This is a genomic window from Variovorax sp. GW821-FHT09A10, assembly GCF_059418385.1.
The window spans coordinates 719,465-773,847 of the sequence record NZ_JBWKPT010000001.1 but is presented as its reverse complement, the minus strand read 5'-3'; the positions used below and the strand labels follow the sequence as shown (position 1 = coordinate 773,847).

Sequence of the window (54,383 nt, the reverse complement as noted above, 5' to 3'; positions counted from 1 at the left end):
GCCCATGGTGATGGACGTTTTCGCGCTGGACGTGATGACGGAGATGCTGCAGTCGCCGCTTCAATTCTTGAGCTACCTCAATCGACGTGTTGTCTACGGCGACAAATTGTTGGCATCGCAGGAACTGACCATCTTGGGCTACCACCTTCACAAAAACCTATGGATTGAGCCTGAGATAGGGATGATGCAACTGGCCGATGACTTCACTGCCGGATTGGACATCGCGATGCAAGTGCGTCGTATGGGCATCGAAGGGGCTGCGATCCCTCCGGGCATTCTCACTCGCCATCACGAAGCCACCACTTTGGGAAATGTGATTTCGCAGATTGAAGATCGCCCGGACCCGGCGACCATTGATCTGGGCTTCCTGTTGTTGGCAGTCAGCGGAGACACAATAAAGCAAGTGAGCCGCGGCATCGACAAACTGGCTGCAGCGGCGCGCGCCGACGGCCGGCATCACGACCTGACGGTCGCGTTCGGCGAGGGTGAGGCCGGTTTGACGATTCACATCAACACCGATCCCCGTGTCGACGCCATGGCCACTCTGCAAACGTACTGCGGCCTGCGCAAGTATAAGGAGCGCGCGGCGAAATGGTTTGGGCTGTGTCTGCGGCCTCAGGATTGCGGCATCCGCTTCGGCGTTACGCTCGTCGCGCCTTGGGAGCCGGACGATGCGATGGAAAGGGAGACGCAAGGCATGCAGGATGCCCGCGCGGGTACGCAGGCCTTGGCCCAATTGATCGACGCGAAAAGGGCCCGTCGGATCAAGATCGGGCGCAACGACCCCTGTCCCTGTGGAAGCGGCCTGAAGTACAAGCGGTGCCATCTCCGCTGAGCGAGAGTCGCCGATCCCGCGTTCTATGCGCGCGGCGCGTGGGCATCGCCGCCGCCCCGCCGAGAGCGCCGAGGACACAAAGTAGCAAGGTGGTGGTGGCGAAGAAGGCCGCGGCTCCATCGAACGAATTGCTAGATGAGCCGCAGTTGTTCTATATAGATCATCCGCAGTTGCCCGGGCTAAGACAAATCTTGGCGGGACAACGGACTGCTCCTGCAGGTCCGCTGATGAATTTCGCCCGAAGACCTCGCGACAGCGACCAAAAGGTATGACGGCTGTACAGTGGCTCGAAGATGCCAGCGGACAAACGGGAGATCGAATGCTTCAGATCGCAACTGGAAAGCTATTTGCCGAAGCAGCGGGCAGAGAGAACCTCCTTCGAGGAATGCTCTACACAAATTCCATCTTTGCCAGGGAAGAGGTAATCGAGACCGCCGCCGGTAGACTGCTGCCATCGTCAAGCTACGCGATACGGCCCAATGTGCTGGTCTATGAGTTGACGGAACGCATGGAGGGCGAAGCGCGCAAGCCGGGAGTGCTTGTCTCATCCGGCGTCGAGCCGTATCTGCAGGACTATTCAGTAGTTGCCTCCTTTGCGTTGAACTGCGTTTGCACGCCGGACGTTGACTTAGCCCGCAGGTTGACCAGCGGTCAGCGCGGTTTGGCGACGAGGATCGCTCCGCAAGCGCTCGTGATGCGATTCTTCGATGCGGAGATTTGGTGCAAGCCAGAGGAGCGGGAGTTCTTGGGAATATTTGTTGGCAAACTCATTGACTTACCGCGTCGTACTTTTCTGGGCGTCATGCGTGCGCTTCGGACCTACGTCAACGCAATGCACCGCATTGCCGACGATCTGGAGCTGGCCTACACGTTGCTCGTGGCCTCTGTCGAATCGCTGGCTCAGGACTTTGACGGGCATAAGGGTGACTGGGATTCGTTTGATCCGCGCAAGCGCAAGGCGATCGATGAGGCGCTCTCAGAGGCGGACGACCAGGTAGCAACGCGCGTCAGAGCGGCGCTTCTGAGCGTTGAGCACGTTGCACTAGGTCGCCGCTTTCGGGAGTTCGTGGTTTCTCATGTCTCCCCCACGTATTTTCGACAAGCGCCACCTGGCGCGCATGTGGGCCTGCTCCTTGGGAAATCTGATTTGGTCGAGGCACTTGGGGCGGCCTATCAATCTCGATCCAAATACGTTCATCAACTGCGCCGCTTGCCCGACCTGTTGACGATGGGCCACTGCCATGGCGAGACGGCGATCGAAGGTCGCACCACCCATCTGACTCTTGAAGGCCTCTCACGTTTGATGCGCAATGCCATTATTGAGTTCGTCATGCGTCAACCCGCCATAAAGCAGGAGCCCTATAACTACCACGGCGAGCGAAGCGGCGTTGTTCAACTCCGTCTAGCAGCTCAATATTGGGTTGGCCGCGCTGACGGAGACCTTCAGATGGCTGGCCGCAACAAGCTCGAGGGTTTCCTGGATCAGCTTTCATCCTGCCTGTTGCTGGAGCCCAATGCGGCATTGACTGATCTGAAATCAGTGCTGCTGGCTGCAAACGCGTTCGTACCCCGCATCGAGAGACGTCTGCGGTTGCCTTATTTGGCGCTGCACTTTCTTTTCAACCTGCATGCCTCCAAGCAAGATGCAGTCGAAACGCCGCTAGAGATAGATACCTTGATCGAGCAAGAACTCGATGAGCCATCGTCCGAAGCTTTGATCGCTCATGCGGTGGCCGGAGTGACCGTCCCCTGGTCGCTTGAGATCCATCGAGCGACTCTGCACTCATATCTTCGTCGGCGCGCGGCGGAAAACGGATTGAGATTTCCTCGACTGTTCGAGGCCGCACTTTCCTTAGAGCTGGCTGAGCGACTTCGACTCAGCGGCGATATGGAAGGATGCCGCGAAGTCGTGGCTTCCGCCGTCGAAAGCCATCCCGGAAACTCGAAGTTGTCGGAGTTTGAGCAGAATCTGCAGGCCACCACTCAGATAGTTTGGCGCGATATTCTGTTGCCGCAGCCACCGGCAAAACAAGACGCCTAGCGTTTGCCCAGACAACATTGACTCAAAAAAATCCTAAGAGCCGGGGACACGCGCAACATCGTCGTTTGACCCTCAGTTCTATCTCCCAAGTTCCAGAAAGCCAAAGCTTCTGACTTACGCGTTTTTTCCGCAGAGCGTTGACGGCGGATTTCAGACATCTACCTTCGAGGCGCAGGCGCTTGCTGTGGCTCAAGCGTGTGTCGAGTTTCAGATCAAGCTTGGCTTCCGCAAAGTAGTCGTACCGACGCGTTTCATCGATCAGATGCTCACTGACTACGCTGACCGTCAACTGCAGTTCACCGTTGAAGCATTCATGGAAGCAGCAAGTGGGGAGGCATTGCTCAATCCACATGGGGGGCGACGCGAACGTCGGTATTGGGTCGAAAGCTGCCCTCGATCCAGAGTTGCTGATCGACCGCAACCGCTGCATTGCCGACATTGCGGAACTACGAAACGGATCTGAGCGATCTTGCTTTGATACCCTGTAAGTTGTACCTGCCCGAAGCTTCTCGTGATGCCCGACCTCCCTTTCAGCCCCGCCGCCGACCGCAACAAACAACCCATCCTCGATGCCCTGACCCGCATCCTTGGTGAGCGCGGCACCGCACTGGAAATCGCCTCCGGCACAGGCCAGCACGCCGCCTGGTTCGCCGCCGCCATGCCTTCATGGACCTGGCAGCCCACCGACGCAGACGCCCGTTCGCTCCCCGCGATCGCCAGTCGCGTCGAGCACGCCGCGCTGCCCAATCTGCGTCCGCCGCTGCTGCTCGACGTGATGGCGCCGCAGTGGCCCTCGCAAGGCCCCGCGTTCGCTCAAGAAGGCAAAGAAGAGGAAGAAGAGTTCGACGCCATCTACTGCGCCAACATGCTGCACATCGCACCTTGGCCCACCTGCGCCGCGCTGATGGCCGGTGCCGCGCGGCATCTGCGTGCCGGCACCGGCGTGCTGATCACCTACGGGCCTTACTTCGAAGACGAAGCACAGCACGGCCCCACGGCGCCGAGCAATCTGGCGTTCGACGAAGACCTGCGCGCGCGCAATCCCGCGTGGGGCATTCGTCGTCTCGACGACGTGGTGGCAGAGGCGCACCGCGTCGGCCTCGCATTGCGCGAGCGGCACGCGATGCCTGCGAACAACCTGCTGCTGGTCTTCGGCTTCAGCTGATGGCGATGAAGGGCGAGGGCGTTGTCGCCCGCCAAGGGGCTCTGCATTGCGATCCGGCCCACTCGCGCTAGAGTCGGGCCACGTCCACAAGACCGGCCTGCGCCCATGCTCGACACACCATTGCCGACGCCTCCTCATTCCCCCGCATCGCTGTCGCTGCTGCAGCAGCGGCTCCTGTTCCGACTGATTCCCGCCGTCACCGCCTGCCTCCTGGCCATCGGCTGCGCGAGCCCGCCGCCCGCGCGCGCGCCCGGTGGTTCGGTGCCCAGCAGCAACATCCCGCCGCTGACGTCGGAGCAGTCGAACAGCATCACGATCCATGCGCTGGGGCTGGTCGGCACGCCGTACCGCTACGGCGGCAATTCGCCCGAGGGCGGGTTCGATTGCAGCGGGCTCATCGGCTACGTGTACCGCCACAGCGTGGGGCAGGTGCCGCCGCGCACGGTGTCGCGCATGGCGGGCTTCGGCCGGCCGGTGCCGATGTCGGAGCTTCGCTCGGGTGACCTGGTGCTGTTCGGCTCGGCGTCGCCCACGCATGCGGGCATCTATGTGGGCGACGGGCGCTTCGTGCATGCGCCGTCTACGGGCGGCGAGGTGCGGCTCGACCGGCTCGACGGCGTGTACTGGTCGCGCCAGCCGACGCAGGCGCGCCGGCCCGGCTGATCCGACGAACCTGGCTCGCGCGTTAGGCGCGCGGCGACCGCACGTGTTCCGGCCGCACGCCGATGCCCACGGCGCGCGCGGGCAGGGTGCGCAGCCACGGCCAGCGCCCCAGCAGGCGCAGGGGCCAGGGCATGGGGCGGGGCGCGGTCGATGCAGCCGCCTTGCGGCTGAGCACGGGCATCAGCACGCGGTCTTGCACGAGGCGCTGCGCGGCCTGGGTGACGCGCACGGGCCATTCGCGGCGGCGCTGCAGCTGGGGCAGCAGGTTGTCGATCTCCTTGTCGGTGGCGCTGCCGGCCAGCGACGCGGCCAGCAGGTTGGCGGCGGCCACGGCGTCCTGCACGGCGAGGTTGATGCCGACGCCACCCACGGGCGACATGGCGTGCGCGGCGTCGCCGATGCACAGCAGGCCGGGGCACGACCACGATTCGAGCCGGTCGACGCTCACTTCGAGCAGCTTCACGGCCTCCCAGTCGGGCAGGGCCTCGGGCAGGCGGGTGGCAAAGAAGGGCGCGATGCGCGCGATCTCGGCATGGAAGGCGGCAATGCCGCGCGACTGCAGTTCGGCGCTGCCGCCCTTGCGGATGACGAAGGCGCATTGCCAGTAGTCGCCCCGGTTGAGCGTCACCAGGAGGTGGCCCGCGGCGATGTGGCCGCCGGTGGCTTCGGGGTCACCGGGGCGCTTGGGAAGGCGCATCCACAGCACGTCGATGGGCGCGCCGTAGCTGATGTGCGGCAGCGCCGCCGCGTCGCGCAAGGTGGAGTGGCGGCCGTCGGCGGCCACGATGAGGGAGGCGTGCAGCTCGATGTCCTTCGGGCCGCCGCTGTCGGGGCTGCGGGCGCCGACGCGCACTTTCACGCCGTTGACGCGGCCCTTGTCCTGCAGCAGGCCGATGGCCTCGGCGTCGGTCCACAGCTCGAAGCCGGGGTAGCGCCGCGCCTCGTCGCACATGAAGTCCAGGAACTCCCACTGCGGCATGAGCACGAGGAAGCGGGCGTGCGTGGGCAGCCGCCTGAAGTCGGCAATGGTCACGCCGCGGCCTTCGTAGGTGCCGCGCAGCTCTTCGATGCGGTTGTGCGGGCGCTGCAGGAAGGCGTCGAGCAGGCCGAGCTCGTGCAGCACTTCGAGGGTGGAAGGGTGCACGGTGTCGCCGCGGAAGTCGCGCAGGAAGTCGAGGTGTTTCTCGAGCACGACGACGGGCACGCCCGCGCGCGCAAGCAGCAGGCCCAGCACCATGCCGGCCGGGCCGCCGCCGGCGATGCAGCAGCGGGGCGACGTGGTGGGCGCGGGCGCAGAGGTGGTGTGGGTGTCCATGGCTCCGATCGATCCGGTCGCGCCGTGGGTGGCGTGGCCTGTGGGGTGCGCGGTGCGTGCACCCTGGGTGCATGCACTGCGCGGCCGGACCGCCGGGGCCCGGACCTCAGGGCAGCGTGAAGCTCACGCGCTGGGCGATGAGCACGCCGTCGACCACATGGTCGCCGACAACGGTCACGCGCTTGCCGTTGCCCAGGTCTGCGGCGGTGCCGTTTTCGAAGATGGTACCGGAGCCGCTGGCATCCACGCGCTGGCCGCGCACGGTGAAGTCGGCGGCCGACCGGTAGCCGCCGATGGCGCCGATCACGGTGAACGACACCGGCCCGCCGGTGCCGGGCACGTGGCGGATGCGCAGTTTCTTGACCACGAGCACCTGGCTCGAGAGGAAACCGTCGACCTCCACCTTCACGCCGTTGCCGATGGAGCCGCTGGGCCCGCCGGTGATCTGGGCGTTGCGCGCGTCGATCTTGTTGCCGAGCACGCGGAAGTCGCCCAGCGCGGCGAAGTCGGTGACCACGCCGGCCAGCTGCAGCGCGATGCCGTCGGCCGAGGGAATGGCGTACCAGCCCTGCACCTGGGTGGCGGTGAAGCGGCCGGCGGCCGGTGCCGCCGTGCCGCGCACGCGGACGAGGGCGCCGTTGGCCAGGCTCGCGGCATCGATGCCGGGGCCGAAGGCCGCGCCGCCGAAGTCGACGGTCAGCAGGCCGAGCGTGAACTGCTGGGTGCCGCGGTCGAGGTTCTGCACGGTGCCGGTCGCCAGCGGGGCGGTGGTGGCGGGCGCCACCAGCACGCGCGTGGCGCGCAGGATGCCCGGCGCGGCGGGCAGGCCCCACACCTGCACCACGGCGCCGTCGACGAGGTCGCCGGTGCCCTTGGCGTCGCCCCAGACGGTGGCGTTGTCGGTGGTCACGCGGGCGCCCATGACGGTGAAGCTGCCGTCCTTCAGGTCGATGGCCGACACGGCGCCGCGCAGCTCGGCGGCCGAGACGACGGTGGCGGCGATGCCGCTGGTGAAGTTGGCGTCGACCTTGCCGGCGATGCGCGCGCTCATGCCGATCTGCAGCTCGGTGGTGTCCTCGAGGCTGAAGGTGGCGCTGTCGGTGTTGTAGCGCAGGCCGTTGAGGATCACGCTGCCCAGGCCGTCGGCCGCGCCGATGCCGGCGGCGTCGGCGGTCACGCCGGTGCCGCCGGAGCCCACGCCCGAGCCGTCGCCGTTGGTGTTGCTGGCGGTGCTGTCGCCGCCGCCGCCGGTGCCCGTGCCGGTCCCCGTGCCGTTGCTGCCGCTGGAGCCTGCGGCGTCACCCGAACCGGCGCTGCCGTCGCCGCCACCACCATTGCTGCCGGTGCCGTTACCGGTGGCCGTCGTGCCGGGCACGCCGAAGCCGGTCGTGCCACCGCCGCCACCGCCGCCACCGCCACCGCCGCCTCCGCAGGAGAGAAGCAGGGCCATGGCGCCGGCAATCAGCAGGCCGCGCGCCAGTCGCAAGGAGGGGGAGATCGTGGTCATCGGGCAGGCTCGTTGTTCTTTGGCGCGCGAGGGGCGGGCGCGCCTTCTTCGTCTTCGTAGTACGTGTAGATGCCGACGCGGATGCGCGCCTTCGTGGTGGCCTTGGCCTCGGGAGGCACGCGGTCGACGGCCTCGGTCATCTCGCGGGCCAGCTCGTGGTGCAGGCCGGCCCAGCGCTCGCGCACGAGGCGCTCGATGGCCGTGCAGTCGGCCAGGGAGAGCCCGCGCGCGTACACGGCGCGCTCGAGCATGCGGGGCTTGTCGCCCAGGGTGTTGGAGACGGCGGCCAGCAGGTGGTCGCGGCCGTTGTCGCCCAGGAAGGCGAGCATCGACTGCAGGTCTTCCACCGGCACGAAGCCGTCGGCCGTGAGTTCGGCGCTGCCGTCGCTCTCGGCCACCATCTGCAGGCGCACCAGTTCGTCCAGGATGGTGCGGTGGTGCACGTTGCCCCGACTGGCCAGTCGGGCCACGCGCTCGAACGAGGGCCCGTCACCCTCGGTGACGACGGGCAGGCGGCGCAGGGTGTCGTCGTCGGTGGTCATCTGTAACCACAACGTAAAAGTCTTGGCAGCCGCTGACAGCTCGGTGTGGGGCAGCGGATCGACGGTGGCGCGGACCTTGGCGGTGACGACCTTGCGGTTCAGCCCGGTGGTGACCGAAATCTGGCTGAGGTTGGGTTTGGTCACGCCCTGGCCGCGCCAGGTGCGCTGGGCTTCCTCGATGAGCAGGTCGCGCAGCAGGGCTTCGAGGTGCGGGTGCTTGACGCCCATGGCCAGCGCCAGCCGGACCACGGGCCTGAGGATGCGAGCGCAGGCGGCAAGGGCCCAGTCCAGCCGGTGTTCCATGAATGCGGGAGCGTTGTTCCTGGTGAAGGTCGTCAAGGCAAGAAAGGCGGGACCGGCGCCCGGGCTTGCCACAGGGCCTTATTGTCGTTCGTCCGGTGGACCCCCTCGGCTGGCCGGGGTCAGGTCGCGGCACAGGTGCCGCCGCTCGACCGGGTGACGGTGGTGCGCCCCGTGGCGCTGATGCTCACGGCGCGCGACGGGTCGGCGCTCGGGGTGGCTCGGCAGATGGTGATGCGGCTCTGGCCCGCGCCCAGGCCGGTGGCCTGGAACACGACGGCGCTGGCGCCGCCGGCCTCGCGCAGCCGGTAGCCGCTGGCGGCCGCGGGCTCGACGCGCAGCACCTGCGTGTCGCTGCGCACGATCCAGCCGGCTTCCCACTGCCCGTTGGTGCTGCAGCTGGTGCCGTCGGCCGAGGCGCACAGGGTGATGGGGGCGTTGCGCTTGATGGCCTCGCTGCGCGCCAGCTGGGTGCCCGCGACCAGCGCGGTGGCGTAGCTGCTCAGCCGCGTGGACAGCCGGATGCTGTCGAACGAGGGCACGGCGATGGCGATCAGCACCACCAGCACGGCCAGCGTGACCATCAGCTCGATGAGCGTGAAGCCGCGCGCATGGGCGCGTGCCGGGGCAGGACGAACGTTGCGCATGCGGAAGGGCTCGGCGTTTACTTCTGGATGAACCAGTAGACCCGGCCCTTGGGCTGCTTGAACGCGGCCTTGGGCGCGGTGCCCTTGGGGCTGAGGAAGGAGTCGGGGTTGGCGCCGATCACCACGTCGCGCATGCCGCCATCGCCGTCCAGCTGCACGCGGCCCACGACCGGCGTGGGCGCCAGGCCACCGCCCACCACGTTCTGGAAGCGTCCGTTGGTGCCCTGGGCGGCCGCGTTGACGTACGACACGTTGTAGACCCGCGCGGTGCCCAGGTCGGCGCGGCACGACTGCGTGTTGGGGTTGGTGGGCGTGTGGGTGTTGAAGGTGGTGGTGCCGTAGGCGGTCACCGAACCGGTCACGACCTGTTCGCCGGCGGCGAGCCCGAGGTACCAGCCCTTCCTGGTGGCGAGGTCGGAGGAGGTCGGCGTGCTGGCGTCGGTGATGGCCTGCAGCGAGGCGTGGCACAGCAGCCCGTTGCCGGTGCCGCAGCGGTCGACCTCGCTGGTCAGCCAGGTGGCGTCGGTGGGCTTGTCGACCAGCATGTAGAAGCGGTTGGCCACGCCGAGCGCGGCGCTGTAGTAGCGCAGCGGCTTCTCGCGGTCGCCCGAGCCCAGCAGCACGACGTAGGCGCCGTTGTCGGTCACCACGTCGGGGCCGAACATGAACTTGCGGTTGGGCGTGCAGGTGGTCACGGTGTCGCAGCCGAGCGAGGCGATCTGGGTCAGGGTCCAGGCAGAAGGCGCCGCGCTGCCGATGGCGATGCGGTACACGTTGCCGCCCAGGTCGGCGGCATAGGCGATCTTGGCGACGCCGAGGGTGTCGGTGACCACGGTGACTTCGCCGGCCACGGGCCGCGCGGTGGTGAACACCTGGAGCTGCGCGCCGGTGTCGGCGTCGAGCACGTAGATCCGGTTGCCCTTCACGCCGGTGCCGCAGGCCTGGGCGGCGGTGCTGGCGTCGACGTCTTCGCACTTGTCGTAGCCGCCACCGAAGACCAGCAGCGGGCTGTTGCCGCTGCCGTAGCCGGCGGCGCGCAGCACCTTCGGCGCCGACCAGGTCTGGCCGATGCCATCGAAGCCGGTGTCGCAGCCGGTGTCGTCGTTCTGGTTGGGGCAGCCCTTGCGCCACTTCAGCGTGGGGGCGGCGGGCGACGAGACATCGAAGGCGTACACCAGCCGGCCGCCGCGGCGCATGCTGGCGTAGAGCCAGGCGGTGCTGCCCTGGCGGTAGGCCGCGACCGCGCCGTCCATGCCGTAGGGCTTGGGCGCCACCGCGCCCGCGCTGACGGGCAGGCCGGGGAAGTTGATGCGCGTGGTGTTGTCGTACAGCCGCTTGAGGCTGCCGTAGAACTCGGGCGGCATGAACGACCACAGCTCGGAGCCGGCCGCGGCCCCGCCGATGGCCGTGTTGCGGTTGCCGTTGATGGCGCGCAGCACGCCGTCGTTGCCGCCGTAGAACACCACCACCTGGGGCGCGGCGTCGGTGCCGTAGTTGATGGCCACCGGGCGCGAGTGCACCACGTCGCCGTGCACCGAAGGCCGCATGGCGCTCGAAGGCACGGGGTTGCCCTGGGCGTCGGGCTTCTCGTCGCCCTTGTTGTCCAGGCCGCGCGCCCAGTTGATGAGCTTGGTGCGGTCGGCGGTTGCGGCGACACCGAGTGCGGCCATGGTGATGGCCGTGTTGCCGTCGTCGAAGGTGGTGAGCGCGGTGCAGCTGCCCGCCGCGCAGGTCTTCATGTTGCGCACGGCCGGCACGATGCCGCGCAGCATGTGGCCCTGCGCGCCTTTCTCGACCACGTTGCCGTCGGGGCTGTCCGCCGCGCGTTTGTTGATGCAGTCGCCGGCCGGCCGGAAGCTCCAGTAGGCGTCGCTGTCGCTGGCGGCGGGCGTCCAGAAGCTGCGCGCGCAGGGCGCGATGAAGCCGGTCTGGTTGTTTACGGCGTTCTTGTCGTCGGCGTCCTGCAGGATCAGCTGGCTGCTGCCGTCCAGCCCGAGCTTGTATTGCTTGAGGTTGCCGTTCCAGCGCGGAAAGGCGTTCTCGTCGGGGCGGAACATGCCGACGAACACCTGGTTCAGGTAGGTGCCCTGGGTGTTCACGCTCACGGGCAGGCTCACCGAGGAGAACACGCTGTTGACCGACTGGATCTTGCTGAAGATGTCGTTCAGCGCCTCGCCGAGCGCGGCGCCGAGCTGGGGCTTGTCCGAGATGTCGTAGTACTCGCCGTTGCTTTGCTTGGCCATGCTCTGCAGCAGCGCGCTCCAGCCCGGGCCCTGGCCCTGCGTGGCCTTGGCGGCCTCGATGGTGTAGACCTTGACGCCCATGCTGGTCTGCAGGAAGCGCGCCCATTCGTCGGCCGTGCTCTCCTGCGAGCCGCTGGTGGTGAGCGTGATCTGCGTCGGGTCGCCGCCGGCGGCGCGCAAGGCGTCGCTGGAGAGCTTGCTGTCGTTGTTGTTGTCCTGCGCCGCGCCGTTGCTGATGTAGATGACGAAGGTGCCGATGCAGTTCTCGGTGCTCGGGCCGACGTAGGTGCCGGCGTTGACGCTGGCCAGGGCGTTGCGCGTGAGCGCGTAGATGGCCTTGGATGCCGTGGTGCCGCTCACGTTGCCGGTGTAGTCGGCCTTGACCTTGCCGTTGCCGGCGATGGGCGCGGCGCTGGCCAGGTAGCGGTAGACCTCGGCCATGGTCTTGCCGGCCTTGCCGCCGTTGGACTTGTCGGCGATCTTGTCCAGGCTGCGGATCAGGGCGCCGTATTTCGACTTGGTGTCGCCGTCGAGCGTGCGCACCGCAGCGCGCACGTAGCCGCCGTCGCTGTTCGAGTTGCCCTGGCCGGTCTCGGTGAACATCATCAGGCCGACCTTGAACTTGTTGGCCTCCAGGCTTTCGAAAGCGCTGGCGAGCGCGGTCATCTCGGCGGAGAAGGGCTGGTTCCAGTTGGCCGTGTTGTCCAGCACGAACAGCACGTTCGGGGCCTGCGTGGCGCTGGGGTTGTAGCCCACGAAGAGGTCGATGTCCTCCGCCTGCGCGGCCTGCAGCGGCAACGCGAGCAGCACGGCGGCCCACAGCGTGGTGAGTAGTTTCCTTGTCATGGCGGGGACCCGTTCATCGTCGTGGTTCAAGAGGGGGCCGCCGCGGGCGCGGCCGGCGTGGCGGGCGCCGGCGGCGCGCACAGCGCATCGAACTGCGCCTTGTTGAGCAGTGCCCGCACGCCCTGGCGCACGGAGGTCGAGATGCCGGTGGCGCCAGAGGTGACGTCGGTCACGGTGGTGCTGATGTCCCACACGGCGTTGTATTGGTCGGGCAGGGCGCCCAGGCCCGAGCCGCTGCTGGACGCGCCGCCGGTGATGCCGCCCGGGCCCGTGCTGCCGCCGCCGCCGCTGTCGACCGCCTTGGTGGCGCGCACGCACACAGGCGGGGCGACGACGACCTTGTAGTCGTCCACGCCGTCGTTGTTGATGTCGACCATGCTCACGGTGCCTTGTGGTGGCGCGAGCGACGGGGTGCCGTCGCTGCCGGGCACCAGCAGGCTGGCCGCGACTTCCTCGATCGCGCGGTTGGCGGCGGCCACGGCTTCGTTGCGGGTCTGCAGGTTGCCCACGGCCTTGAGGTTGGCGCCGCTGAGGTTGAAGGCGGCGGTGACCACGAGCGTGATCAGCAGCAGCATGATCATCCCGATGATCAGCGCGGCGCCGCGCTGGGTTGGGGCGGGGCGGCCGGCGTGCGCGCGTGGCTTCATGGCGTTTCCCTGCGGCCGGTGACGTTGGTCAGGCGCACGGTGGTCGCGAACGCGTGCCGCTTGTAGTGGTCGTTGAACGGCCCCAGCGTCGCGGCGCCCATCTGGTAGGTGCGCGTGTCGGTGTGGCCCGGCGAGATGGCGGCGGCGCGCGCCAGCACGTGCAGCTTCACGGCCACCACGTTGACCAGCTGGTCGGCGGTGCAGGCCGAGGCGGTGCTGCAGTGCACGAAGGCACCGTCGGGGCTGCCGTCGCCGCGGTTGGACGGCGTCGACTTGTTCGCCGGGTCGGCCCACGCGATGGCCTGGGCGTAGTTGACGGCGGCGCCGGTCTTGCTCAGCGTGTCCAGGCCGAGCTCGACGCGAAAGCCTTCGACGCCTTCGATCAGCGGCGTGGGCGGTTGCTGCGCGAGCGTGCCGCCCACCAGGTCGAAGCGCGAGCGCGACAGCGTGGGCACGCCGTCGCCCACGGCCTCGGCATAGTCGCGCACGTAGTAGATGTCGGTCACCAGCTTGCGTTTGGGCGAAGGGGTGGTGCAGTCCTTGAGGAACATCTGGTCGAAGGCGCCGGTCGAGAGGTCGAACGACGAGGGCTTTTGCGTGCCGCACAGCGACGACTGGAAGTACATCGCGCCGGCCACGTCGGCGTCGCAGTGGGGCGTGCCGGGCAGGCAGGTGTCGGCGTGGCGCACCACGAGGACGTCGGTGTTGGCCTTCTTGTGCGTGAGCAGGTCGGTGCAGGTGGCGGGCACGCTGTCGTAGACCTGCACGGGCAGGTCGAGCAGCTGGCGCTTGTAGTCCTCGGTCCAGTTCGCGGCCGAGTAGGCCAGGCACGGGTCGGGCACGGCGCCGGTGGGCACGTGCGTGGGCGCGGCGCTGACCGTGAGGTCGTCGAACTCGGGCATGTAGTTTTCCCAGAAGCCCGCGTGGGAGATCTCGTTCTCGAGCACGAAGATGCTCAGGCGCCCGGTTTCGATCTGGCGGTTGACGCGTTCCATCTCGCGCTGGGAGCCGCTCACGTTGAGGAACAGCGTGAGCAGCGCGGCCATCACGATGAGCATGATGGTGATGGCCACCATCAGCTCGATCAGCGTCAGCCCGCGCTGGGCGCGGCGTGCGGCGGGGTGCGGGCGCCTCGGGTTCATGAGAGCGAGCCGATGCGCACCAGCGTGGTCACGGTGCGGCGGCACAGGTCGTTGATGCACTTGGAGCCGGTGCCCCCGTCGTAGAGGTCCTTGCCGCAGGCCACGCCGGCCGGCGGCGCCGAGATCGGTCCGAGGCCTTGCCAGGCGACCGTCACGAGGTACTCGTTGTTGCCCATGTCTTCCACGCAGCCGCGCCCGCCGATCACGGTGCCCAGCTTGTCGTTGCCCGAGAACTCGGCGGCGCCCTGCAGCGCGTTGCACCATTCCCTGGCGTCGATCTGTTGGCGCGTGCCGGTGCCGGTGGGGCAGGCATCGGTTCCGCCCAGCGGTGCGCTGGTGGCGTAGCTGGCCGCCACGCGGCGGTTGATGGCGATGCGGCTGGCCATGTCGTTGAGCAGGATCAGCGCCTGCGAGCGCTGGTACGACTCCATCTCGGAGGCCTGCAGCCGGGCCTGCAGCCCCACGAGGCCGAACAGGCCGAAGGCCAGGACGAGCAGGGTGACCAGCACCTCGATCAGCGTGGTGCCGCGCTGGCGCTGCAAGGACACGTTCACCATTTGTTGGCCGGCGTCTTCACGCCTTCGCTGGTGAGTCCGAGGTCGCCGTCGCCCACCTGGCTGCCGATCGGCGTGAAGGTGATCGTGAAGGCGGGTGGGGTAGAGGTCGGGACCGTGACCGTGTAGCTGTAGTTGCTGGCGACCTCCGCGGGCAGGCTGTAGCCGCTGGCGGTCAGCGTCGTCGTGTTGGCGTAGCTGCGGTTGGCAATGAGGAACTGCTGCTGCCGGTTGGCGATGTCCATCATCTGCGCCTGGGCCGCCGAGCGCTTCGAACGGATGACGTACTGCCGGTAGTTGGGCAGGGCGATCGACGCCAGGATGGCCACGATGGCCACCGTGATCATGACCTCGATCAATGTGAAGCCGCGGCTTGTGCGCGCCTGCGAATGCTGGGTCATCGTGGACTCGTCAGAGTTGTTTCATATTGTTAGTGAATGTGAATTTATCACATTTAACGTAAACGCAAACGCTTCATGGCACTGACGATGCCGGCCCTGCAAGAGGTGCTTAGGGGTTATCCATTAGGCAATTCCACCCGCCCGGCCCACGCAGTGCGACGGATGCGGCCCGGCGGCGGGCGGGGAACACTCGCCCGGTTCATATCGAGGAGACATCCGCATGCCCAACATTCGCCGCCATCTGGTGTGGCTGGCCGTGGCCGTGCTCGGCGCTTTTGCGCTGGGCACCGTCGCCCTGAGCCGGGGGGAAAGCATCAACGCCCTCTGGGTCGTGACCGCCGCGCTCTGCACCTACCTGATCGCCTACCGCTACTACAGCCTGTTCATCGCCGACAAGGTGCTGGGGCTGGACGCCAACCGCAAGACGCCCGCGCACCGCCACAACGACGGCCTGGACTACGTGCCGACCGACAAGAACGTGCTGTTCGGCCACCACTTCGCGGCCATCGCGGGCGCCGGCCCGCTGGTGGGCCCGGTGCTCGCCGCGCAGATGGGCTACCTGCCCGGTTTGCTGTGGGTGCTGGCGGGCGTGGTGTTCGCGGGGGCGGTGCAGGACTTCATCATCCTGTTCATCTCCACGCGCCGCGACGGCCGTTCGCTGGGCGACCTGGTCAAGCAGGAGATGGGCGTGGTGCCCGGCATGATCGCGCTGTTCGGCACCTTCATGATCATGATCATCATCCTGGCGGTGCTGGCCCTGATCGTGGTGAAGGCGCTGGCCGAATCGCCGTGGGGCAGCTTCACGGTGGCCGCGACGATTCCGGTGGCGCTGTTCATGGGCGTGTACCTGCGCTACATCCGCCCGGGCCGCATCGGCGAGGTGTCGGTGATCGGCTTCGTGCTGCTCATGGCGGCCATCTTCGGCGGCCAGTGGGTCAGCCAGCATCCGGTGTGGGGCCCGGCCTTCACCTTCGACGGCAAGGCGCTCACCTGGATGCTCGTGGGCTACGGCTTCGTGGCCGCCAGCCTGCCGGTGTGGCTGCTGCTGGCGCCGCGCGATTACCTGTCGACCTTCCTGAAGATCGGCACCATCATCGCGCTGGCCATCGGCATCGTGGTCGTGATGCCCACGCTGCAGATGCCCGCCATCACGCAGTTCGCGCAAGGCAACGGCCCGGTGTGGTCGGGCAGCCTGTTCCCGTTCCTGTTCATCACTATCGCCTGCGGCGCCGTCTCGGGCTTCCACGCACTCATTTCTTCGGGCACCACGCCCAAGATGCTCGACAACGAACGCCACGCGCGCTTCATCGGCTACGGCGGCATGCTGGCCGAGTCGTTCGTCGCCGTGATGGCGCTGGTGGCGGCCTCGTGCATCGAGCCGGGCATTTACTTCGCGATGAACAGCCCGGGCGCGCTGGTCGGCACCACGGTGCAACAGGCCGCGGCAACGATCTCCGGCTGGGGCTTTGTGGTCACGCCCGAGATGCTGCTCCAGACGGCCAAGGACGTGGGCGAAACCACCATCCTCGGGCGCACCGGCGGCGCGCCGACGCTGGCCGTGGGCATGGCCCACATCCTTCACCAGGTGATCGGTGGGCAGGCCATGATGGCCTTCTGGTACCACTTCGCGATCCTGTTCGAGGCGCTCTTCATCCTCACGGCAGTGGACGCCGGCACGCGCGCCGGCCGCTTCATGCTGCAGGACCTGCTGGGCAGCTTCGTGCCTGCGCTCAAGCGCACCGACTCGCTGCCGGCCAACCTGATCGCCACCGCGCTGTGCGTGGCGGCCTGGGGCTACTTCCTGTACCAGGGCGTGGTCGATCCGCTGGGCGGCATCAACACGCTGTGGCCGCTGTTCGGCATCTCCAACCAGATGCTGGCCGCGGTGGCGCTGATGCTGGGCGTGGTCGTGCTGTTCCGCATGAAGCGCGAGCGCTACGCCTGGGTGGCGGCAGCGCCGGCCGTGTGGCTGCTGGCCTGCACGCTGACGGCGGGCTGGCAGAAGATCTTCTCGAGCGATCCGAAGATCGGCTTCCTGTCGCACGCGGCCAAGTACGCCGACGGCCTGGCCAACGGCGTGCTGATTGCGCCGGCCAAGACGCCCGAAGCCATGTCGCGCATCGTCTTCAACGACCGGCTCGACGCGGCGCTGTGCGCGCTGTTCATCTTCGTGGTGCTGAGCGTGCTGGTCTACAGCATCAAGGCCTGCCTCGCAGCCCGCGCCGCCAACCGGCCGACCACGCAGGAGACGCCGTTCGAGGCGATGGGCGCGGCTTCGTCCGCTGCCCACTGACCGAACGGAAGAACGCCATGGCCCTCGCCATGCCCGAAGCCGGGCGCTACATCGCCCGCTCGATCAAGCAGTCGTTGCGGCTCATGGTCGGGCTGCCCGACTACGACGTCTACCTGACGCACATGGCGGCCACCCACCCGGACCGGGCGCCGATGAGCTACGAGGAATTCTTCCGCGAACGGCTCGAGGCGCGCTACGGCGCGGGCAAGGGGCGCTGCTGCTAGCGGCAGTTGGCCGACAACAACGACAAAGGGCGCACGCGGTGCGCCCTTTTTTCATGTCACGAGGCGTCGAGGATCTGCGCCATCCGCAGCGCCGCCGGCGAGAGCGGCCGGTTCTTCAAGGCCAGCCGGTACAGCGGCCGCGACAGCACCGCGCCCGGCAGCTTCAGCTCGCGCAGCGTGCCCAGCGCGAGCATGTCGGCCACCACCACGCGCGGCAGCATCGAGATGCCGACCCCGCTGGCCACGGTGCGCGCAATGGCTTCGTTGCTCGCCATTTCCATCCACGGCGGCGCGTCGATGCCGTGCGCCGCGCACAGCGCCTCGGTGGCCTGGCGCGTGCCCGAGCCCGGCTCGCGCAGGATCCAGTTCTGGCGGCCCAGCAGCGCGGCCGTCACGCCGCGCCGGGGCAGGGCGGCATCGGGCGGCGCGACGATGGCGAGCGGGTCGGTGGTCCATTCGCGCACGTCCACGCGCTCTTCGTCCACGCGGCCCTCGACCAGCGCGAGGTCGATGCGGCATTCGAGCAGCTGCTCGCACACCCACTGCGTGTTGCCGACCGTGACGCGCGGCACCACCGCCGGGTAGGCGGCGCAGAAGGCCGCGATCTGCGGCGGCAGCCAGTAGCTCGCCACCGTGGTGCTGGCGCCCAGCGTGAGGCTGCCGCGCTGTACGCCGACGCGCGCACGCACGTCGTCCAGCGCCGCGCGCTCCATCGCGAAGATGCCGCGCGCATGCGTGAGCAGCGACGCGCCGGCCTCGGTGAGCCGAAAGCCCTTGCCCGCGCCGCGCTCGATGAGCGTCAGGTCGAGCTGGTGCTCCAGCTCGCGGATGCCCTTGGACACCGCCGGCTGGCTGATCCACAGGCCCTCGGCCGCGCGCGAGAAGCTGCCCGCCTCGGCCACGGCGACGAACAGGCGCACCAGGTGCAGGTTCAGGGTCATAACTTAACTTCATGCATCGGTGAAGTTTATGTCTTTGACTCATGGGGTGTCGATTCCTAAAGTCGGGTCCATGTCCTCCCTTGCCGCCTCCTTGCCCGGTTTCTCCTTTGTTCGCCGCTGCGGCCCCGGCGTGTTGCTGTCTGCACTGCTGGCGGCCGCCGCCGCGCTGCTGGCCGAATGGCCGCCGATGGTGCACCTGGGCCTGAGCGCGCTCACGCTGGCCATCGCGCTGGGCATGGTGGCGGGCAACACGGTGTTCCCCGCGGTGTCGGCGCGCACCGGCGCCGGCGTGGACTTCGCGCGCAGCGCGTTGCTGCGCGCGGGCATCGTGCTCTACGGCTTTCGCATCTCGCTGAGCGACATCGGCGCCGTCGGCTGGCCCGGCGTGCTGATCGCGATGGCGATGGTGGCGCTGACCTTCGGCCTCGCCGTGCGCATCGGCACGCGCTGGCTGGGGCTCGACCGCGAGACGGCCGCGCTCATCGGCGCGGGCAGCGCCATCTGCGGTGCCGCCGCCGTGATGGCGACCCAGCCCGTGGTGCGCGGCGAGGAGCACAAGGTGTCGATCGCCGTCGCCACGGTGGTGGTGTTCGGCACGCTGTCGATGGTGGCGTACCCGCTGGTCTATCCGTACCTCGGGCTCACGGAACATGCCTTCGGCCTCTTCGCGGGCTCCACCATCCACGAGGTGGCGCAGGTGGTCGCGGTGGGCGAGGCCGTGAGCCCCGGTGCGGCCAACGCGGCGGTGGTCGAGAAGATGCTGCGCGTGATGATGCTGGCGCCGTTCCTCATGGGCCTGTCGTTCCGCGTGGCGGCCTCGACGCCGGGCGCGGCGAGCCTGCGCTCGTGCTGGCGCCAGGTGCGCGTGCCATGGTTCGCCGTGCTGTTCATCGCCGTGAGCGCGGTGCATTCGCTCGACGTGCTGCCGCACGCACTCGTCGCCGCGCTGGTGCAGCTCGACACGCTGCTGCTCGCCACCGCCATGGCCGCGATGGGCCTGCGCACCAGCGCCGCGAGCCTGCGCAAGGCGGGGGCGCAGCCGCTCAAGCTGGGGGCGCTGCTGTTCGTGTTCCTGACGGCCGGCGGCTATGCGGTGAATGCGGCCGTGCTGGCGATGTTTTGAGCGGGGGCTCAGGCGGCGCCTGAGGCGTCCTGCGTGAATTCCAGTTTCTCCTGCGCGCGCCTTCGCGGGACCATCGGTGCCACGCAACCCGTGGAGAAAAAACCGATGTCATCCGAACTCAACCAGATCGCCAGTTGGTCGCTGCGCTGGCGCATCTTTCTGTCAGGCGCGCTGTGCCTCGTCGCCGCCATCGCCGCGGCGAAGCCCTTCGACGCGAACGTCGACCTGCAGACCGAGCAGCGCTACCAGCTCGCGCTCGAAGCGCAGGCCGCACGCGACTACCGCACGATGCTCGAGCACCTGCGCCAGGCCGCCACCGAAGGCCATCCCGAGGCGCAGGAGATGCTGGGCATGGTGCTGCTGACGGGGCCCACGCTGTACGGATCGGCCGTGAAGGCCGACCGCTGCGAGGCGCGCACGTGGATGCTGCGCGCCGCCGGGCAGGGCAGCGAAACGGCCAGGGTGCAATTGGCGTTTCTCAACAGGCTGCGCAGCGCGCCGTCCGGAAAGATCGCCTGCGGTTGATGGCGGGCGCGGTGCGGCCATACTCGGCGCTCCTTCACGAGCGCGCCGTTGCATGCCCACTCCCTCTTCTGCGAACCGACGCATGCGCACCGTGTCCTGGCTGCTGTCCGCGCTCGCGCTTGCCGGGTGCACGGCAACAGGCAACAAGCCCGATGCGACCGTCACTCGGACCGCCGACGGCTACGAGGTCACGCTCTACGCGACCCGGGGCCTGATGGTGCATGACCCTGTGTCGCTGATCTTCCACCGCAGCTACGAACTCGAATCCCGCATCCGGGTGCCGTCGATCGAGGGGCGCGTCGACGCAGCCGACGCCTCGGTGTACGAGGTGAGCGAATTCGACAAGGCGGCCGAGAAGAAGGCGCCTTCCACGCACCCTGTCGACCTCCGACTGCGGGAGCACTACGAGAAGGAGCGCAGGCCGCGCCTCACGGGCGCGCTCGTTTTCTCGGGCCACACGCTGACGGTCGACGTGCAGGCGGTGGGGCAGAACGGTTCGTCCCCGTATCCGTTCAACGGCACCTACCACCTGAAGACACGACAGTAGCGGCGACGGCCGTCCGCGTCTCAGGTCGCCCAGATGCGCGGCGTGGCCGCCGTCAGTTGCCACAGCTCGCTGCGCCACGCCTGCCAGACCTGCCGCAGCAGCTGCATCGCGGGCTCGACCACCGGCGCGAGCACGCGCAGCACCACCACTTCCGCATGCGGGCTGGTCGCGCCCGCGCTCTCGTGCAGTTCGTGCGCTTCGAGCAGCCCGCGCGCCTGCGCCAGCAGGGCCTCGCGCCGTGCCTTGGCCATCGGCGAACCCGCCACGACGAACAGCGAGGCGAGACAGCGGTGGCCGCCCAGCCCCAGCGGGCTTTGCAGCAGGCGGTGGTCGCTCGCGTCGATGCGCCCGCGCTCCAGCCACACGCCGGGCGCCTCGATGTGCTGCAGGTAGGTGCCGCGTTCGAAAGGCTGGTGGGCGTTGGGCAGGCCGAGTGCGCACACGTCCCAGCCGATCATCTCGGCGCCCGGTGCGACCTCGAGCGTGAGCCGGTTCTCGGCCTCGCAGCCGCTGTAGCAGATGGCCTCGAGCGGCAGCCATTCGAGCCGCGCGCCCGGTGCGAGCCGGATGCGCGTGCGCTGCAGCGCGGTCTCGCCTTCGGAGCGGTAGAAGCGCGAGGCGCCGGGTGTGGTGATCAGGCCGTGGCTGCCGTCGGCGGCCTCGATGTCGATGTCGAGCGTGTCGCCGCCCACGAGACCGCCCGGCGGGTGCACCAGCACGTTGTGGCACACCGCATCGCCCTCGGGGTAGAGGCTCTGCAGGATGCGCAGCGGGCCGTCGTGGCGGAAACGGGCGACGCTGCGGTCGGCTTCTTTTTGGTAGGCGAGGTGGAGACGGGCGTGCCAGGGCATGCGGGGAGTCTAGGTCTTCCAGGCGCCGTCATGCGCGGCGGCAGCTTCGTCGATCAATGCCGGCCCGATGCATTCGATGGCATGCGGCGAGGCGCGGAACACGTCGCGGCACGACAGCTCCGCATCGCGCTGGTCCTGCCGCTCGCCACGGAACACGCGCAGCCGCTGCGCGTCGATGCCGAACACCACGCGGCCGATGTTCGACCAGAAGATCGCGCCCGCGCACATCACGCACGGTTCGCCCGAGGCATAGAGCGTGGCGCCGGCCAGCTCCTCGCGCGTGAGGCCGCGGCCGGCCAGTGCGCGCAGCGCGTTCACCTCGGCGTGCGCGGTGCAGTCGCCGGTTTCGGCGTTGCTGTTCGCAGCCTCGGCCAGCACTTCGCCGGCGGCCGAGACGATGACCGAGCCGAAGGGCCGGTTGCCGCGTCGGCGCGCGGCATGCGACCACACGATGGCCTTGCGCAGGTAGCGGCCGTCGCGCTCGTCGAGCGTGGTTTCTTCGGGGAGCGCGGGCGTGGAGTTTTCAGGAAGGTTCATGCCTTGGGTGCGGGAAGAAGGCGCTCGCTGCGCGCCGGCAGCATCGCGCCGTTGAAGAGGGCATCGGCCGAAGGCCGCATCTTGAGGCCGAAAGTGTCGGCCACCTCGTCGACCTGCTGTTCGAGCGTGAGCTTGCGGATGTCGCCCAGCCCGTGGCCGCGCGTGTCCGCCGCGCCCACGTACTGCGCCGTGAGGCCCCAGCGTTCGAGTTCGACCTTCTCGTCCAGGATCGGTTCGCGCTGGCGCATGGCCGCGATGCTGGGCACCGGGTTGGCGAAGGTCTCGACGATGGCGCGGTTGGTGGCGCGCAAGAAAGCCGCCACGACCTTCGGGTTCTGCGCGATGAGGTTGCTGCTCGCCAGGATCGCGTTGCCGTACAGGTTGACGCCCGCGTCCGCGTACTTGAGCACCGAGAGTTCGTCGGCCTTCATGCGCGCGAAGAGCGAGACGGCCGAGTCGTGGAAGTAGGTGGCGGCATCGACGTCGCCGCGCACCATCACGTTGTCGCGCGCGCTGAAATCGGTGGTCTGCCACTGGAAGGCATCGCCGCGCATGCCCTGCCGGCGCGCCACCATCGGCCAGGCGCGGCGCGTGGACTCGACGGCGGCGGCCGCCACCTTCTTGCCCGTGAGGCTCTTGAAGTCGGTCGTCACGCCGCGGTCCTTGCGCCCGATGATCACGAACGGTGCACGGTTGTAGTACTGGTACACGGCCTGCACCACCGGCGTGCCCGGGTTCTGTGCGTTGAACTCGACCAGCGAGCTGATGTCGCCCAGGCCCAATTGGTACACGCCGCTGGCGATGCGCGTGATCGACGCGACCGAGCCGGCGCCGGTGTCGATCGTCACGTCCAGCCCCTCGTCGCGGTAGTAGCCCTTGGCCTGCGCCAGGAAGAAGGGCGCGGTCTGGCCGTTGATGCGGAAGTCGAGCGTGAACTTCAGCGGTGTGAGCTTGCCGCCCTGCGCGAACACGGCAGGGGCGGCGAGGGTGGCGGCAGCGGCGGCAAGAAAGGATCGGCGTTGCATGGTGGGGCCTCGGAGTCGGTGGTCTTGACGGATGCCTCCCACCGCGGGCGGGAGGCGCCTCAAGAGCAATTTCCGGGCGGGCGCACGGGGTTGGTGCGTGCGCTGCTGAACGCTTCTACTCTTGCCCGCTGTCTTGCATGAGGCATGCCAGGGTGCGGCGCTCGGGCATCGCGGCGCGGGGCTTGGACGCGCGACAAGGGCGCGCCACAATCCGGGCGCGCTAATTGCAAGTCGATCGGCGCAGAGTAGAAGCGTTCAGCCTCGCGCATGCCCTTTCAACCGGCATGCCGACGAAGCAGGAAATTGCTCTTTCACGTTCGTTCCCCCACGCAACAACGAAGGAGTTCGCCCATGCTCGTCACCCGACAACCCGTCTTCCGCAAGTTCTGGCATGCCGTCATGCCGCTCACCGAACTGGCCCATGGCCCCAAGCCCTTCCGGCTGCTGGGCGAAGACATCGTTCTGTTCCTCGACGCCGACGGCCAGCCGGCCGCCCTGCGCGACCGCTGCTGCCACCGCACCGCCAAACTCTCGAAGGGCTGGTGCGTGGACGGCGAAGGCAAGGCCTGCGGGCAGGGCGCGATCCAGTGCGGCTACCACGGCTGGACCTACGACCGCAGCGGCCAGGTGGTGCGCATTCCTCAGTACGAGCCCGAGCGCACGATCTCGCCCGAGTACAAGACCACGGCCTACCCCTGCACCGCACGCTACGGCTACGCCTGGGTGGCGCTGGAGGAGCCCATTGCCGACATCCCGGCCATTCCCGAGTTCGACGACCCGGGCTACCGCACGATCTTCCAGTTCTACGAAGAGTGGCAGACCAGCCCGATGCGCGCGCTCGAAAACTCCTTCGACAACTCGCACTTCAGCTTCGTGCACCGCGCCACCTTCGGCGTGGCCGCGAGCCCGAAGCCGAGCAAGTACGAGCTGGTGGAGAACGAGTCGGGCTTCTACGCCGAGACGGTGATCGAAGCGACCAACCCGGTGAAGTTCCACGCGATCAGCGGCGTGACCGATGCGATCACCACGCGCCACATGCGCAACGCCTACTTCCTGCCGTTCGCGCGCCGCCTCGACATCGAGTACCCGAGCGGCATCCGCCACATCATCATCAACTGCTTCACGCCCATCGACGACGGGCGCATGCAGCTGTGCCAGTGGCTGTTCCGCAACGACACCGAGGCCGACTGCGCGGCGCAGATGCTGATCGACTTCGACGAGGAGATCACGCGCGAGGACAAGGACATCCTCGAATCGACCGACCCCGACGCGCTGGTCGACACGCGCCGGCGCGGCGTGGAGTATTCGATGGAGTCCGACCGGCCAGGCATGCTGATCCGCAAGCACCTGATGCAGCTGCTGGCCAGGCACGGCGAGGCGGAGGTGCACCGGGGCATGACGATCCCGATCGCGAAGGCCGCCTGAAAGTGATGCCGCTGCAGGCCCCGCGTGCGCGTGGCCGCAGCGGTCAGTCGTTCAGGCTTTCACGAAGGCGCCGTGCAACCCCAGCGGCAGCGCGTAAGGCAGCGTGGCCTGCGCCACCGGCCCGGCGGCCAGGTGGTCGGCGGCGAAGCACGACAGCACCGTGCGCTGCCGGCCGAAGTCCAGCGCGGTGCCCAGCACCCAGCCCGGCTTGGCACCGTCGGGCACGAAGACGTGCTCTTCCACGATGGCCTGCGCGCCGTAGCTGAAGCGCTGGCTGCGTCCGCTCTCGATGTCGGTGCGCGCGACGGCGCCGAAGCCGGGCACGTCGGCGCGCGTCTGCGTGGCGTGCACCACCTGGCGATGGCGCAGGCCGACGCGGCGCGGATCGATGCGTGGGAACTCGGCCTCCAGCGGCAGTTCGCGCTGCGTGGCCTTGCCCGTTCCCAGGTCGAGCGTGGCGACGGTCAGGCGCGGCTCGTTGCGGCGCACACGGCGCGCGCGCATCACCTCGCGGTTGCTGGTGAACACCGACTCGGCGTTCTGCGTGCGCACGTAGTCGATGTGGATGCGCGCACCGCGCGGCGTGTCTTCCTCCCACGCATTGCCGACGTGGAACAGGAAGCCGGCGGGCAGCTCGAACAGCTGGCGCTTGTCCCAGTCCTGCTTGTCCACCACCAGCGCGCGCATGCCGAGCTCGGGCCGCCAGACGTGGGCGTCGAGAAAGCTCGCGCCGGCCTCCTTGCGCTTGCTGTCGTACACCAGTGGCGGCATCAGGAACACGAGGTGCCGCGCGGTCACGGCGAAGTCGTGGACCATGGGCAGCTCGGGCACCGGCACCACGGCCGCGCGGCGCAGCGCGCCGCCGGGCGCGATCTCGTACAGCGCCAGCAGGCTCTGGCCGGAACTCACTCCGAAGTTCCACACGGTGCCGTCCGGGTCGACCTTGGGGTGGGCCGAGAAGGGCATGCCCGCGAGGTCGGCGCGCCAGGTCTTCACGCCCAGCGTGTCGAGCGTGCGCGCATCGATGCGCGTGGCCGAGCCGCCTTCCCACAGCGCCAGCACCTCGCCCTGCATCGGCAGCACGCTGGTGTTGGCGACGTTGATGGCGTCGGCCGAGGTGGGCGGCTCCACGCCCGGCGGCATGGTGCCGAAGGCTTCGGTGAGGTGGCGGCCGGCCTTCACCTCGGCCACGCGCTTGGGCGTGGCGACGTAGCGGCCCTGGTGGCGCACGTCGGCGCCTTCGATCACGAAGCGATGCACCATGCCGTCGCCGTCGAACCAGTGGTGATAGCGCTCGCCGCCCAGGTCGTGGCCGGCCGGGCCGATGCGAAACAGCGTGCCGGCGACGGCGTCGGGAAAGCGCCCGCGCACGGTCGCGCGGGTCAGCGGCAGGTCGCCCGGGGGCGTGGCGAAGCCGATCTTCCAGGGGGCGTCGGCGGCTTCGAACTGGGCTTGCCAGTCGTCGGTGGTGCCGGCGGCACGCGCCAGCGGGGCGAGCAGGGGCAGGGCGCCGGCCGTGGCCAGCAGGCGCAGGAGTTCGCGTCGTTCCATGGCCGTGTCTCCTCAGCGCAGGTGGATGACGGCTTGGGCGTCGGCGTCGATGCGCAACGCCGCGGCCTCGAAGTCGGGTGCGCCGCGGTTGCCCTTGGCGTCGTTCGAGAAGCCGTAGCGTTCGATCGGCATGCCCACCAGGTTGGTGTCGAGCTTGCCGTTGCCGTTCTCGTCGGCGAACACGCGCAGCGCGTAGCGGCCCGGCGCCAGGTCGGTGAAGACGAAGCGGGCCTTGCCTTCGCGCATCGGCGCGGTCTGCGAGGCGAGGGCCTTGCTCTCGGCGTAGCTGGCGGCGTCGTTGTACAGCGCGACGTAGAGCGTGGCGCCGGCGGCCGGGCCGTCGGCGATGCTCAGGTTCAGGTCGGCGGCCAGGGCGCCGAGCGGGGCGAGCGCGGCAGCGGCGATCAGGCCGCGCGCGGCGGGGCGGGAGAGGAAAGCGGGAAGGTGCATGGCAGGCCTCGTGGTGGGTGGAGGGCCCGACGATCCCGCAGTCGCCCGGGCGGTGCCCAGCGTCATGCGACGGAATGCGCGAATGCGTGCGCGAAATGCGCGCAGAAGGAGCGAACGCCGCGGCCCGGGAAGGGCCGCGACCGGTGTCAGGCCTTGTCCTGCCCGTCCTTCGGGGCTTCTGCGGCTTCTTCGGTCGCGTGCCCCGTGCCCACATGGCCCGAGTCCGCAAACAGGCTCCAGGCCGCCATGAACAGCGCCGCGATCACCGGCCCGATCACGAAGCCGTTGATGCCGAAGATCGCCATGCCGCCGATGGTGGACATCAGCACGATGTAGTCGGGCATCTGTGTGTCCTTGCCCACCAGCACGGGGCGCAGGATGTTGTCGACCAGGCCGATCACGAACACGCCGATGAAGATCAGCACGCCGCCCTGCCAGAAGTGCCCGGTGGCCAGGTAGTAGATGGCCACGGGGCCCCAGATCAGCGCCGCGCCCACGGCCGGCAGCAGCGACAGGAAGGCCATCAGCACCGCCCACAGCAGCGCGCCCTGCACGCCCAGGAACCAGAAGGCCAGCCCGCCGATGGTGCCCTGCGCGATGGCCACGGCCACGTTGCCCTTCACGGTGGCGCGGATCACGGTGGTGAACTTGTTCAGCAGGTAGTGCGTGTGCGGCTTGGCCAGCGGCAGCGCGTCGCGCATGGTCTTCGACAGCGACGTGCCGTCGCGCACCAGGAAGTACAGCAGGTACAGCATCACGAAGAAGCTCACCACGAAGTCGAAGGTGTTCTGCCCGATGGCCAACGCCTGGCTGGCGATGAGCTGGCTGGCCTGGCCCGCGATGGCCGAGACGCGCGCCTGCCAGGCCGCCATGTCGCCCAGGTTGAAGCGCTCCACGATGTTCAGCAGCCACTGCGGCGTGGCGTCCAGGATCTGCTGGAAGTAGGCCGCGAAGTTGATCTGGCCCGAGCGGATGCTCTGTGTGATCAGCGCCACCTCCTGCACCAGCGACACGCCCACCATCGCCAGCGGCAGGATCACGATGAACAGGCAGATCGCCAGCGTGGACAGCGCGGCCACGTTGCGCCGGCCGGGCATCTTCTTGAGCAGCCACTTGAACAGCGGCGTGAACAAAATCGCCAGCGCGACCCCCCAGAGCACCGCGCCGAAGAACGGCATCAGCACCCACAGAAAGGCGACGGTGACAGCGGCAAGCAGGGCGAGGAAGACGCCGCGCTGGAGTTGGGGAGAGTTCATAAGTGTCTCGGACTGTAGCCGAGCCGGAACCCGTCGCCGTGTCAGCCGGCGCGCCCTTGTGCGATGCAGCAGGCTTGCCAAGGAAAAACGCCGCGGGCCTAAGGCCGGCGGCGTGTGTCAGCTACTCAATTGATAGCTGGCGGCGGCACAAATGCACAGCGCTAACGCTTGGCTGCGCGCGGCAACGCCACGGGCGCCAGCGTGGCACGCAGGCGGCTCGGCGCATCGGGCTCGGTGGTGGCGTCGACCTCCAGCGCCCGTTCGACATTGCCGATGTGGTCGAGCATGAGCTGGCGCGCCTGCTCGATGTTGCCGGCCTCGAGCGCCTCAACGATCGCGCCGTGCTCCGCACACGACTGCCCGGCCTCGTGCTTCGATTGGTAGAGCGTGGCCGCCAGCGTGGTGCGCGCCGTGAGGTCGCGCAGCACGTCGACCAGCAGCTGGTGGCCCATCTGCTCGGCCAGGCAGACATGGAAGTCGGCCAGCAGGAAGGCGCGCGTGGCGGCGTCGGCGCCTTCGATGGCGCGCTGCTCGTCGGCGATGTGGTCGCGCAGCTTGCGGATCACCTGGCCCAGCGGTCGGCCTTCGCTCGCGGCCAGGATGCCGGCCTCGACGATGCGGCGTGCCGAGAAGGCGTCGCGCGCTTCTTCGGCCGAGGGCTCCACCACGTACCAGCCGCGGCGCGACTGCACCTCGACGAAACCGCGCGCCTGCAGCTGCATCAACGCCTCGCGCACCATGGTGCGGCTGACCGAGAAGTTCTCGGCCAGCGCCTGCTCGCCGAGCCGGTCGCCGGGCGCGAGCTTCTGCGCGAGGATGGCCTCGACGACGCGTTCGGCGATGGCGGTGGGGCTGACGTCGGCGGGCATTTTTTTCAGTGAGCGGTGGAAGCGGCGGTGCCGGTGTTTACCACGGGCGCCTCGGCCAGCGGCTCGTCGTCGGGCGAATAGGTGCCGTCGAGCACCGCGTGTGCGCGCTCGCGGTCGATGTCGCCTTCCCACGCGGCGATCGCGACGGTGGCCACGCAGTTGCCGATCAGGTTGCCCAGCGCGCGGGCGATGCCCATGAACCAGTCGACCGAGAGCACCAGCACCAGGCCGATGGCGGGAATCGCCGGAATCGCATGCAGCGTGGCGGCCAGCACCACGATCGCCGAGCCCGGCACGCCGTGCGCGCCCTTGGAAGTGACCAGCGCGATCGCCAGGATGGTCAGCAGGTCGGCCATCGAGATCGGCGTGTTGGTGGCCTGCGCAATGAACACGGCCGCCAGCGTGATGTAGATCGAGAAGGCGTCGAGGTTGAACGAGTAACCCGTGGGAATCACCAGGCCCACCGTCGAGTCGCGGATACCCATGCGGCGCAGCTTGGCCATGATCTGCGGCAGCACGCTGTCCGACGAGGTGGTAGCGAACACGATGGCCAGCTCTTCGCGCAGGTAGCGCAGCAGCTTCCACAGGCTGAAGCCCGAGAAGCGCATCACCAGCCCGAGCACCACGAACACGAAGATCAGCACCGCGCCGTAGAAGAGGGCGACCAGCATGCCCAGCTGCTTGAGCGAGCCGATGCCGTACTTGCCGACCGTGAAGGCAATGGCGCCCAGCACGCCCAGCGGCGCCAGCTTGATGATGATGCCCATGATCTTGAACAGCACCAGCGAGAGCGCGTCGACCACCGCCGCCACCGGCGCGCCGCGATCGCCCAGCAGCGAGAGCGCGCAGCCGAACAGCACCGCGAACAGCAGCACCTGCAGCACGTCGCCGGTGGCGAAGGCGGCGACCACCGTGGTGGGAATGAGCTTCATCAAAAACTCGACCGTGCCACCGCTCGTGAGCTTGTCGGCATTGGAGGCGTAGGCGCTCATCGCGCTCGCGTCCAGCGTCTTGGGGTCGACGTTCATGCCCACGCCCGGCTCGAACACGAAGGCCAGCACCAGGCCCATCGCCAGCGCGATGGTGGTCAGCACCTCGAAGTAGATCAGCGCCTTCACGCCGACCCGGCCCACGCGCTTGAGGTCGCCCGCGCCGGCGATGCCATGCACCACCACGCAGAACACCAGCACGGGAATGATCATCTTGATCAGCTTGATGAAGCCGTCACCCAGCGGCTTGAGCTTGGCGGCGAACTCGGGCGCAAAGAGGCCGACGAGCACGCCGATCACCAGTGCGATGACCACCTGTCCGAAGAGCGATTTGGCAAAGCGAGGCATGGAAATCTCCTGTCGTTGTCGTGTCGAGGTTTTGCATGCAAGGATCGCTTTTTCTTGCATACAAGAACTGTAGGCAAGAAGATTGCAGGGGGTTCAGAGGGTATTCCCGGGGCGTTCCGGTCGGGCGGGGCACCCCCGCCGCGCGCCGGGGTGGGGAGGTCTGTGCGGGGCGATTACTCGATGAAAAGCAGTGCCGGGCATTCGAGCGACGCCCGCACGGCCTGCACGAATTCGGCCGCCAGCTGGCCGTCGACCACGCGGTGGTCGAAGGAGGAGGACAGGTTCATCATTCGGCGCGCCACCACCGCGCCACCCAGCATCACCGGGCGCTGCACGATGCGGTTGACACCGACGATCGCCACCTCGGGCGCATTGATGATCGGCGTGGACGCAATGCCGCCCAACGCGCCCAGGCTGGTGACGGTGAGGGTCGAGCCGCTCAGCTCGTCGCGCGTGGCCCGGCCCGCGCGCGCGGCGTCGGCCAGGCGGGCGATCTCGGTCGCGCTCGACCAGAGGTCGCGCGCCTCCGCGTGGCGCAGCACCGGCACCATGAGGCCGGCCGCGGTCTGGGTGGCGATGCCGACGTGCACCGCGCCGTGGCGCGTGAGCACGCCCGCCTCGTCGTCGAAGCGGGCGTTGATCTGCGGGAAGCGCGGCACCGCCAGCACCACCGCGCGCACCAGCAGCGGCAGCAGCGTCAGGTGCGCCCGCTCGCCGCCCCAGCGTTCGTTGATCCGGGCGCGCAGCAGCTCCAGCTCGGTCACGTCGACCTCCTCGACGTAGGTGAAGTGCGGAATGCGGCGCATCGCGTCCTGCATGCGCTGCGCGATGCGGCGGCGCACGCCGGTCACGGGCACGGCCTCCTCGTCGTGGCGCTCGGCGTAGCGCGCCGCATCCGGCGCCGGCGGACCGGGCCGGCGCAGCAGCCAGGCGTCGAGGTCCTCGTGCAGGATGCGGCCGTCCGCGCTGCTGCCCGGCACCTGCCGCAGATCGATGCCGAGGACCGTCGCCCGGTGGCGCACCGCGGGCGCGGCGAGCGGCTTGCCGGTCGAGGGGCGCGCGTGTTCGGCCGGTGCCGGTGCCGCTGCAGGCGCCGCCGCCGAGACGGCCGGCACCGCCTCCTGCGCCTCGCCGCCGTCCGCCACATCGATCCGGATCAGTTCCGCGCCCACCGCGATCTGCTGCCCCACCTCGCCGCCGAGCGCGAGCACCCGGCCCGCGACCGGCGAGGGAATCTCGACCGTGGCCTTGTCGGTCATCACGTCGGCCAGCACCTGGTCTTCGGCCACCGTGTCGCCGGGCTGCACGCGCCAGGCCACCAGCTCCACCTCGGCAATGCCTTCGCCCAGGTCCGGCACCTTGATCGTGAGCGTGCCCATTCAGTTCTCCATGGCGCGGCGCAAGGCCGCACCGACGCGCGCGGGGCCCGGGAAGTAGGCCCACTCCTGCGCATGCGGGTAGGGCGTGTCCCAGCCGGCCACGCGCCCGATCGGCGCTTCCAGGTGGTGGAAGCAATGCTCCTGCACCAGCGCCGTCAGCTCGGCGCCGAAGCCGCTGGTGCGCGTGGCCTCGTGCACGATCACGCAGCGGCCGGTCTTCTTCACCGAGGCGACCAGCGTCTGCAGGTCCAGCGGCCACAGGCTGCGCAGGTCGATGATCTCGGCGTCGATGCCGGTCTCGCGCGCGGCCGCTTCGCAGACGAAGACCATGGTGCCGTAGCTGATCACCGTCAGGTCGGCGCCGGGGCGGAACACCGTGGCCGACTCCAGCGGCACCGTGTAGTAGCCCTCGGGCACTTCGCCCAGCGGATGCGCCGACCAGGGCACCAGCGGCCGGTCGTGGTGGCCGTCGAAGGGGCCGTTGTACAGCCGCTTGGGCTCCAGGAAGATGACCGGGTCGTCGTTCTCGATCGAGGCGATCAGGAGGCCCTTGGCATCGCGCGGATTGGAGGGCATCACCGTGCGCAGCCCGCAGACGTGCGTGAACAGCGCCTCCGGGCTCTGGCTGTGCGTCTGGCCGCCGTAGATGCCGCCGCCGCAGGGCATGCGGATGGTGATCGGCGCGGTGAAATCGCCCGCCGAGCGGTAGCGCAGGCGCGCCGCCTCGGACACGATCTGGTCGTAGGCCGGATAGACGTAGTCGGCGAACTGCACCTCCACCACCGGGCGCAGGCCGTAGGCGCCCATGCCGATGGCCGAGCCGACGATGCCGCCCTCGTTGATCGGCGCATCGAACACGCGCGAGCGGCCGTACTTGGCCTGCAGGCCTTCGGTGCAGCGGAACACGCCGCCGAAGTAGCCCACGTCCTGGCCGTAGACGATCACGTTGTCGTCGCGCTCGAGCATCACGTCCATGGCGGAGCGCAGGGCCTGGATCATCGTCATCGAAGCCATGGCCGTCACCCCTCGGACGCCAGCTGTTCGCGCTGGCGCTTCAGGTGCTCGGGCATGTCCTTGTAGACGTCCTCGAACAGGGCGGCGTCGCCCGCGACGTGGCCGTCGGCCATGGAGCCGAAGCGTTCGGCCTCCTTCACCGCGGTGTTCACCTGCGCCTGCATGTCGGCCTGCGTCTGCGCGTGCTCCTGCTGCGACCAGGCGCCGATCGCCGTCAGGTGCTGCGCCAGGCGCGCGACCGGATCGCCCAGCGGGAAATGCGCCCAGTCGTCGGCCGGGCGGTAGCGCGACGGATCGTCCGAGGTCGAATGCGCGCCGGCGCGGTAGGTGACCCACTCGATCAGCGTCGGCCCCAGGTTGCTGCGGGCGCGCTCGGCCGCCCAGCGCGAGGCCGCCAGCACCGCGAGGAAGTCGTTGCCGTCGACGCGCAGCGAGGCGATGCCGCAGCCCACGCCGCGCGCCGCGAAGGTGGTGGCCTCGCCGCCGGCGATGGCCTGGAAGGTCGAGATCGCCCACTGGTTGTTGACCACGTTGAGGATCACCGGCGCGCGGTAGACGTGCGCGAAGGTCAGCGCCGTGTGGAAGTCGGACTCGGCGGTGGCGCCGTCGCCGATCCAGCCCGAGGCGATGCGCGTGTCGCCCTTGATCGCCGAGGCCATGCCCCAGCCCACCGCCTGGATGAACTGCGTGGCCAGGTTGCCCGAGATCGAGAAGAAGCCGGCCCGCTTCATCGAATAGCACACCGGCAGCTGCCGCCCCTTGAGCGGGTCGCGCTCGTTGGACATCAGCTCGCAGGTCAGCTCCAGCAGCGTCACGTCGTCGCGCGCCAGCAGCAGGCCCTGCTGGCGGTAGGTGGGAAAGCACATGTCGCCCTGCTGCAGCACCAGCGCGTGGCCGGTGGCGATGGCCTCTTCGCCGAGGCACTGCATGTAGAAGGAGATCTTCTTCTGTCGCTGCGCGATCAGCATGCGGGCGTCGAAGGCGCGTGTCTTCATCATCGCGCGCAGGCCGCGGCGCAGCAGCTCGGGGTCGGCCGGCGGCGCCCACGGGCCGACGGCGCGGCCGTCGTCGTCGAGCACGCGCACCAGCGTGTAGGCCAGGTCGCTGGTATCGGCCGGCGATGCGTCGACCGGGGGTTTTCGCACCTCGCCGGCACGCGACAGGTGCAGGTAGGAGAAATCGGTCTCGTGCCCCGGCCGCCCGGTGGGCTCCGGTACATGCAGACGAAGAGATGTGCCTGGGCTCATCGCGTTGTCTCCGCGCTCGATGGCATCGCGCGCCACCGCAGCCTAGCGAATTTCGGGCGTCAGCGCAGTCGGTCAATCGCGTAATTCGTTTGTCTCCCGAGACGCATGCGCCTCCCATGGATGGGGGAGGCGACGTTTCGGGGCGGCTCCTAGCATCCGCGCACCCACAACGAGGAGCCTCCCGATGAAGATCGCCTTTACTTCCTGCTTCAGTGCCCAGACCTTCAAAGAACAACCTGTCTGGACCCAGGTGGGCGCCTCGGGCGCCACGCACCTGGTGCTGCTGGGCGACTCGGCCTACTACGACGCGGACGGCTCCAGCATGGGCGCCATCAAGGCCATGGGCGCGAACGACTTCGCGGTCCACGCCTTCGGCCGGCTGCGGGACCAGCTGAACCAGAAGGAGTTCGCCAAGCTGGTGCGCAACACTGACTTGCGCATTCATCCGATCTGGGACGACCACGACTTTCTGTGGAACGGCGCCTGCGGTGCGCAGATCGAGGGTCAGCCTTCCTACCGGCACCTGCTGGACCCGACCCGCGCGGCGTTCCAGGAATACCGCAAGGCGCTGGATTCGAACGATCCGAAGACCTTTCCCAAGGCCGGCGATCCCTGGGCCTCGGGCGTTCCCGAACCCGGCTACCGGCCCCTCATGCTGAGCAACGCCAATGATCCAGACGGCGCCGTGATGCTGCACCTCACGGACGGACGCAGCTACAAGACCAAGGGCGGCGAGGATGCCGTGCTCGGCAAGAAGCAGATGAGCAAACTGAAGAAGGCCATCGAAGACTCGGACGAGAAGACGGTGCACCTCATCGCCAGCGGCCTCGTCTTCGAAGCCCGCCACGGCGAGACCTGGATGGACTGCGCGGCCGAGCACTCCGCGATCCTGGCGCTCGCGGAGAAGCGCCGCATCCTCATCCTCAGCGGCGACGTGCACGAGAACCGCTTCGCCGTGCCGTGGCCGGCGGGCCCCTGGAGCCTGTTCGAAGCCACGTCCTCCGGCGCCGCGCTGCGCACGGCGGTCACCGTCGGCGCGCTGCAGTGCAACTGGGGGCTCGTCGACATCACGAAGGACCAGGTGAGCATCGAGCTGTCGCAGCTGAACATGGACACGCGCCGCCGCGTCATCGACCGCAAGAAGTGGAAGATGCTGTAGGCGTGGCGGTGAGTGGGTTCACGGGCCGCTCCTGCGGCTTGCGAAGCAGGATCACGAGACCGGAGATCAGGAAGTACACGGCGCCCACCGTCGCATAGCCCGCGAGCGTCTGCAGGACCGGGGCGTCGGTGCCTTGCCGTGCGATGAAGAGGCCGCCGGCCAGCGCGGACTGCGCGCCGCTCAGCATCATCACCCACTGCCCCCGATGGCGCTTTCGGCGGCGAACGGCCGTCGCCAGCTCCAGCAGGCCCGCCACGATGGCCCAGACGCCGAAGATCGCCAGGCCGATCTGGAGCCCGAGCACCAGGGAGGCCACCACGGCCGCGGTGACCAGCGCGCTGATCCACGTGTTCAGCATCTGGCTGGGGTTGGCCCGGGGGCCGCCCGTCATCCGGGCGTCCACCAGGTTCGCCAGCGCGTCCCACGCCGGATAGACGACCAGCAGGATCGCCGTCAGCACCGGCGACTGCCTGGCGACGGTGAAGGCCAGCGCGACCCACACGAAGGAAAAGGCCGCACGGGTGAGGTAGAGCTTGCGCAGCCAGGCGGCTGATTGGGGAGGGGGTTGGATGATGTCGGACATGAAGAGGGGTGGGTAGGAGGAGGGGGGTGCGCCTCGTACGAGGCGGGTGCAACGATTCTTCTGCGCTCCCCCGGACCCCGGTATCGGTCGAATGACCGACACGCGCCCGACCGGCGGCTGTGCGATGCTGTGCGCTCGCCCCCGCGATCCCATGCCCGAAGACACCACCCTCTCCGCTTTCGACGCGGCCCGCGCGCTCGCCTTCATCGGCGACCTGAGCATGGGCCAGCCCATCGACCATTCGCTGCGCACCGCCTGGCTGGCCGGCATGATCGCGACGCAGGCCGGCTGCCACGTGGCGCAGATCGAGGTCGCGCAACACGTGGCGCTGCTGCGCTGGTCGGGCTGCACGGCGAACGCGCAGGAGTTCGCGGACTTCCTGGAAGACGACGTGCTGGGCCGGCGAGCCCTTCTGGCCTCCGCGCAACCGCGCCTGCGCCAGCCCCACCAGGCGTCCATCCCCGGGGCCGTCGTGGCGATGGCCCAGATCCACTGCGAGATTGCCGGCGACATCGCGAATATGCTCGGCCTGGGGCCCGAGGCCGAAGCCGCACTGCGCGCCGTCTTCGAGGCCTTCGACGGCAGCGGCGTCCCCGGCCTGCTGCAGGGCGAGGGCGTGCCGCTGGCCACCTACGTCGTGGCCCTGGCGAGCGATCTGGAAATCTTCAGCCGCCTCTATGGGCTCGACGAAGCCCTCACGCTCGCGCGGGGGCGCGCCGACAGCCTCTACCCCGGCTTCCTGGTCGACGCCTGCGCACCGCACGCTGCGGCATGGATGACGCGGCTCGATGCGTCGCCCGCGCCGTGGGCCGATGCCGCCGATCCGCCGGTGTCGATGCGCCGGCGTGTCGGGCTGGAACTCGTCGGCGACGTGAGCGACCTCAAGCTGCCGTGGATGACGGGCTACTCGCGGCGCGTGGCCCGCCTGGCGCGCGACTGCGGCGCCCAGCTGGGCATGAGCGAAGCGATGTGCCATCGCATCCACCGGGCCGGTCTGATCCACGGCATCGGGCGGGCCGCGGTGCCCAACGCCATCTGGAATGCGCCCGAGCCGCTGCCGGCCGCGTCGATGGAGCGCCTGCGGCTCGTGCCGTACTGGACGTCCCGCGCGGCGGGGCAGATCGACGGTCTCGCGGCAGAAGCAGAGATCGCCTCGTTCGCCTTCGAGCGGCGCGATGGCTCCGGCTACTTTCGTGGCCGCTCCGGTGCGTCGATGCCGCTCGAAGGGCAGGTCGTCGCGGCGGCCGAGCAGTGGGTGTCGCACCGCACCCGCCGTCCGTGGCGACCCGAACTGACCGACGCGCAGGCGCGCGATCGCATGCAGGCGGACGCCGAGGCCGGCCGCTTCGACGCGGAGGTCATCAGTGCGCTGCTCGCTTGTGCGCTCTCGGGCACGCCTGCGAAGCCCGTGGTGCCCGCGCAGGACGACGCGTCGCTGTCCCAGCGCGAGCTGGACGTCCTGCGCTGCATCAGCCAGGGCGACAACACGAAGCAGGTCGCGCGTGCGCTGGGCATCAGTGCGAGCACGGTGCGCACGCACGTCGAACGCGTGTTTCGCAAGCTCGGTTGCTCGACCCGCGCGGCCGCCACGCTGAAGGCCTCTGCCAGAGGCCTGCTGTAGCGGGCCGCGCCGGCCGTCCCATCGACTAAGCGGCCACAGGTTCCGGCCGAACCGCCCGCGCAGGCGCCGCGCTGTCGAGCTGCCCGCGCAGCATCTCCCACCGCACGCGCGCCGACACGATGCTTTCTTCCTTCACATGCCCGAAGCCGCGGATCTGCTCCGGCAGGCGCGCCAGCGACAGCGCGGTGTCGAAGTCGATGCGCTCGAAGCGCGCGAGCAGGTCTTCGACCATCGCGCGGTAGTCGGCCACCAGCTGGCGCTCCATGCGGCGCTCGGCGGTCCGGCCGAACGGATCGAGCGCCGTGCCGCGCAGGCCGCGCAGCTTCGCGAGCACGCGGAAGGCGCCGAGCATCCACGGGCCGAAGCTGGTCTTCAGCGCGCGGCCTTCCGCATCGCGACGGCCCAGCACCGGCGGCGCCAGATGAAAGCGCAGCACCGGCTTGCCTTCGAACTGCTCGCCGAGCTTCTCCATGAAGCGCGGGTCGGCATACAGGCGTGCCACCTCGTACTCGTCCTTGTAGGCCATGAGCTTGAACAGGCCCGAGGCCACGGCCTTGGCCAGCACCGTGCTGCCGCGCGTGCGCTGTTCGGCGTCGCGCACGCGTTCGACGAGGTCCGCGTAGTCGCGTGCATAGGCCGCGTTCTGGTACGCCGTGAGGAACGCGGTGCGGTCCGCCACCAGTGCTTCGAAGCTCTGGGGCTTCTGCAGCGACACCACCTGCGCCGGCGCGGCCTGGCGCGTGACGGCCGTGAGGTCGAGCGCCGCCTTGCGGCCCCAGCGGAATGCGGCCTGGTTGGCCTTCACGGCCACGCCGTTGATCTCGATGGCCTTGTCGAGCGCCTGCGCCGACAGCGGCACGAACCCCTTCTGGAACGCGAAGCCCAGCAGGAACAGGTTGGCCGCGATGGCGTCGCCCATGAGGCGCGTGGCCAGTTGCGTGGCGTCGATGAAGTCGGCGCGGCCTTCCACCGATTCCTCGATGAGCGCACGCACCTGCGCGGCCGGGAACTGCCAGTCGGGCTGCTGCGCGAAGTGCCCGGTCGGCTGCTCGAAGGTGTTGACCAGCGCATAGGTGCGGCCCGGCCGCATGCGCGCGATGGCGTCGGGCGCGCCGGCCGTGAGCATGTCGCAGCCCAGGATCAGGTCGGCCTCGCCGGTGGGAATGCGCTGCGCCTTCAGTTGCGCCGCGTCGCGCGCGATGCGCACGTGCGACGTGACCGAGCCGTTCTTCTGCGACATGCCCGTCATGTCGAGCACGCTCACGCCCTTGCCTTCGAGGTGCGCCGCCATGCCGATCAGCGCACCGATGGTGATCACGCCTGTGCCGCCAATGCCGGTGATCAGGATGTTGTGCATGCCTTCGAGCGCGTGCGGCACTGGTGCGGGCAGGGCGGGCTCCTCGGCGGCCTTCACGGCCACGGGTGCGTGCTTGCGCGGCTTCACGCCTTCGACCGTCACGAAGCTCGGGCAGAAGCCCTTGATGCACGACTCGTCGGCGTTGCACGCGCTCTGGTTCACGCTGCGCTTCAGGCCCAGGTCGGTTTGCTTCGGTAGAAGGGCGGTGCAGTTCGATTGCTCGCCGCAGTCGCCGCAGCCTTCGCACACCGCGTCGTTGATGAACACGCGCCGCGCGGCTTGCGGAAACTCGCCCTTCTTGCGGCGGCGGCGCTTCTCCGCCGCGCACACCTGGTCGTAGATCAGCACCGACACGCCCTCGAAGCCGCGCAGCTCGCGCTGCACCGCGTCCATGTCGTCGCGGTGGTGCACGCTCAGCGCAAAGAGGCCGTCGCGCTCGGGCGGCAGCAGGCTGCGGTCGGCCCAGCGCGTCGGGTCTTCGGCCACCAGCGCGATGCGCTTCACGCCTTCGGCCGCCACCTGGTGCGCGATGCGCGGCACGGTGATCGGCCCGTCGACCGGCTGGCCGCCCGTCATCGCGACCGCGTCGTTGTAGAGGATCTTGTAGGTGATGTTCACGCCCGCCGCCACGGCCGCGCGGATCGCGAGCGAACCCGAGTGGTAGTAGGTGCCGTCGCCCAGGTTCGCGAACACGTGCTTGCGCTTGGAGAACCACGCCTGCCCCAGCCAGGGCGCGCCTTCGCCGCCCATGTGCGTGGTGGTGCGGTTGTGCTCGGGGTAGATCGCGGTGGCCATCACGTGGCAGCCGATGCCCGCGAGCGCCAGGCTGCCTTCGGGCACCTTGGTCGAGGTGTTGTGCGGGCAGCCCGCGCAGTACCAGGCCGGGCGCGAGGGCGTGGCCACGGCCTTGCCGAGCACCACGTCTTTCGCGTCGAGGATCGCCAGCCGCATGCGGATGCGGTCGCTGGTGTGAAAGCGCGCCACGCGCCCGGCGATGACGCGCGCGATCTGCGCCACCGAGAAGTCGGCCGTGGCCGGCAGCAGCCACTGGCCGCGTGGGTGCGCGCCCCATTCGCCCTGTTCGTCGAACTTGCCGATCACGCGCGGGCGCACGTTCTCGCGCCAGTTGTACAGGTGCTCTTTGAGCTGGTATTCGACGATCTGGCGCTTCTCTTCGACCACCAGAATTTCTTCGAGCCCGTCGGCAAACTCGCGGATCGAGTCGGGCTCCAGCGGCCAGGGCATCGACACCTTGAACAGGCGGATGCCGATGCGCGCGGCCTCGTCGGCGTCGATGCCCAGTTCTTCCAGCGCTTCGAGCACGTCGCGGTACGACTTGCCCGAGGCCACGATGCCCAGCCGCGCCTGCGGCGAATCGATGGTCACGCGGTTCAGGCGGTTCTCGCGCGCGTAGGCGATGGCGGCGTAGATCTTGTAGTCCTGCATCAGCGCTTCCTGCTTGCGCGCCTGCACGCCGAGCGTGTCGGTCGACAGCCGCGCATGCACGCCGCCGGGCGGGAACACGAAGTCTTTCGGCAGGCGCGTGTGCACGTCGAGCGCGCCCGCGGCAATGGAGCCCGACGACTCCACCGTGTCGGCCAGCGCCTTGAAGCCGACCGGCAGGCCGGCAAAGCGCGACATCGCAAAGCCGTGCAGGCCCAGCTCGATGTATTCCTCCACGCTCTGCGGGTAGAGCATGGGGATCATCGAGGCGGCGAACAGGTGGTCGCTCTGATTGGGCAGGGTGGACGACGACGCGCCGTGGTCGTCGCCCGCCACCAGCAGGATGCCGCCCTTCGGCGAGGTGCCCGCGTGGCTCATGTGCTTGAACACGTCGCCGCAGCGGTCCACGCCGGGCGCCTTGCCGTACCACATGGCGAACACGCCATCGACCGCGCTCTCGCCGGTCAGGTGCACCTGCTGCGTGCCCCACACGGAGGTGGCGGCCAGCTCTTCGTTCACACCGGGCAAAAATTTGACGGCGTTGGCCTCGAGCTGGGGCTGGGCTTTCCACAGCGCTTCGTCCAGGCCGCCGAGCGGCGAGCCGCGGTAGCCCGAGACAAAGCCCGCGGTGTTCAGGCCGGCCTGCTGGTCGCGCCATTTCTGCACGAGCATGAGGCGCACCAGCGCCTGAATGCCGCTCAGGTAGATCCGGCCTTCGGTGGCCGTGTATTTGTCGTCCAGCGCAACGCTGGCGAGTTCGTGGGTTGCCATGAGAGAAAGGACTCCGGGTAGGACTCGTGGAATGCGGGCGTGGCCCCGGTAGAGGGCCGGCCCGCGAAACGCCTCGCCGGGGTTGCCGCCGAGACAGCGACGATTCTTTCGCACCCCGGCCCGAAAGTGCTTCTTCGTTTCGACGGGGAAACCCGCATTCCGGAAGAACCATCGCCGCCGCAGTCGATTCGCCGAAAGGCCTTCGGCCATACGCCCGCAACCGCACAGGCCCGACAATGTCCGCCCGATCGACCGAGGACCCGATGAGACCCGACCTGGATTCGCTGGCGCTGTTCCTGCGCGCCATTGAGCACGGCAGCCTGTCCAAGGCGGCCGCCGAGAGCCACATGGTGCTGTCGGCCGCGAGCCGGCGCCTGGCCATCCTCGAGAGCCAGCTCGGCGTGGGGCTGCTCAACCGCACCTCGAAGGGCGTCACGCCCACGGGCGCGGGCGAGTCGCTGGCCATGCATGCGCGCCAGATCCTGCGCGACGTGGACCGCATGCGCGCCGACCTGTCGGACTACGCGCAGGGCGCCACCGGCCGCGTGCGGCTGCATGCCAACGCGTCGGCCATGGGCCAGTTCCTGCCCGACGATGTGGCCAGCTTTCGCCTGCGCTACCCCGAGATCCGCGTGAGCGTGGAAGAGCACCGCAGCGTCTACATCGTGCAGGCCATCCGCGACCGCCAGGCCGACGTGGGCGTGATCACCAGCGAGGCGGTCGACCCGGCGCTGCACTTCATTCCCTACCGCACCGACCGGCTCGTGGCCATCGTGCGCCAGAAGCATCCATGGCGCGGGCGCGAGGTGTCGTTCGAAGAACTGCTCGACTTCGATTTCGTGGGGCTCGAAGACGACTCTGCCATCTCCCGCACCATGGAAGACGCCGCGATGAGCGCGCGCAAGGTGCTGCGCCTGCGTGTGCGCGTGAAGAGCTTCGAGGCCGTGTGCCGGATGATCGAAGCGGGGATGGGCGTGGGCATCCTGCCCGAGGGGGCGGCGGTGACCTACCGCAAGGAGATGAAGCTGCGCTTCATCAACCTCACCGACGCGTGGGCGTCACGACGGATGTACCTGTGCACGCGGCAGGAGGCGTTGAGTTTTCCGCAGCGGCGGTTGGTGGATCATCTGTTGGCGCGAGGGATGCCGTAGGGCACGGGTTCATTCAGGGCGACGCTCACGCCGACGGGGCACCTTGCTCCGCGAATGTCCCCCGGCCTTCGGCCTCCTCCTTGATTTCGCTGCGCAAGGCACCCCATCGACGTGAGCTTGTTGAGCGCAGCTGCGGTCCGGCATGGCGCATTGCGGAAGCTGCATTTGTTGGCGCGCTTCGAGACTTCGTGCCGCACGAAACCGGCACTGCGCCGCGCTCTTCTCTAAAGTAGCTGCCCCTGCCACTCAAAACCCCACCAAGGGGACTCGGAAGACGCCACACACAGCCATTGAAATGTGGAAAGGCTGCTTGCCTCGCGGCAGGTTGTCGGTGCGAAAGCAGCGATGCAAATGCGAGGTATCAAAAGGCGACGGCCAGGGTGTTAGTAGCACCCCAGCCGTCTAACCAAGTTCGTGCAACCACCTTGGAAGGAACCGCACAAAAATGGCTACCAAGACTATAGCCCGGCCTCGCACGCCGGTACCTCCCGCCGGAATCACTCACGAAGACCCGGCGAATCTCCTCGAAAACACACTCGCCCAACTCGAAGCCCTGCTGTGGGTCTGCCACGGGGAAGACATCGACTGGTGCAGCGGCGAAGGCCCCCGGCAACTGGACAACCTGCTGTGGCTTGCGGCGGAACTGGCGCGCAAGGCGGGGGAGTTGTTTCAGGCGAGTGAGAGGGCGCGGCGTGGGGCGCTTGAGACTGGAAGTTAGCGGTGAGGCTGCGGGCTGCGGATCTCGCGGCCCGCCTGACGGGCCGGGTTCTTCCGGGCACGATCTGCGCCGCCATGCCGCCCGGGCTGAAGTCTTCGCGATGGACCAAATTTGGCCCGGTCGAGGTTGCTCGTGGGGAGGTCTTGGTGGCAGTTATGCGCCCCACTGCTGATCGTCGGCAGACAAGGCAGGCGCCCGCTTTGCAGCGGTTGCCGACATCCCCTCGGCCCAGCGCGAATGGGTACTATCGGCCGGGACCAGTCATTCGACAGCTTGCTTCAATTCACACGAAGGCGCTCCATGGGGCCGTCCGCCCGTGGCGCTAATGCGTAGCGCACCCTTCAGACCTCAGGTTGAACACCCGGCGGTGCCCGGTACACCAACACCTTCAACGACCGCTCGTCGGACACGTCGGGAAAGGTGCTTGGGTTCGCCAGTCTTTCCACGAAATCCAGCTCCGGCGCCAGTGCGCTCATTTGCTCCTGCAGGAATTTTGGTCCCAGTTCTGGGGCATTGAGGCATAGCAGGACGAGGCCGCCGGGCTCCAGCAGGTCAGGCAAGCGCTTGATCAGCCGGGCGTAGTCCTTGGTGGCAACGAAACTTCCCTTTTGATAGCTTGGTGGGTCAACGATGACCAGCCCGTAAGGGCCTCCGCGCGCGATTTTTCCCCACGAACTGAAAAGGTCATGAGGGAGGAAGCTCGCGCCCGCGAGCACGCCGTTGGCGCGGTGGTTCTGTTGTCCCACGGCCAGAGCGCCCTTGCTCATGTCCAGGTTGGTGACGTGCCGGGCCCCTGCCTGCAATGCGACCACCGAAAACGCGCAGGTGTAAGCAAACAGGTTGAGCACCTTGACGCGCGACCGGGCGTCTGGGCGCGCCTTCACAAACGCACGAACCCAGCGCCGTCCTTCGGCCATGTCGAGAAACAGCCCGTGGTTCTGGCCCCGGCCCACGTGAACGCGATAGCGAGCGCCGTCCTCGGTGACCCAATGCGGGTCGGGCACCGAACCGCCCATGAGTTGTGTGCTGCTCTGGCCTTCATGCCGGCACTGAAACACCCACTGCAGCGTTTCACCCGGTGCCAACTGTGACCAGCGACGCTCCAGTGCGGCGCCAATTGCAGCCAGTTCGCCGTCGGTCGCTGGCTTGAAGCTGGTCAACACCCAAACCGGCGGGAAAAAATCGAGCGACAAGTGAGCGCACGCTGGATGAAGCCCACCGCGGCCGTGGAAGATGCGCTGCGCATCCACCGGTGCGGACATTGAAGCGATTGCGTCGAACAGGGGCTGCATAGGCATATGCTCCCATTCTGACCGGATATCGCGGTGGTCCTGGCCAAGACTTCACTGCGCGAACTGGACCGCCAAGCCTCGGAAGAGAGGTGACGTAGGCAGTCGACGGGAGGAACTATGGGGTTTCGAAAATGGCTCAGCTCCGCTGGAGGAGCATTGCTCGGCGCCATACCAGCTTGTTCGGCGGCATGCAGCCTCGCGCCATCCGCGTATGACCTAGAAGCATTCTTGACGCAACGGGACTCATTGCAAGTGGTCATACTTGCAAAAGTTGTTGCGGTTGAGGACCTACCACCTCGCCCGCAGATGGTCTCTGAGCAAGAAGTCGAGTTTGAGGTGTTGCGTTCGTGGCGCGGAGGGAATCAACCGTCGATTGTTGCGACTATCGGCGTCGGGGAACCAAGTGGTACCAGTTGCAACGGCATTGGCGACCTGCGCGTGAAGCTGAGGCAAACATGGCTCATGGTGGGAAGCTACGACAATACCGGCTTTAGGCCGTCGGCGCTCAAAAGCAAGCTTCTTCCCGATGGTGTACTTCCCGCTGAGACATTGAAGCTGCTGGAGTCCAGCAAATAGCCGATGACGGCCAAGACCGGACCTTCGAGACAACCTCCCAGTCGACCAACGAACTATGAGCGCTGACCAGATTTCAGAGATTGCCCCGGCTGTCCGAGAGGCGCTCGAAGCGCCAGAATTTTGTGCGACCTTTGAGGTCGCTGGCCAGGCGGATAAGTGGGTTCAGTTCCACACTGGCACGCTGAACGCCGCGTACCCGCGTGTGGAGCATCCCTCGGCGGTGCTAGCCGCGCTGGGCGGAGCACTGCAGGAATGGGCCCCAGGCGTCTCGCTGACTGTCGCCTTGCCGGCCAAGGACGGACGAACCATCGCTAAATGGATTGACCGCTACTTTGAGACGGTGCTGGGCGCGTCTGAGGACTACGACGTCGATGTTCGGCTTGAACGGGTCAAGACGGTCGGTCGCACGTCAGATGACTCGTCCGCATCAGGCTACTGACGGCCAGAACCAGCCACTCAAACCAATGAGCCTTCTTCGACCGTTCTTGCAAAGCGAATCGTTACGGATGCAGTTCCCGATCTGCACCGTCGGGGTGCCGGTTTCACAGCTGTCGGCGCAACTGGCAATCCCACTTGAGGACTGGCATGAGCCAGGGATGGGAGAGGTTCGTGGTTTTGGTTGCCACCTTCCGAACGGAATGATGGTCTTTCTTGACGAGTTTTTATCGGCGACGCAGCTTGGCGCGACTGTCCATGTTGACGCCTCTGCTCTCGTTGGCCGAGATGTCAATGATGTGGTCTCGGCCGCTCTCAACGGGTTAGGACTGTCAATGTCGTTCGTTACTTGGCTTCAGGCAGAGTCGAGTTGGACGGCCGCGCAAGAAATCGCGAAAGCGGCCGGCGCACACAAGCCCTCTTGAGTAACGGGTGGCGCTGTTTTATTCGCCTGAACGCCACCTTCGAAAACGAGCGAGTGTGCCCCGCCGACACCAGCACCACCGACATCGCTTCGGCTACAGTCGGCCAGGAGCGGTCAGTCGCTGCCTTCGGCAAAATTCAGCCACAAGCGGTCATTTGCATCCCAACCAGGACATCGGAAGACTCCAAAATGAAGGTCAAACGAATCGTCGCGGAATTTGAAGATCTGCTTGTGTACGCTCAAGGTGGAATTGACCTGTACAGAAAAGGCATCTCGAAAGCCTTCCTATCGCACGGGTTCCCAATGATTCTCGAGGGCTTGCAGGCTGCACGCCGTGAGCTCGAAGCCTTGGGTATGTATGAACGCTGCCGCGATGCCTTGGTGCAAGCGGAGGCGCTCGTCAAGCAGGGCCCCGAGCACGACTATGAAGCCGAGACGCTGATCCTCGAAGCCAATCGTGCACTGATTCAGGTGTCAGGCAGCCACGAAGCTATGGGTCGTCGGTATCGAGCCGCCAACGATGCTCCGAAATCCCAGGGTGGCGAAGGACCGCTTTAGAGCGGGCTGGATAGCTGCTTCCGGCAATTTCGCGACGCCGGCATGACCGGCTACAGTCGGCCAACAACGGATGCTCGATAGGGCCACCCCAATGAAAGGGCAATTAATGTCTCTATTCCGGAGCGGGTACCGGTCTACGGCGAATTACTTGGTCGCCGGCCTCGCACTGTTGCTCAGCCCCGAGACATTTGCGCAATCTACACCCTTGACTGGGCGCTGCGGCGAAATTTACTCGATAGAGAGGAGTGCTATTTTTCCAGATGGCGGCTCGATCGAAGTCGACGGCACAGATCGCTGCGGATTCCGTTTTGCCATACGAGTAGACAACTCTTTGGACCGATTGCAGCAAGGCGGCTACGCAAAAGTTTTTCTCAACGACGTCGAGGTCATGCGCCGTAGCCCGGAAGAATGGAAGTTGCTCGAGCTCTTGGATCGCAGCGCCAAGCGTCGCCTGCAAGGAGTATCGGTCGGCCAGTTCACATCTCGTCTTCATGTTGGCTCTGACCAAGCAAGCATGAGCACGCTAGGACTAGTGGGAGTGCTTCAGGAGATTTGCCTGAGATCGACCGGGCACAGGTATGTTTCTCGATGCGAGCGCTATATGCGCTAGCAAGTACGGTGACCTCTCCGCACATCGAAAAGGAAGCTCATCGCGTAGCGTCGCGACGACCCCGAGCGACGGCTTTGAGGCACATCGAGTGTTAGCGTTGGGCCCACTGCGGTCTCCCGACATTGTCCAAAGCTGCCGGTCATCGCGCCAAGGCTAAGAGACATCTCCTTCCACGCAATGTCTAGCCAGGCACGCCGAACAAAATCCAGTCATGTCCGTCGCTTTAGTCCCACGCCCCCAGTGCACCGCTTGCCTGCGCCCACTCAGCGCCTGCATCTGCCGCTGGGTCGCGCCCACTGCCCACGCAGTGGAGGTACTAGTGCTGCAGCACCCGCTGGAGGTACACCAGGCCAAAGGCAGTGCCCGCCTGCTGCACCTCAGCTTGGCGCACTGCCGCTTGGTGGTGGGTGAGGCATTTGCCGTGCCCGTCTGGCCGGTGGACGGCAAGCACACGCTGCTGCTGTACCCGGACAGTCTGCAAGATAGCGCCCCGGACCTGCGGGTCCCACCCCCGCTACCGCCCGAGTGGCCGCAAGCCCCGTCGCGCCTGCGCCTGGTCGTGCTGGACGGCACCTGGCGCAAAAGCCGAAAGATGCTCTACCAAAGCCCGGCACTGCAACAGTTGCCCCGCTTGTCCCTGCACAACCTGCCGCCTTCGCACTACCGTATCCGCAAAGCCCATGGGCCCGACCAACTGTCCACGCTGGAGGCGACCTGCTACGCCTTGGGCCAACTGGAAGGCGGTGCGGCGCGGTTCCAGCCCTTGTTGAATGCCTTCGACGGGTTTGTAGAGTACTTGGAGCAGGCTGGTGGGCAGCGAAACGCGCAAACCGACAAGTCCTGCCCTCGACCAAGGGCTACGGGGTTCATTCAAGTGACCGGCTAAATGGCTGGTTCTGGCCGACTGGAGCCGCCGGCATGCTACCTTCCGGCCGATACGGCTCGTTGGAATCACAGATGGACGTACATCAGCCTCGCCGCCCGCACCGACCCGGTTGGCTGCCCGTTGTCGACGCCGCGCGTTGCACGGGTTGCGGCTGGTGCGTCGCCGCGTGCGACCTTCACCTTCTCAGTCTCGAAGTCGAGCAATGGAAGAAGTTGTCGACGCTTCAAGACGCGGATCGGTGCACGGGCTGCAGCGATTGCGCAGTGACTTGCCCTTTTCATGCGATCACCATGCGAAAGGGCTGAAACGCCCTGGGCGCCCGGCTCGCCGCCCAGGCAATCCGCAGACCCGGGCGCGTGAGCCGGACGGTCGCGAGTGTCACGCCCCGTTCGACCATCCCGAAGAAGTCCCTTCCCGAGGCCTCTCACCTCGGGTCAGCTTTTGGACTTTGCGTATTCCTCTGCGCTCATCATCTCCAGGCCGACGAACGGAGTGTTGCCTTCGACCCATGCGTCGTGACCCGGCGGAATGGTGTACGACATGCCTTCCTCGATGACGGTCTGCGAGCCGTCATTCATTTGCACGGTGATCCGGCCGGACACCGCATACCCGACGTGAGCCACCTGGCAACTGTCCGTGCCCACGACCGGCTTGATGCACTTCGACCAGCGCCACCCGGGCTCGAACTTGAAGCGTCCGAGCGTGTAGCCCTCGAGGCGGACCACTTCGACCCGGGTCTTTTCGGGCTGTCGAACCTCATCCGGTTCGTTATGGGATTTCGTCTGAAGCTTGTTGACGTTCATCGGACTTGCCATCGCGACTCTCCTTGCGGCACGAGTGAGCAAACAGTCCGCGGCAGTCTCGTGCCGAACCGCACGTGAACGATGAAATGGTAGTCCTGGGACACGCTTGCGGTGATCTGTTTCTTGCACGAAAGTGCCGCTCTTGCAGCGGGTTTCATGTGGCAGTTTGCGTAAGCCGGGTTACAGAAAATCTTCGTCCACCACCAGCGACAGCACGGACCAACGCAGTCGCTGGGCCCAGTTCGATTCGGGCTCCCGGCGCAACGCCTCGGGATGGACGACTGGAGTGGATACCCGGCCTCGCAACGCGCGCTGCTCGAACTGCTGCCGTTACTGGTTCAGGAACAAAAAGACGGTGCCATTGCGAATGCCAGGACCAGGGCGCTGAATGCGCCTACCGTGGCCGAGATACGGTTCGAGTGATGGTGCGAGATGGGGTGGTTCAACCTGCGATGGACGAAGTCCGGCAAACGCTTCGCGTGGCCCGCTCCGACATCGCCGGCGTGCGTGACGTTCTCGGCAAGGCAACGCAGCAGCGCCCTCAACGCACCGGTGATGAAAGCGCACGCATCCAGCGTTCGCGCTCTTCGTCTTCCAGCGCCAGCAGGCTCTCTGGCGAACCGCCTCCGCCGACGACGCGAAGGTCTTGCAAATGCTTCTGCACCTCGGGCTTGGCAAGCACCTGGCCCACGGCTTCCTGCACTATGCGATTGGACGCGGCCTCCGAATTCGCGGGCGCCCAGAGGCTGAAGTGGTCGTACGCTGTGTAGCCGGTCAAGGGCGCGCTCGACGCCAGCGTCGGCCACGGCACACCCTCGAAGCTTTGCGGGTGCGCCGGGTCGGCGGTGGTGCCCAGCACGCGCAACTGGCCGCGCCGCACGGCGACCGCCACGCCGTTCACGGGCGCGAACAGCAGGTCCACCGCATGGTCCTTGGTGATGACGTCCGAGTCGGGGTACATGCCCTTGAAGACCACGCGCTGCACATCGACGCCGCTGCGTGCGCGGAACTGGCCGAAGGCGAGGTGGCCCGTCCAGCCGTCGTCGCCCGTGCCGATGCGCAGGCTGCCAGGGTGGGCCCGTGCGTACGCCAGCAGGTCGTCCGTGTTGTGAATGCCCAGCGTGTCGGCCTTCGTGCTGTCGATGACCAACACCAGAGGCTCCGACGCCAGCAGCGTGACGGGGCGAAGGGAATGCATCAGCGCATCGATCGGCGCGGGCTGGTGCACGCCCTCGATGCCTCCGCGCGGCAGCCGCAACGCCGCGAGCAAGACCTTCTCGTTGCCGCCCTCCGTCATCAGCCGGCGATAGTCGGCCTCGGTGGCTTTCGGCACGTGATCGACCTGCACGCTGCGTCCCAGCAGGTGGGGCAAGTGGCTGGCCAGCATCTCGGCATAGTGGCCGCTGCGGCCGCCGGGCGGAACCAGCACGGTGACGTGCAGCGGCGGCTGCGGCACGGCGGCCAGCCATTGCCCCGCATCGTTCATCAGGCCATAGCGTATTTCCCATGCGCCGCCCGTGGACGTGTTGCGTACCAGGGCTTCGGCCACCCAATGGCGGCCCATGCGGTGGAACTGCCGGATGATCGGCCGCTCGTCCTGCCACCCGGGCGGCCGCCAGTCCTCTGGGAACGCGCCTGAGACGACGGCGTAGCCATGACGGAACCGGCGCGCCGATTCGAACTGCGGCGCGATCGCCCATTGGCCCCGCGCGTTCTGGTAGCCCCATCGGCCGGTGTCCGCGTCCTTGACCGGCCGCAGCGCGGCGCCGGCATCGCTGCTGCCGTGCAGTCGTTGCCAGCGGCACACCTGCGGCGTGCTGGCGTTGCGCTGGAGGTCCAGCCCGGCGGCGGTGCACAGCCGGATGCGCCGCTGGGCGGTTGCGTCGGGCCGCTCGCCGAAGATGAATGGAATCACCATGCGTCCTCGCGCGTCGATCAGGCCCGAGCCGGTGGAGCCAGGCGTCACCATCTGCCGCTTGTAGTCCATCCACTGCGCGGTGGTGATGTCCCGCGGCGGCGGCGGCGTGCGCCACTGTCCCCGTGCATCGCGCAAGCCGGGTTGTGCGAACACCGTGTCCACCTGCAGCTCGGAAGGTACTGGCCTGGATGCCTCGGGCATCAGGTAAGAGAGGGCGGCAGGGGAGTCGGCGGAGATCGTGTCCTGACCATCGCAACTCACGGGCGGAACGGCCCACTGGCCTTGCGCATCGATGCGCCCGTTGGCCGTGGTGGTGCGCAGCCCGCCGCCGGGCTTTCGCTCCACCAGCCACACCCGGTGCAGCGGCTGCAGTGCGGGATTGAGGGAGATGTATTCCTGGCGCACGACCTGCCAGCGGCCGTCGCAGAAGCTGCGCGCCGCCGGTGAAAGGAAAAGCACGCGCCCGTCGAGGCCGTCGAACAACGCGGGGGCGCGCTCGCTGTGCTTGCCCGGATTCAGGCTCAGCCAACGCGCCCGTTCGATCAGGTTGGGGGCGATGCCGATGGTGAACGTGAAGATGTCGTCCCACGGCGGGGCTTGAGCATCCACCGGCTGCAATTGCCAAGTCGGCTGCATCGGCAACGCGCGTCCCGGGTTGGCATACAGCGCCTGGTAGGTCGGCGGCGCTGCGTGGGCCGGACCCAGGGCGAGGCCGAGCCACAGCAGGGCGGCGAAGAGAGGCAGGCGCTTCATCGGGCGAGCAAGAAACAAGGGTTCAGCCTCGGGTCGTGGCCGTAGATGGATGCCATTGCATCGCAGGCATCGCTGTTCACCGAGGCGCTCGCGGTTGAACGCGCAGCGGCTATGTGTCTGGTTGAACGACGTGTTGGCCCTCGCTCAAACTTCGTATGCATAGATGCAGCTGAGCTCAGCCCCTTTCAGCGCGGACTGAAAGGGTTCAGGCGCACTCTTGAGGATGGCGACAAAGCTGGCGTTGAGTTTGCCGGCACCCATGCTGCCTTTGTATTTGATGCTCTTGGGCTTGGCTTGAAGCTGGAGCCTGTTCGAACCGGACAGCGCAGCCTCCAACCTGAAGATGCCACGACGAAAGTCGGTGGACTCGGAGGTTTCTGCCTGTGGTGAAACCAGGCGCATGGTTTGCCCGCGGTAGGAGAGTTTCAGATCGACCTCCACAATGGAGGCGGGCACATCACCCACCAAGGTGAGTGCCTGGCCCGCGTGCTTCCCCGTGCAGTTCAGTTGCGCCGTGTTTGCACCTGCAATGGCCTGACCCGAGAGGGCGAACAGCAACACGAGGGGGCAGAGAGGAAAAGTTTTTCTCATAGGTCTTCCATGGGACTGAAGCGATGTGTCCCGCACGACCTGCGAGACAAGCTGGGCAGCGCGAATATGCCGGTCACGGTCTCCTCCACAAAAACGTTTCTGATCATAGGCGGAGCCATTCGCCGCTGATGCTCAGCGGTGGTACGCCATGGCGCGAGTCACCTTCTCATCGCTTTCCATGCCCCCACTGGTCCGCCCAGGCTGACAACGGCTTCAGCGCCTTCGAAAGCCGCCGTCCTTCGTCCGTCAGTCGATAGCCACCCTCGGCATGTTCGACAAGGCCGACTTCCCTCAGTTCAGTCAGCCGCGTGTTGAGCAACCGGGTGTTCGTCTCGCAAGCGTCTTGCAAGGCTCTGAAGGTCAGCGAGCCCTCCCGAAGTTCCCAGAGCACGCGCAGCGCCGTGCGCCGGCCCAGCAGGTCCAGCGCGACCATGAGGGGGCGGCCGGTGGTGGAGCCGCGAACGGGTTGGCCGATGCGAGGTGTTGTCATGCTTTACTTTATACAGCAACGTGCCTACGATGGCGTGGCCATTGAATCAGGAGTCTGCATGCCCGCACGCATCGAACCCGCAACGCCACCATTTGGCGAAGACATTTCCAGGTCACTCGACAGGGTGATGAAGGGACAGCCTCCCTTGCGGCTGTTCACGACGTTGGCACGCGACGCGCGTCTGTTTCAGAAGTTCTTTGCGGGCGGGCTGCTGGACAAAGGCCACCTGAGCATCCGACAGCGCGAAATCGTGATTCATCGCACAACAGCATTGTGCAAATCCGAATATGAATGGGGCGTCCACGTCATGGCCTTCTCAAGGTTCGCCGGCCTGACGCCGGAGCAGGTTCAGGCGACCGTCACGGCTTCGGCGAACGACGCCTGCTGGTCGGCCGAGGACCAGGTGCTTCTGCGCCTGTGCGACGCCTTGCACGCGCACGCCGACATCGACGATGAACTGTGGGACGCGTTGCGAACGTACTTCAGCGAAGACGCCATCATCGAACTGCTGATGCTGGCTGGCTTCTACCGCACCGTCAGCTACCTCACGAACGGGCTGCGCCTGCCCTTGGAAGCGTCAGGCGCGCGATTCCCCGCTTGAGTCTGCTTCTGGCCGAGCGGTCGGCGTACCAACCAACCAGCGTGCAACCACAGGAGAAATCTCGATGATCAAGGTCAGTGTCATGTACCCCTACGCCGCAGGCGCGCGGTTCGATCACGCGTACTACCGCGAGCGGCACATGCCCATGATGAAACGACTGCTCGGCGCTGCGTGCCTGTACTACATGGTGGACAAGGGCATCTCGGGGCGCGGTGCGGGCACCGACCCTGCGTACATCGCCAAGTGCGACTTCGTCTGCACCTCTGTCGAAGCGTACCGGGCAGCCTCTGCCCCGCACCAGGAGGAGATCCGGGGCGACATTGCCAACTACACGGACATTCAACCCGTGGTGCAGATCAGTGAGGTGGTCGTGGAGCGTTCGGAAGCCTGAGTTTCTTCCGAGCGCGGGGCGTCGGCATGGAGGACAAGTCAATGGGTACAGACAGCCGCATCATCGTTTCGCTCGACTTCCCTGCCGCCGCATTGGCGGCGGACCTCGTGAAGCAGCTGGGCGCAGCGACCACGCACTACAAGGTCGGCCTGCAGCTGCTGACCGCGGCCGGGCCTTCGGTCGTCCGCGATCTCGTAGAAGCAGGGAAGCGCGTTTTCCTGGACCTCAAGCTGCTGGAAATTCCAAGCTCGGTGGCCGGTGCGGTCACCGCAGCCGGACACCTGGGGGCTTCGATGGTGACTGTGCACGCCTCGGGCGGTTCCGCCGTGCTTCGCTCGGCGGTCCAGGCCGCGAGCCCGTTCCCTCAACTGAAGGTTCTGGCGCTCACCGTCATCACCAGCATGAGTGACCAGGATCTGGAAGAGGTGGGCGTCGCCTCGACGGTTCCAGAGCAGGTCGCACGGCTGGGCCGCCTGGCCGCTGCGGCCGGTTGCCATGGCGTTGTGTCGTCGCCATTGGAGGTGGGGCTGCTTCGCGAGATCCTGCCGCCCGATGCCCTGATCGTGACGCCAGGCACGCAGCTCTCAGGCGATGAAAAGAATGACCACGCGCGGGCTGCGACGCCCTCGCAGGCCATCGGGGCGGGCGCGACGCACGTGGTCATCGGCCGGCCCATATCGCGTGCCCCCCATCCTGCTGCCGTGTTCGCGGCCGTGCGCGCTGAGCTGGCGACCGCCATCCGGCAACGCTGAAGCGGTCAGGCTGGCTTGGACTGGCGGTCGCGCAAAGCGATCGACGGTTGCCCAGCGCCGACCCTGCCGATGCGACCCTCGACGTGGGTCACGTCTGCGCGGAAATCAACAGGCCGTTCACAAGCGCGGTACCCACGACACAGCGCCATACAAGCAACTGCACAGTTGCCTTCACAGTGCTCTTTCGCCGTCGTCGGCGCCGTTGCCACGGAGTTGGCGCAGGCCACCCCACAACGCCCTCCGGCCACCTTGCCGAGGGGCCATCGGAGCACAAGCCGTGTCGTCGCAGAAAAAGAACGCCGCCTTCCTCGTCTCGATCTTGGGCCAACGCCTCCAGGCGTGGCTGTGGCGCGCAGGAAGAAGCAGGCCTCGTTCGCGTACGCCGGCCGGATCTGGCGCGCAGAAAAGTAGCGCTTTTTAGTTAATGCCATGTAACGCCATCGGGCGTTGCTGACAGGCCAACCAGGCGCTTGGACGCACGCGCACGGCTGAACGCATGCCGGCTGCGCGACGTCAGAGGGGCATGTCATGTTCACCCGCTACGCCATCCGCGCGCTGCTTTGCATCGCCGTCGTGCCCGCCATCTCCGAGGAGCCCCTGCCCATCCGGGGCCGCGTGTTCCTGAGCAAAGCCGAGGTCGAGAGCACCTTGATCGGCAAGCCCATCGTTTCAAGCAATCTCTCGACCGGCATGATCTCGCGCTGGCAGTTCCATGCGGATGGCCGCGTCGACTTCGTCAACCAGAGCGGGCCCGGCAAGGCGTCGGGCAAATGGGTGCTCAACGCCGACGGTTCGATGTGCGTGACGATGATTTCTCGAACCGGGTGCCGCTACTGGTTCAGGAACGAGAAAGATGGTGCCCTTGCGAATGCCACCACCAGGGAGCCGAATGCGCCGACCGTGGCCGAGATACGGTTCGAGTGATGGCGCGAGATGGGGCGGTTCAGCTCAGCGCTTCGCACGCGCCCCGAAGAATGTCAGCGCAGCGCTTCGACCAGGTCCAGCACCATGCGATCCGGCCCGAAGGTTTCGACACCGTGGGCCAGCAAGGCATCGAC

Annotated in this window: 54 protein-coding genes (2 of these 54 running past the window's edge); 25 read left to right on the top strand and 29 right to left on the bottom strand. The window is 67.5% G+C overall.

Going from position 1 to position 54,383, the window contains the following annotated elements:
• The 4 genes from AC07Q9_RS03685 to AC07Q9_RS03670 form a co-directional block, all read left to right on the top strand.
• On the top strand, positions 1-835 hold the end of the coding sequence (locus AC07Q9_RS03685) for an SEC-C metal-binding domain-containing protein (protein WP_495307449.1). It extends 1,340 nt beyond the left edge of the window; only the last 835 of its 2,175 coding nucleotides appear in the window; its start codon lies beyond the left edge, outside the window; the stop codon is at positions 833-835.
• 319 nt (positions 836-1,154) lie between these two features.
• A complete protein-coding gene (locus tag AC07Q9_RS03680; protein WP_495307447.1) occupies positions 1,155-2,876 on the top strand; it encodes a hypothetical protein in 1,722 nt (573 codons plus the stop codon).
• 514 nt (positions 2,877-3,390) lie between these two features.
• On the top strand, positions 3,391-4,041 hold the full coding sequence (locus AC07Q9_RS03675; protein ID WP_495307445.1) for a DUF938 domain-containing protein: 651 nt from the start codon (positions 3,391-3,393) through the stop codon (positions 4,039-4,041).
• A gap of 105 nt (positions 4,042-4,146) precedes the next feature.
• Entirely contained in the window at positions 4,147-4,704 is a 558-nt protein-coding gene (locus tag AC07Q9_RS03670; RefSeq protein WP_492734285.1) for a C40 family peptidase, read from the top strand.
• 22 nt (positions 4,705-4,726) lie between these two features.
• On the opposite strand, the gene AC07Q9_RS03665 is transcribed toward AC07Q9_RS03670, so the two are convergent.
• The 9 genes from AC07Q9_RS03665 to AC07Q9_RS03625 all read right to left on the bottom strand — a co-directional run bounded on the left by AC07Q9_RS03665 (position 4,727) and on the right by AC07Q9_RS03625 (position 14,848).
• Positions 4,727-6,019, bottom strand: coding sequence for an FAD-dependent oxidoreductase (locus tag AC07Q9_RS03665; RefSeq protein WP_495307444.1), 1,293 nt, complete (start codon positions 6,017-6,019; stop codon positions 4,727-4,729).
• Positions 6,020-6,125: 106 nt separating this feature from the next.
• Positions 6,126-7,526, bottom strand: coding sequence for a DUF5666 domain-containing protein (locus tag AC07Q9_RS03660; RefSeq protein WP_495307442.1), 1,401 nt, complete (start codon positions 7,524-7,526; stop codon positions 6,126-6,128).
• Positions 7,523-8,371, bottom strand: coding sequence for a DUF6502 family protein (locus tag AC07Q9_RS03655; RefSeq protein ID WP_495307440.1), 849 nt, complete (start codon positions 8,369-8,371; stop codon positions 7,523-7,525). Before AC07Q9_RS03655 ends, AC07Q9_RS03660 begins: the two co-directional genes overlap by 4 nt.
• A 119-nt stretch (positions 8,372-8,490) precedes the next feature.
• Entirely contained in the window at positions 8,491-9,015 is a 525-nt protein-coding gene (locus AC07Q9_RS03650; RefSeq protein WP_489062888.1) for a GspH/FimT family pseudopilin, read from the bottom strand.
• Positions 9,016-9,032: 17 nt separating this feature from the next.
• Positions 9,033-12,104: a pilus assembly protein gene (locus AC07Q9_RS03645; RefSeq protein WP_495307438.1), complete on the bottom strand. Its 3,072-nt coding sequence runs from the start codon at positions 12,102-12,104 to the stop codon at positions 9,033-9,035.
• A 26-nt stretch (positions 12,105-12,130) separates the two neighbouring features.
• A complete protein-coding gene (locus AC07Q9_RS03640; protein WP_489062884.1) occupies positions 12,131-12,751 on the bottom strand; it encodes a pilus assembly PilX family protein in 621 nt (206 codons plus the stop codon).
• Positions 12,748-13,893 carry a PilW family protein gene (locus AC07Q9_RS03635; protein WP_495307436.1) on the bottom strand — a complete coding sequence of 382 codons (1,146 nt, stop codon included), beginning with the start codon at positions 13,891-13,893 and terminating at the stop codon, positions 12,748-12,750. The genes AC07Q9_RS03640 and AC07Q9_RS03635 overlap by 4 nt, the downstream gene beginning before the upstream one ends.
• Positions 13,890-14,450 (bottom strand): prepilin-type N-terminal cleavage/methylation domain-containing protein, encoded by a 561-nt coding sequence (locus AC07Q9_RS03630; protein ID WP_495307434.1) that lies wholly within the window; start codon positions 14,448-14,450, stop codon positions 13,890-13,892. The genes AC07Q9_RS03635 and AC07Q9_RS03630 overlap by 4 nt, the downstream gene beginning before the upstream one ends.
• Positions 14,444-14,848 (bottom strand): type IV pilin protein, encoded by a 405-nt coding sequence (locus tag AC07Q9_RS03625; RefSeq protein WP_495307433.1) that lies wholly within the window; start codon positions 14,846-14,848, stop codon positions 14,444-14,446. The genes AC07Q9_RS03630 and AC07Q9_RS03625 overlap by 7 nt, the downstream gene beginning before the upstream one ends.
• A gap of 220 nt (positions 14,849-15,068) precedes the next feature.
• On the opposite strand from AC07Q9_RS03625, the gene AC07Q9_RS03620 reads away from it, so the two are divergent.
• Both AC07Q9_RS03620 and AC07Q9_RS03615 read left to right on the top strand, forming a co-directional pair.
• Positions 15,069-17,141 (top strand): carbon starvation CstA family protein, encoded by a 2,073-nt coding sequence (locus tag AC07Q9_RS03620; protein WP_095744137.1) that lies wholly within the window; start codon positions 15,069-15,071, stop codon positions 17,139-17,141.
• Between the two features lie 17 nt (positions 17,142-17,158).
• Positions 17,159-17,365: a YbdD/YjiX family protein gene (locus AC07Q9_RS03615; RefSeq protein WP_495301224.1), complete on the top strand. Its 207-nt coding sequence runs from the start codon at positions 17,159-17,161 to the stop codon at positions 17,363-17,365.
• A gap of 56 nt (positions 17,366-17,421) precedes the next feature.
• On the opposite strand, the gene AC07Q9_RS03610 is transcribed toward AC07Q9_RS03615, so the two are convergent.
• Positions 17,422-18,306 (bottom strand): LysR substrate-binding domain-containing protein, encoded by an 885-nt coding sequence (locus AC07Q9_RS03610; RefSeq protein WP_070061628.1) that lies wholly within the window; start codon positions 18,304-18,306, stop codon positions 17,422-17,424.
• Positions 18,307-18,376: 70 nt separating this feature from the next.
• Between AC07Q9_RS03610 and AC07Q9_RS03605 the strand changes: the two genes are divergently transcribed.
• The 3 genes from AC07Q9_RS03605 to AC07Q9_RS03595 all read left to right on the top strand — a co-directional run bounded on the left by AC07Q9_RS03605 (position 18,377) and on the right by AC07Q9_RS03595 (position 20,501).
• Positions 18,377-19,429 (top strand): YeiH family protein, encoded by a 1,053-nt coding sequence (locus AC07Q9_RS03605; RefSeq protein WP_495307432.1) that lies wholly within the window; start codon positions 18,377-18,379, stop codon positions 19,427-19,429.
• 105 nt (positions 19,430-19,534) lie between these two features.
• Positions 19,535-19,954, top strand: a complete 420-nt coding sequence (locus AC07Q9_RS03600; RefSeq protein WP_495307431.1) for a sel1 repeat family protein — start codon at positions 19,535-19,537, stop codon at positions 19,952-19,954.
• Between the two features lie 82 nt (positions 19,955-20,036).
• Positions 20,037-20,501 (top strand): hypothetical protein, encoded by a 465-nt coding sequence (locus AC07Q9_RS03595; protein WP_495307429.1) that lies wholly within the window; start codon positions 20,037-20,039, stop codon positions 20,499-20,501.
• 20 nt (positions 20,502-20,521) lie between these two features.
• Here AC07Q9_RS03595 and AC07Q9_RS03590 read toward each other — a convergent pair whose 3' ends face one another.
• The 3 genes from AC07Q9_RS03590 to AC07Q9_RS03580 are packed head-to-tail and all read right to left on the bottom strand — an operon-like array spanning position 20,522 to position 22,914.
• Entirely contained in the window at positions 20,522-21,352 is an 831-nt protein-coding gene (locus tag AC07Q9_RS03590) for an urease accessory protein UreD (RefSeq protein ID WP_495307427.1), read from the bottom strand.
• 9 nt (positions 21,353-21,361) lie between these two features.
• Positions 21,362-21,889 carry a nucleoside deaminase gene (locus AC07Q9_RS03585; RefSeq protein WP_070061633.1) on the bottom strand — a complete coding sequence of 176 codons (528 nt, stop codon included), beginning with the start codon at positions 21,887-21,889 and terminating at the stop codon, positions 21,362-21,364.
• The gene (locus tag AC07Q9_RS03580; protein WP_495307425.1) at positions 21,886-22,914 is read right to left on the bottom strand and encodes an ABC transporter substrate-binding protein; all 1,029 of its coding nucleotides are present in this window, start codon (positions 22,912-22,914) and stop codon (positions 21,886-21,888) included. The genes AC07Q9_RS03585 and AC07Q9_RS03580 overlap by 4 nt, the downstream gene beginning before the upstream one ends.
• A gap of 351 nt (positions 22,915-23,265) precedes the next feature.
• Between AC07Q9_RS03580 and AC07Q9_RS03575 the strand changes: the two genes are divergently transcribed.
• Positions 23,266-24,339, top strand: a complete 1,074-nt coding sequence (locus AC07Q9_RS03575; protein ID WP_495307423.1) for an aromatic ring-hydroxylating dioxygenase subunit alpha — start codon at positions 23,266-23,268, stop codon at positions 24,337-24,339.
• 51 nt (positions 24,340-24,390) lie between these two features.
• Here AC07Q9_RS03575 and AC07Q9_RS03570 read toward each other — a convergent pair whose 3' ends face one another.
• The 8 genes from AC07Q9_RS03570 to AC07Q9_RS03535 all read right to left on the bottom strand — a co-directional run bounded on the left by AC07Q9_RS03570 (position 24,391) and on the right by AC07Q9_RS03535 (position 33,442).
• Positions 24,391-25,890 carry a carotenoid oxygenase family protein gene (locus tag AC07Q9_RS03570; protein WP_495307421.1) on the bottom strand — a complete coding sequence of 500 codons (1,500 nt, stop codon included), beginning with the start codon at positions 25,888-25,890 and terminating at the stop codon, positions 24,391-24,393.
• Between the two features lie 12 nt (positions 25,891-25,902).
• Positions 25,903-26,340, bottom strand: a complete 438-nt coding sequence (locus AC07Q9_RS03565; RefSeq protein WP_495307419.1) for a DUF2141 domain-containing protein — start codon at positions 26,338-26,340, stop codon at positions 25,903-25,905.
• A gap of 146 nt (positions 26,341-26,486) precedes the next feature.
• Entirely contained in the window at positions 26,487-27,596 is a 1,110-nt protein-coding gene (locus AC07Q9_RS03560; RefSeq protein WP_495307418.1) for an AI-2E family transporter, read from the bottom strand.
• Positions 27,597-27,757: 161 nt separating this feature from the next.
• The gene (locus AC07Q9_RS03555; protein ID WP_192195479.1) at positions 27,758-28,465 is read right to left on the bottom strand and encodes a GntR family transcriptional regulator; all 708 of its coding nucleotides are present in this window, start codon (positions 28,463-28,465) and stop codon (positions 27,758-27,760) included.
• Positions 28,466-28,470: 5 nt separating this feature from the next.
• A complete protein-coding gene (locus AC07Q9_RS03550; RefSeq protein ID WP_489062864.1) occupies positions 28,471-29,802 on the bottom strand; it encodes a C4-dicarboxylate transporter DctA in 1,332 nt (443 codons plus the stop codon).
• 173 nt (positions 29,803-29,975) lie between these two features.
• Positions 29,976-31,181, bottom strand: a complete 1,206-nt coding sequence (locus AC07Q9_RS03545) for a dihydrolipoamide acetyltransferase family protein (RefSeq protein ID WP_495307415.1) — start codon at positions 31,179-31,181, stop codon at positions 29,976-29,978.
• A complete protein-coding gene (locus AC07Q9_RS03540; protein WP_062472230.1) occupies positions 31,182-32,195 on the bottom strand; it encodes an alpha-ketoacid dehydrogenase subunit beta in 1,014 nt (337 codons plus the stop codon).
• A 5-nt stretch (positions 32,196-32,200) separates the two neighbouring features.
• A complete protein-coding gene (locus tag AC07Q9_RS03535) occupies positions 32,201-33,442 on the bottom strand; it encodes a 3-methyl-2-oxobutanoate dehydrogenase (2-methylpropanoyl-transferring) subunit alpha (protein ID WP_495307413.1) in 1,242 nt (413 codons plus the stop codon).
• 184 nt (positions 33,443-33,626) lie between these two features.
• Here AC07Q9_RS03535 and AC07Q9_RS03530 point away from each other — a divergent pair, with 184 nt between their 5' ends.
• Positions 33,627-34,601 (top strand): metallophosphoesterase family protein, encoded by a 975-nt coding sequence (locus tag AC07Q9_RS03530; RefSeq protein WP_495307411.1) that lies wholly within the window; start codon positions 33,627-33,629, stop codon positions 34,599-34,601.
• Here AC07Q9_RS03530 and AC07Q9_RS03525 read toward each other — a convergent pair.
• Complete coding sequence (locus AC07Q9_RS03525; protein ID WP_495307409.1) at positions 34,570-35,184, bottom strand: DUF308 domain-containing protein; 615 nt, start codon at positions 35,182-35,184, stop codon at positions 34,570-34,572. The genes AC07Q9_RS03530 and AC07Q9_RS03525 overlap by 32 nt on opposite strands.
• 151 nt (positions 35,185-35,335) lie before the next feature.
• On the opposite strand from AC07Q9_RS03525, the gene AC07Q9_RS03520 reads away from it, so the two are divergent.
• On the top strand, positions 35,336-36,805 hold the full coding sequence (locus AC07Q9_RS03520) for an HD domain-containing phosphohydrolase (RefSeq protein ID WP_495307407.1): 1,470 nt from the start codon (positions 35,336-35,338) through the stop codon (positions 36,803-36,805).
• Between the two features lie 25 nt (positions 36,806-36,830).
• Here the strand turns inward: AC07Q9_RS03520 and AC07Q9_RS03515 are convergent, their stop codons facing one another.
• Positions 36,831-40,376 (bottom strand): indolepyruvate ferredoxin oxidoreductase family protein, encoded by a 3,546-nt coding sequence (locus tag AC07Q9_RS03515; protein WP_495307406.1) that lies wholly within the window; start codon positions 40,374-40,376, stop codon positions 36,831-36,833.
• Positions 40,377-40,612: 236 nt separating this feature from the next.
• Here AC07Q9_RS03515 and AC07Q9_RS03510 point away from each other — a divergent pair, with 236 nt between their 5' ends.
• Both AC07Q9_RS03510 and AC07Q9_RS03505 read left to right on the top strand, forming a co-directional pair.
• The gene (locus AC07Q9_RS03510) at positions 40,613-41,527 is read left to right on the top strand and encodes a LysR family transcriptional regulator (protein WP_235926729.1); all 915 of its coding nucleotides are present in this window, start codon (positions 40,613-40,615) and stop codon (positions 41,525-41,527) included.
• A gap of 445 nt (positions 41,528-41,972) precedes the next feature.
• Positions 41,973-42,245, top strand: a complete 273-nt coding sequence (locus AC07Q9_RS03505) for a hypothetical protein (protein ID WP_495307404.1) — start codon at positions 41,973-41,975, stop codon at positions 42,243-42,245.
• A 341-nt stretch (positions 42,246-42,586) separates the two neighbouring features.
• On the opposite strand, the gene AC07Q9_RS03500 is transcribed toward AC07Q9_RS03505, so the two are convergent.
• Entirely contained in the window at positions 42,587-43,537 is a 951-nt protein-coding gene (locus tag AC07Q9_RS03500) for a class I SAM-dependent methyltransferase (protein WP_495307402.1), read from the bottom strand.
• Between the two features lie 306 nt (positions 43,538-43,843).
• On the opposite strand from AC07Q9_RS03500, the gene AC07Q9_RS03495 reads away from it, so the two are divergent.
• The 7 genes from AC07Q9_RS03495 to AC07Q9_RS03465 all read left to right on the top strand — a co-directional run bounded on the left by AC07Q9_RS03495 (position 43,844) and on the right by AC07Q9_RS03465 (position 47,331).
• Positions 43,844-44,113 carry a hypothetical protein gene (locus AC07Q9_RS03495; protein WP_495307400.1) on the top strand — a complete coding sequence of 90 codons (270 nt, stop codon included), beginning with the start codon at positions 43,844-43,846 and terminating at the stop codon, positions 44,111-44,113.
• A 55-nt stretch (positions 44,114-44,168) separates the two neighbouring features.
• Positions 44,169-44,552, top strand: coding sequence for a hypothetical protein (locus AC07Q9_RS03490; RefSeq protein WP_495307399.1), 384 nt, complete (start codon positions 44,169-44,171; stop codon positions 44,550-44,552).
• A 25-nt stretch (positions 44,553-44,577) separates the two neighbouring features.
• Positions 44,578-44,973, top strand: coding sequence for a hypothetical protein (locus AC07Q9_RS03485; RefSeq protein ID WP_495307397.1), 396 nt, complete (start codon positions 44,578-44,580; stop codon positions 44,971-44,973).
• Entirely contained in the window at positions 44,970-45,530 is a 561-nt protein-coding gene (locus AC07Q9_RS03480) for a hypothetical protein (RefSeq protein ID WP_495307395.1), read from the top strand. The genes AC07Q9_RS03485 and AC07Q9_RS03480 overlap by 4 nt, the downstream gene beginning before the upstream one ends.
• A gap of 148 nt (positions 45,531-45,678) precedes the next feature.
• Positions 45,679-46,140, top strand: a complete 462-nt coding sequence (locus AC07Q9_RS03475; protein WP_495307393.1) for a hypothetical protein — start codon at positions 45,679-45,681, stop codon at positions 46,138-46,140.
• 211 nt (positions 46,141-46,351) lie between these two features.
• Complete coding sequence (locus AC07Q9_RS03470) at positions 46,352-47,026, top strand: tRNA-uridine aminocarboxypropyltransferase (RefSeq protein WP_495307391.1); 675 nt, start codon at positions 46,352-46,354, stop codon at positions 47,024-47,026.
• Between the two features lie 32 nt (positions 47,027-47,058).
• On the top strand, positions 47,059-47,331 hold the full coding sequence (locus AC07Q9_RS03465) for an ATP-binding protein (RefSeq protein ID WP_495307389.1): 273 nt from the start codon (positions 47,059-47,061) through the stop codon (positions 47,329-47,331).
• A 129-nt stretch (positions 47,332-47,460) separates the two neighbouring features.
• Here AC07Q9_RS03465 and AC07Q9_RS03460 read toward each other — a convergent pair whose 3' ends face one another.
• From AC07Q9_RS03460 to AC07Q9_RS03445, 4 genes are all read right to left on the bottom strand, one after another.
• On the bottom strand, positions 47,461-47,841 hold the full coding sequence (locus AC07Q9_RS03460; RefSeq protein WP_495307387.1) for a cupin domain-containing protein: 381 nt from the start codon (positions 47,839-47,841) through the stop codon (positions 47,461-47,463).
• A gap of 529 nt (positions 47,842-48,370) precedes the next feature.
• Positions 48,371-50,500 carry a tripartite tricarboxylate transporter substrate-binding protein gene (locus tag AC07Q9_RS03455; RefSeq protein WP_495307385.1) on the bottom strand — a complete coding sequence of 710 codons (2,130 nt, stop codon included), beginning with the start codon at positions 50,498-50,500 and terminating at the stop codon, positions 48,371-48,373.
• 144 nt (positions 50,501-50,644) lie between these two features.
• Positions 50,645-51,058: a hypothetical protein gene (locus AC07Q9_RS03450; protein WP_495307383.1), complete on the bottom strand. Its 414-nt coding sequence runs from the start codon at positions 51,056-51,058 to the stop codon at positions 50,645-50,647.
• Between the two features lie 199 nt (positions 51,059-51,257).
• Complete coding sequence (locus AC07Q9_RS03445) at positions 51,258-51,581, bottom strand: winged helix-turn-helix transcriptional regulator (protein ID WP_489061975.1); 324 nt, start codon at positions 51,579-51,581, stop codon at positions 51,258-51,260.
• Between the two features lie 58 nt (positions 51,582-51,639).
• On the opposite strand from AC07Q9_RS03445, the gene AC07Q9_RS03440 reads away from it, so the two are divergent.
• From AC07Q9_RS03440 to AC07Q9_RS03425, 4 genes are all read left to right on the top strand, one after another.
• On the top strand, positions 51,640-52,182 hold the full coding sequence (locus tag AC07Q9_RS03440) for a carboxymuconolactone decarboxylase family protein (RefSeq protein WP_495307382.1): 543 nt from the start codon (positions 51,640-51,642) through the stop codon (positions 52,180-52,182).
• Between the two features lie 64 nt (positions 52,183-52,246).
• Complete coding sequence (locus AC07Q9_RS03435; protein WP_495307380.1) at positions 52,247-52,573, top strand: EthD family reductase; 327 nt, start codon at positions 52,247-52,249, stop codon at positions 52,571-52,573.
• 41 nt (positions 52,574-52,614) lie between these two features.
• Positions 52,615-53,325 carry an orotidine-5'-phosphate decarboxylase gene (pyrF, locus tag AC07Q9_RS03430; RefSeq protein ID WP_495307378.1) on the top strand — a complete coding sequence of 237 codons (711 nt, stop codon included), beginning with the start codon at positions 52,615-52,617 and terminating at the stop codon, positions 53,323-53,325.
• Between the two features lie 528 nt (positions 53,326-53,853).
• Complete coding sequence (locus AC07Q9_RS03425; RefSeq protein WP_495307376.1) at positions 53,854-54,249, top strand: hypothetical protein; 396 nt, start codon at positions 53,854-53,856, stop codon at positions 54,247-54,249.
• Between the two features lie 53 nt (positions 54,250-54,302).
• On the opposite strand, the gene AC07Q9_RS03420 is transcribed toward AC07Q9_RS03425, so the two are convergent.
• Positions 54,303-54,383: the 3' end of an NAD(P)-dependent oxidoreductase gene (locus AC07Q9_RS03420; protein WP_495307374.1), read on the bottom strand. Its footprint extends 810 nt past the window's final position; 81 of the gene's 891 nt are visible here — the last part of the coding sequence; the start codon falls outside the window, past its right edge; its stop codon occupies positions 54,303-54,305.

What these genes read in the sequence shown, in the direction of transcription:
- AC07Q9_RS03680 (WP_495307447.1), top strand. Translation starts at nt 1,155, where the DNA reads ATGCTTCAGATCGCAACTGGAAAGCTATTTGCCGAAGCAGCGGGCAGA.
- AC07Q9_RS03675 (WP_495307445.1), top strand. Translation starts at nt 3,391, where the DNA reads ATGCCCGACCTCCCTTTCAGCCCCGCCGCCGACCGCAACAAACAACCC.
- AC07Q9_RS03670 (WP_492734285.1), top strand. Translation starts at nt 4,147, where the DNA reads ATGCTCGACACACCATTGCCGACGCCTCCTCATTCCCCCGCATCGCTG.
- AC07Q9_RS03665 (WP_495307444.1), bottom strand. Translation starts at nt 6,019, where the DNA reads ATGGACACCCACACCACCTCTGCGCCCGCGCCCACCACGTCGCCCCGC.
- AC07Q9_RS03660 (WP_495307442.1), bottom strand. Translation starts at nt 7,526, where the DNA reads ATGACCACGATCTCCCCCTCCTTGCGACTGGCGCGCGGCCTGCTGATT.
- AC07Q9_RS03655 (WP_495307440.1), bottom strand. Translation starts at nt 8,371, where the DNA reads ATGGAACACCGGCTGGACTGGGCCCTTGCCGCCTGCGCTCGCATCCTC.
- AC07Q9_RS03650 (WP_489062888.1), bottom strand. Translation starts at nt 9,015, where the DNA reads ATGCGCAACGTTCGTCCTGCCCCGGCACGCGCCCATGCGCGCGGCTTC.
- AC07Q9_RS03645 (WP_495307438.1), bottom strand. Translation starts at nt 12,104, where the DNA reads ATGACAAGGAAACTACTCACCACGCTGTGGGCCGCCGTGCTGCTCGCG.
- AC07Q9_RS03640 (WP_489062884.1), bottom strand. Translation starts at nt 12,751, where the DNA reads ATGAAGCCACGCGCGCACGCCGGCCGCCCCGCCCCAACCCAGCGCGGC.
- AC07Q9_RS03635 (WP_495307436.1), bottom strand. Translation starts at nt 13,893, where the DNA reads ATGAACCCGAGGCGCCCGCACCCCGCCGCACGCCGCGCCCAGCGCGGG.
- AC07Q9_RS03630 (WP_495307434.1), bottom strand. Translation starts at nt 14,450, where the DNA reads ATGGTGAACGTGTCCTTGCAGCGCCAGCGCGGCACCACGCTGATCGAG.
- AC07Q9_RS03625 (WP_495307433.1), bottom strand. Translation starts at nt 14,848, where the DNA reads ATGACCCAGCATTCGCAGGCGCGCACAAGCCGCGGCTTCACATTGATC.
- AC07Q9_RS03620 (WP_095744137.1), top strand. Translation starts at nt 15,069, where the DNA reads ATGCCCAACATTCGCCGCCATCTGGTGTGGCTGGCCGTGGCCGTGCTC.
- AC07Q9_RS03615 (WP_495301224.1), top strand. Translation starts at nt 17,159, where the DNA reads ATGGCCCTCGCCATGCCCGAAGCCGGGCGCTACATCGCCCGCTCGATC.
- AC07Q9_RS03610 (WP_070061628.1), bottom strand. Translation starts at nt 18,306, where the DNA reads ATGACCCTGAACCTGCACCTGGTGCGCCTGTTCGTCGCCGTGGCCGAG.
- AC07Q9_RS03605 (WP_495307432.1), top strand. Translation starts at nt 18,377, where the DNA reads ATGTCCTCCCTTGCCGCCTCCTTGCCCGGTTTCTCCTTTGTTCGCCGC.
- AC07Q9_RS03600 (WP_495307431.1), top strand. Translation starts at nt 19,535, where the DNA reads ATGTCATCCGAACTCAACCAGATCGCCAGTTGGTCGCTGCGCTGGCGC.
- AC07Q9_RS03595 (WP_495307429.1), top strand. Translation starts at nt 20,037, where the DNA reads ATGCGCACCGTGTCCTGGCTGCTGTCCGCGCTCGCGCTTGCCGGGTGC.
- AC07Q9_RS03590 (WP_495307427.1), bottom strand. Translation starts at nt 21,352, where the DNA reads ATGCCCTGGCACGCCCGTCTCCACCTCGCCTACCAAAAAGAAGCCGAC.
- AC07Q9_RS03585 (WP_070061633.1), bottom strand. Translation starts at nt 21,889, where the DNA reads ATGAACCTTCCTGAAAACTCCACGCCCGCGCTCCCCGAAGAAACCACG.
- AC07Q9_RS03580 (WP_495307425.1), bottom strand. Translation starts at nt 22,914, where the DNA reads ATGCAACGCCGATCCTTTCTTGCCGCCGCTGCCGCCACCCTCGCCGCC.
- AC07Q9_RS03575 (WP_495307423.1), top strand. Translation starts at nt 23,266, where the DNA reads ATGCTCGTCACCCGACAACCCGTCTTCCGCAAGTTCTGGCATGCCGTC.
- AC07Q9_RS03570 (WP_495307421.1), bottom strand. Translation starts at nt 25,890, where the DNA reads ATGGAACGACGCGAACTCCTGCGCCTGCTGGCCACGGCCGGCGCCCTG.
- AC07Q9_RS03565 (WP_495307419.1), bottom strand. Translation starts at nt 26,340, where the DNA reads ATGCACCTTCCCGCTTTCCTCTCCCGCCCCGCCGCGCGCGGCCTGATC.
- AC07Q9_RS03560 (WP_495307418.1), bottom strand. Translation starts at nt 27,596, where the DNA reads ATGAACTCTCCCCAACTCCAGCGCGGCGTCTTCCTCGCCCTGCTTGCC.
- AC07Q9_RS03555 (WP_192195479.1), bottom strand. Translation starts at nt 28,465, where the DNA reads ATGCCCGCCGACGTCAGCCCCACCGCCATCGCCGAACGCGTCGTCGAG.
- AC07Q9_RS03550 (WP_489062864.1), bottom strand. Translation starts at nt 29,802, where the DNA reads ATGCCTCGCTTTGCCAAATCGCTCTTCGGACAGGTGGTCATCGCACTG.
- AC07Q9_RS03545 (WP_495307415.1), bottom strand. Translation starts at nt 31,181, where the DNA reads ATGGGCACGCTCACGATCAAGGTGCCGGACCTGGGCGAAGGCATTGCC.
- AC07Q9_RS03540 (WP_062472230.1), bottom strand. Translation starts at nt 32,195, where the DNA reads ATGGCTTCGATGACGATGATCCAGGCCCTGCGCTCCGCCATGGACGTG.
- AC07Q9_RS03535 (WP_495307413.1), bottom strand. Translation starts at nt 33,442, where the DNA reads ATGAGCCCAGGCACATCTCTTCGTCTGCATGTACCGGAGCCCACCGGG.
- AC07Q9_RS03530 (WP_495307411.1), top strand. Translation starts at nt 33,627, where the DNA reads ATGAAGATCGCCTTTACTTCCTGCTTCAGTGCCCAGACCTTCAAAGAA.
- AC07Q9_RS03525 (WP_495307409.1), bottom strand. Translation starts at nt 35,184, where the DNA reads ATGTCCGACATCATCCAACCCCCTCCCCAATCAGCCGCCTGGCTGCGC.
- AC07Q9_RS03520 (WP_495307407.1), top strand. Translation starts at nt 35,336, where the DNA reads ATGCCCGAAGACACCACCCTCTCCGCTTTCGACGCGGCCCGCGCGCTC.
- AC07Q9_RS03515 (WP_495307406.1), bottom strand. Translation starts at nt 40,376, where the DNA reads ATGGCAACCCACGAACTCGCCAGCGTTGCGCTGGACGACAAATACACG.
- AC07Q9_RS03510 (WP_235926729.1), top strand. Translation starts at nt 40,613, where the DNA reads ATGTCCGCCCGATCGACCGAGGACCCGATGAGACCCGACCTGGATTCG.
- AC07Q9_RS03505 (WP_495307404.1), top strand. Translation starts at nt 41,973, where the DNA reads ATGGCTACCAAGACTATAGCCCGGCCTCGCACGCCGGTACCTCCCGCC.
- AC07Q9_RS03500 (WP_495307402.1), bottom strand. Translation starts at nt 43,537, where the DNA reads ATGCAGCCCCTGTTCGACGCAATCGCTTCAATGTCCGCACCGGTGGAT.
- AC07Q9_RS03495 (WP_495307400.1), top strand. Translation starts at nt 43,844, where the DNA reads ATGGTCTCTGAGCAAGAAGTCGAGTTTGAGGTGTTGCGTTCGTGGCGC.
- AC07Q9_RS03490 (WP_495307399.1), top strand. Translation starts at nt 44,169, where the DNA reads ATGAGCGCTGACCAGATTTCAGAGATTGCCCCGGCTGTCCGAGAGGCG.
- AC07Q9_RS03485 (WP_495307397.1), top strand. Translation starts at nt 44,578, where the DNA reads ATGAGCCTTCTTCGACCGTTCTTGCAAAGCGAATCGTTACGGATGCAG.
- AC07Q9_RS03470 (WP_495307391.1), top strand. Translation starts at nt 46,352, where the DNA reads ATGTCCGTCGCTTTAGTCCCACGCCCCCAGTGCACCGCTTGCCTGCGC.
- AC07Q9_RS03465 (WP_495307389.1), top strand. Translation starts at nt 47,059, where the DNA reads ATGCTACCTTCCGGCCGATACGGCTCGTTGGAATCACAGATGGACGTA.
- AC07Q9_RS03460 (WP_495307387.1), bottom strand. Translation starts at nt 47,841, where the DNA reads ATGGCAAGTCCGATGAACGTCAACAAGCTTCAGACGAAATCCCATAAC.
- AC07Q9_RS03455 (WP_495307385.1), bottom strand. Translation starts at nt 50,500, where the DNA reads ATGAAGCGCCTGCCTCTCTTCGCCGCCCTGCTGTGGCTCGGCCTCGCC.
- AC07Q9_RS03445 (WP_489061975.1), bottom strand. Translation starts at nt 51,581, where the DNA reads ATGACAACACCTCGCATCGGCCAACCCGTTCGCGGCTCCACCACCGGC.
- AC07Q9_RS03440 (WP_495307382.1), top strand. Translation starts at nt 51,640, where the DNA reads ATGCCCGCACGCATCGAACCCGCAACGCCACCATTTGGCGAAGACATT.
- AC07Q9_RS03435 (WP_495307380.1), top strand. Translation starts at nt 52,247, where the DNA reads ATGATCAAGGTCAGTGTCATGTACCCCTACGCCGCAGGCGCGCGGTTC.
- pyrF (WP_495307378.1), top strand. Translation starts at nt 52,615, where the DNA reads ATGGGTACAGACAGCCGCATCATCGTTTCGCTCGACTTCCCTGCCGCC.
- AC07Q9_RS03425 (WP_495307376.1), top strand. Translation starts at nt 53,854, where the DNA reads ATGTTCACCCGCTACGCCATCCGCGCGCTGCTTTGCATCGCCGTCGTG.